The sequence below is a fragment of the Pelomonas sp. Root1217 genome (assembly GCF_001425705.1).
Classification (GTDB): Bacteria; Pseudomonadota; Gammaproteobacteria; order Burkholderiales; family Burkholderiaceae_C; genus Pelomonas.
On sequence record NZ_LMDC01000001.1, the window covers coordinates 442785 to 499335 of the forward strand.

Annotated in this window: 49 protein-coding genes (1 of these 49 running past the window's edge); 26 read left to right on the forward strand and 23 right to left on the reverse strand. The window is 67.7% G+C overall.

The genetic code is table 11. The annotated features are described in order from the left end of the window. Window positions 1-54 precede the first annotated feature (54 nt). From ASC95_RS02125 to ASC95_RS02135, 3 genes are read right to left on the reverse strand one after another with little or no spacing between them, the layout of a single operon-like run. Window positions 55-879 carry a BPSS1780 family membrane protein gene (locus tag ASC95_RS02125; RefSeq protein WP_157255918.1) on the reverse strand — a complete coding sequence of 275 codons (825 nt, stop codon included), beginning with the start codon at window positions 877-879 and terminating at the stop codon, window positions 55-57. Continuing rightward, the gene (locus ASC95_RS02130; protein ID WP_057296136.1) at window positions 876-1877 is read right to left on the reverse strand and encodes a homoserine kinase; all 1002 of its coding nucleotides are present in this window, start codon (window positions 1875-1877) and stop codon (window positions 876-878) included. Before ASC95_RS02130 ends, ASC95_RS02125 begins: the two co-directional genes overlap by 4 nt. Before the next feature lie 34 nt (window positions 1878-1911). Beyond that, on the reverse strand, window positions 1912-2205 hold the full coding sequence (locus ASC95_RS02135) for a hypothetical protein (protein ID WP_057296137.1): 294 nt from the start codon (window positions 2203-2205) through the stop codon (window positions 1912-1914). 42 nt (window positions 2206-2247) lie between these two features. On the opposite strand from ASC95_RS02135, the gene polA reads away from it, so the two are divergent. The 4 genes from polA (at window position 2248) to ASC95_RS02155 (ending at window position 6740) form a co-directional block, all read left to right on the forward strand. Continuing rightward, a complete protein-coding gene (gene polA / locus ASC95_RS02140) occupies window positions 2248-5010 on the forward strand; it encodes a DNA polymerase I (protein WP_057296138.1) in 2763 nt (920 codons plus the stop codon). A gap of 82 nt (window positions 5011-5092) precedes the next feature. After that, on the forward strand, window positions 5093-5449 hold the full coding sequence (locus ASC95_RS02145; RefSeq protein ID WP_162250701.1) for a type II toxin-antitoxin system prevent-host-death family antitoxin: 357 nt from the start codon (window positions 5093-5095) through the stop codon (window positions 5447-5449). A gap of 3 nt (window positions 5450-5452) precedes the next feature. Beyond that, window positions 5453-6073, forward strand: coding sequence for an AAA family ATPase (locus tag ASC95_RS02150; RefSeq protein WP_057296140.1), 621 nt, complete (start codon window positions 5453-5455; stop codon window positions 6071-6073). Between the two features lie 34 nt (window positions 6074-6107). After that, on the forward strand, window positions 6108-6740 hold the full coding sequence (locus ASC95_RS02155; RefSeq protein ID WP_057296141.1) for a response regulator transcription factor: 633 nt from the start codon (window positions 6108-6110) through the stop codon (window positions 6738-6740). Window positions 6741-6755: 15 nt separating this feature from the next. On the opposite strand, the gene ASC95_RS02160 is transcribed toward ASC95_RS02155, so the two are convergent. The 4 genes from ASC95_RS02160 to xdhA form a co-directional block, all read right to left on the reverse strand. Continuing rightward, window positions 6756-7331, reverse strand: coding sequence for a hypothetical protein (locus ASC95_RS02160; RefSeq protein WP_157255919.1), 576 nt, complete (start codon window positions 7329-7331; stop codon window positions 6756-6758). A 124-nt stretch (window positions 7332-7455) separates the two neighbouring features. Further along, the gene (locus ASC95_RS02165; protein WP_057296143.1) at window positions 7456-8061 is read right to left on the reverse strand and encodes a peptidoglycan recognition family protein; all 606 of its coding nucleotides are present in this window, start codon (window positions 8059-8061) and stop codon (window positions 7456-7458) included. Beyond that, a complete protein-coding gene (gene xdhB, locus ASC95_RS02170) occupies window positions 8058-10376 on the reverse strand; it encodes a xanthine dehydrogenase molybdopterin binding subunit (RefSeq protein ID WP_057296144.1) in 2319 nt (772 codons plus the stop codon). The genes ASC95_RS02165 and xdhB overlap by 4 nt, the downstream gene beginning before the upstream one ends. After that, on the reverse strand, window positions 10373-11842 hold the full coding sequence (gene xdhA / locus ASC95_RS02175) for a xanthine dehydrogenase small subunit (RefSeq protein WP_057296145.1): 1470 nt from the start codon (window positions 11840-11842) through the stop codon (window positions 10373-10375). The genes xdhB and xdhA overlap by 4 nt, the downstream gene beginning before the upstream one ends. A gap of 39 nt (window positions 11843-11881) precedes the next feature. Here xdhA and guaD point away from each other — a divergent pair, with 39 nt between their 5' ends. The 5 genes from guaD to ASC95_RS02200 all read left to right on the forward strand — a co-directional run bounded on the left by guaD (window position 11882) and on the right by ASC95_RS02200 (window position 18445). Further along, window positions 11882-13189, forward strand: a complete 1308-nt coding sequence (gene guaD / locus ASC95_RS02180) for a guanine deaminase (RefSeq protein ID WP_057296146.1) — start codon at window positions 11882-11884, stop codon at window positions 13187-13189. Between the two features lie 179 nt (window positions 13190-13368). Then, entirely contained in the window at window positions 13369-15303 is a 1935-nt protein-coding gene (locus tag ASC95_RS02185) for a S9 family peptidase (protein ID WP_057296147.1), read from the forward strand. 13 nt (window positions 15304-15316) lie between these two features. Next, window positions 15317-15508, forward strand: coding sequence for a hypothetical protein (locus ASC95_RS02190; RefSeq protein ID WP_057296148.1), 192 nt, complete (start codon window positions 15317-15319; stop codon window positions 15506-15508). Window positions 15509-15617: 109 nt separating this feature from the next. Next, window positions 15618-16382, forward strand: a complete 765-nt coding sequence (locus tag ASC95_RS02195; protein WP_057296149.1) for a winged helix-turn-helix domain-containing protein — start codon at window positions 15618-15620, stop codon at window positions 16380-16382. Then, the gene (locus ASC95_RS02200; protein ID WP_057296150.1) at window positions 16382-18445 is read left to right on the forward strand and encodes a PAS domain S-box protein; all 2064 of its coding nucleotides are present in this window, start codon (window positions 16382-16384) and stop codon (window positions 18443-18445) included. The genes ASC95_RS02195 and ASC95_RS02200 overlap by 1 nt, the downstream gene beginning before the upstream one ends. Here the strand turns inward: ASC95_RS02200 and ASC95_RS02205 are convergent. The 3 genes from ASC95_RS02205 to ASC95_RS02215 all read right to left on the reverse strand — a co-directional run bounded on the left by ASC95_RS02205 (window position 18442) and on the right by ASC95_RS02215 (window position 24325). Further along, window positions 18442-20052 (reverse strand): PAS domain-containing methyl-accepting chemotaxis protein, encoded by a 1611-nt coding sequence (locus ASC95_RS02205; protein WP_057296151.1) that lies wholly within the window; start codon window positions 20050-20052, stop codon window positions 18442-18444. The genes ASC95_RS02200 and ASC95_RS02205 overlap by 4 nt on opposite strands. A 78-nt stretch (window positions 20053-20130) precedes the next feature. Next, window positions 20131-23496, reverse strand: a complete 3366-nt coding sequence (locus ASC95_RS02210) for a bifunctional diguanylate cyclase/phosphodiesterase (RefSeq protein WP_057296152.1) — start codon at window positions 23494-23496, stop codon at window positions 20131-20133. A 49-nt stretch (window positions 23497-23545) separates the two neighbouring features. Beyond that, window positions 23546-24325: a Crp/Fnr family transcriptional regulator gene (locus ASC95_RS02215; protein WP_057296153.1), complete on the reverse strand. Its 780-nt coding sequence runs from the start codon at window positions 24323-24325 to the stop codon at window positions 23546-23548. 152 nt (window positions 24326-24477) lie between these two features. On the opposite strand from ASC95_RS02215, the gene ASC95_RS02220 reads away from it, so the two are divergent. Continuing rightward, window positions 24478-25020 carry a hypothetical protein gene (locus ASC95_RS02220; RefSeq protein WP_057296154.1) on the forward strand — a complete coding sequence of 181 codons (543 nt, stop codon included), beginning with the start codon at window positions 24478-24480 and terminating at the stop codon, window positions 25018-25020. Window positions 25021-25076: 56 nt separating this feature from the next. Here the strand turns inward: ASC95_RS02220 and ASC95_RS02225 are convergent, their stop codons facing one another. The 6 genes from ASC95_RS02225 to ASC95_RS02250 all read right to left on the reverse strand — a co-directional run bounded on the left by ASC95_RS02225 (window position 25077) and on the right by ASC95_RS02250 (window position 32633). After that, the gene (locus ASC95_RS02225) at window positions 25077-27749 is read right to left on the reverse strand and encodes a bifunctional acetate--CoA ligase family protein/GNAT family N-acetyltransferase (RefSeq protein WP_057297008.1); all 2673 of its coding nucleotides are present in this window, start codon (window positions 27747-27749) and stop codon (window positions 25077-25079) included. 70 nt (window positions 27750-27819) lie between these two features. Continuing rightward, a complete protein-coding gene (locus ASC95_RS02230; protein WP_162250702.1) occupies window positions 27820-28653 on the reverse strand; it encodes a universal stress protein in 834 nt (277 codons plus the stop codon). Between the two features lie 26 nt (window positions 28654-28679). After that, window positions 28680-29693 carry an alcohol dehydrogenase AdhP gene (gene adhP / locus ASC95_RS02235; protein WP_200960081.1) on the reverse strand — a complete coding sequence of 338 codons (1014 nt, stop codon included), beginning with the start codon at window positions 29691-29693 and terminating at the stop codon, window positions 28680-28682. Next, complete coding sequence (locus ASC95_RS02240) at window positions 29693-31081, reverse strand: MBL fold metallo-hydrolase RNA specificity domain-containing protein (protein ID WP_057296157.1); 1389 nt, start codon at window positions 31079-31081, stop codon at window positions 29693-29695. The genes adhP and ASC95_RS02240 overlap by 1 nt, the downstream gene beginning before the upstream one ends. 175 nt (window positions 31082-31256) lie before the next feature. Continuing rightward, the gene (locus ASC95_RS02245) at window positions 31257-32027 is read right to left on the reverse strand and encodes an ABC transporter substrate-binding protein (protein ID WP_082567422.1); all 771 of its coding nucleotides are present in this window, start codon (window positions 32025-32027) and stop codon (window positions 31257-31259) included. Between the two features lie 54 nt (window positions 32028-32081). Further along, window positions 32082-32633, reverse strand: coding sequence for an NUDIX hydrolase (locus ASC95_RS02250; protein ID WP_057296159.1), 552 nt, complete (start codon window positions 32631-32633; stop codon window positions 32082-32084). A 33-nt stretch (window positions 32634-32666) separates the two neighbouring features. Between ASC95_RS02250 and maiA the strand changes: the two genes are divergently transcribed. Together maiA and ASC95_RS02260 are read left to right on the forward strand one after the other, a co-directional pair. After that, window positions 32667-33302 carry a maleylacetoacetate isomerase gene (gene maiA, locus ASC95_RS02255; RefSeq protein WP_057296160.1) on the forward strand — a complete coding sequence of 212 codons (636 nt, stop codon included), beginning with the start codon at window positions 32667-32669 and terminating at the stop codon, window positions 33300-33302. Next, window positions 33292-34020: a polyphenol oxidase family protein gene (locus tag ASC95_RS02260; RefSeq protein WP_057296161.1), complete on the forward strand. Its 729-nt coding sequence runs from the start codon at window positions 33292-33294 to the stop codon at window positions 34018-34020. Before maiA ends, ASC95_RS02260 begins: the two co-directional genes overlap by 11 nt. On the opposite strand, the gene ASC95_RS29700 is transcribed toward ASC95_RS02260, so the two are convergent. Further along, a complete protein-coding gene (locus ASC95_RS29700; protein WP_082567423.1) occupies window positions 33940-34206 on the reverse strand; it encodes a hypothetical protein in 267 nt (88 codons plus the stop codon). The genes ASC95_RS02260 and ASC95_RS29700 overlap by 81 nt on opposite strands. A 110-nt stretch (window positions 34207-34316) precedes the next feature. Between ASC95_RS29700 and phaC the strand changes: the two genes are divergently transcribed. The 4 genes from phaC (at window position 34317) to ASC95_RS02280 (ending at window position 40206) form a co-directional block, all read left to right on the forward strand. Next, the gene (gene phaC / locus ASC95_RS02265) at window positions 34317-35993 is read left to right on the forward strand and encodes a class I poly(R)-hydroxyalkanoic acid synthase (RefSeq protein ID WP_057296162.1); all 1677 of its coding nucleotides are present in this window, start codon (window positions 34317-34319) and stop codon (window positions 35991-35993) included. Between the two features lie 114 nt (window positions 35994-36107). Beyond that, window positions 36108-37292 (forward strand): acetyl-CoA C-acetyltransferase, encoded by a 1185-nt coding sequence (locus tag ASC95_RS02270; protein WP_057296163.1) that lies wholly within the window; start codon window positions 36108-36110, stop codon window positions 37290-37292. Window positions 37293-37323: 31 nt separating this feature from the next. After that, window positions 37324-38061 (forward strand): acetoacetyl-CoA reductase, encoded by a 738-nt coding sequence (gene phbB, locus ASC95_RS02275; RefSeq protein ID WP_057296164.1) that lies wholly within the window; start codon window positions 37324-37326, stop codon window positions 38059-38061. Between the two features lie 204 nt (window positions 38062-38265). Further along, entirely contained in the window at window positions 38266-40206 is a 1941-nt protein-coding gene (locus ASC95_RS02280; RefSeq protein WP_057296165.1) for a methyl-accepting chemotaxis protein, read from the forward strand. Here the strand turns inward: ASC95_RS02280 and ASC95_RS02285 are convergent. Beyond that, the gene (locus ASC95_RS02285) at window positions 40187-40576 is read right to left on the reverse strand and encodes a hypothetical protein (protein ID WP_057296166.1); all 390 of its coding nucleotides are present in this window, start codon (window positions 40574-40576) and stop codon (window positions 40187-40189) included. The two genes, ASC95_RS02280 and ASC95_RS02285, sit on opposite strands and share 20 nt — an antisense overlap. Before the next feature lie 219 nt (window positions 40577-40795). Between ASC95_RS02285 and ASC95_RS02290 the strand changes: the two genes are divergently transcribed. The 10 genes from ASC95_RS02290 to ntrC all read left to right on the forward strand — a co-directional run bounded on the left by ASC95_RS02290 (window position 40796) and on the right by ntrC (window position 51253). Beyond that, on the forward strand, window positions 40796-41608 hold the full coding sequence (locus tag ASC95_RS02290; protein WP_057296167.1) for a TIGR00266 family protein: 813 nt from the start codon (window positions 40796-40798) through the stop codon (window positions 41606-41608). A gap of 70 nt (window positions 41609-41678) precedes the next feature. Next, window positions 41679-42677 carry a YncE family protein gene (locus ASC95_RS02295; protein ID WP_200960057.1) on the forward strand — a complete coding sequence of 333 codons (999 nt, stop codon included), beginning with the start codon at window positions 41679-41681 and terminating at the stop codon, window positions 42675-42677. Beyond that, complete coding sequence (locus tag ASC95_RS02300) at window positions 42674-43501, forward strand: polysaccharide deacetylase family protein (RefSeq protein WP_082567425.1); 828 nt, start codon at window positions 42674-42676, stop codon at window positions 43499-43501. The genes ASC95_RS02295 and ASC95_RS02300 overlap by 4 nt, the downstream gene beginning before the upstream one ends. Further along, the gene (locus ASC95_RS02305) at window positions 43498-44475 is read left to right on the forward strand and encodes a sterol desaturase family protein (protein WP_057296168.1); all 978 of its coding nucleotides are present in this window, start codon (window positions 43498-43500) and stop codon (window positions 44473-44475) included. Before ASC95_RS02300 ends, ASC95_RS02305 begins: the two co-directional genes overlap by 4 nt. Next, window positions 44475-45308: an EI24 domain-containing protein gene (locus ASC95_RS02310; protein ID WP_057296169.1), complete on the forward strand. Its 834-nt coding sequence runs from the start codon at window positions 44475-44477 to the stop codon at window positions 45306-45308. The genes ASC95_RS02305 and ASC95_RS02310 overlap by 1 nt, the downstream gene beginning before the upstream one ends. Window positions 45309-45312: 4 nt before the next feature. Then, the gene (locus ASC95_RS02315) at window positions 45313-46185 is read left to right on the forward strand and encodes a molybdopterin-binding protein (RefSeq protein ID WP_057296170.1); all 873 of its coding nucleotides are present in this window, start codon (window positions 45313-45315) and stop codon (window positions 46183-46185) included. Between the two features lie 166 nt (window positions 46186-46351). After that, on the forward strand, window positions 46352-47767 hold the full coding sequence (gene glnA, locus ASC95_RS02320; RefSeq protein WP_057296171.1) for a type I glutamate--ammonia ligase: 1416 nt from the start codon (window positions 46352-46354) through the stop codon (window positions 47765-47767). Between the two features lie 99 nt (window positions 47768-47866). After that, entirely contained in the window at window positions 47867-48358 is a 492-nt protein-coding gene (locus ASC95_RS02325; RefSeq protein ID WP_057296172.1) for a hypothetical protein, read from the forward strand. A gap of 290 nt (window positions 48359-48648) precedes the next feature. Then, window positions 48649-49746, forward strand: a complete 1098-nt coding sequence (gene glnL / locus ASC95_RS02330) for a nitrogen regulation protein NR(II) (protein ID WP_057296173.1) — start codon at window positions 48649-48651, stop codon at window positions 49744-49746. 34 nt (window positions 49747-49780) lie between these two features. After that, window positions 49781-51253, forward strand: coding sequence for a nitrogen regulation protein NR(I) (ntrC, locus tag ASC95_RS02335; RefSeq protein ID WP_057296174.1), 1473 nt, complete (start codon window positions 49781-49783; stop codon window positions 51251-51253). A gap of 27 nt (window positions 51254-51280) precedes the next feature. Here the strand turns inward: ntrC and ASC95_RS02340 are convergent, their stop codons facing one another. The 5 genes from ASC95_RS02340 to nirB form a co-directional block, all read right to left on the reverse strand. Further along, window positions 51281-52393, reverse strand: coding sequence for an EAL domain-containing protein (locus ASC95_RS02340; RefSeq protein ID WP_057296175.1), 1113 nt, complete (start codon window positions 52391-52393; stop codon window positions 51281-51283). A 122-nt stretch (window positions 52394-52515) separates the two neighbouring features. Next, window positions 52516-54243: a bifunctional protein-serine/threonine kinase/phosphatase gene (locus tag ASC95_RS02345; RefSeq protein ID WP_057296176.1), complete on the reverse strand. Its 1728-nt coding sequence runs from the start codon at window positions 54241-54243 to the stop codon at window positions 52516-52518. A 7-nt stretch (window positions 54244-54250) separates the two neighbouring features. Next, window positions 54251-55063 carry a formate/nitrite transporter family protein gene (locus ASC95_RS02350; RefSeq protein ID WP_057296177.1) on the reverse strand — a complete coding sequence of 271 codons (813 nt, stop codon included), beginning with the start codon at window positions 55061-55063 and terminating at the stop codon, window positions 54251-54253. A 33-nt stretch (window positions 55064-55096) separates the two neighbouring features. After that, window positions 55097-55420, reverse strand: a complete 324-nt coding sequence (gene nirD / locus ASC95_RS02355) for a nitrite reductase small subunit NirD (protein WP_057296178.1) — start codon at window positions 55418-55420, stop codon at window positions 55097-55099. 13 nt (window positions 55421-55433) lie between these two features. Then, window positions 55434-56551 carry the final stretch of a nitrite reductase large subunit NirB gene (gene nirB, locus ASC95_RS02360; RefSeq protein WP_057296179.1) on the reverse strand. The gene runs 1417 nt beyond the window's last position, so only the last 1118 of its 2535 coding nucleotides appear in the window; its start codon lies off the right edge, out of view; its stop codon occupies window positions 55434-55436.

The window sequence follows — 56551 nt, forward strand, 5'->3', positions numbered from 1 at the left end:
ATGTAGGGAGCTTGCATGTCGGCCGCGTGAAAACGCGGCCGACCCAGCGAAGGGTCAGCCCTTCGAGTCGTCGAGCAGGTTCGGCGGCGCGCCGAACATGAAGCAGTCGACAAAGCTGAAGTAAAGCGAGGCGTAGAACACCGTCGCGAGCACCAGGAAGCAGGCCACCGAAGCCAGCGGCGCGAACTGCAACAGGCCGAGCAGGCCGAAGACCACGCTGATGACGCCGCTGCAGGCAAACATCAGTGCCGCCCACAGCAGCGCGTTCACGGTGAAGGCGCCCTTGTTGCGCCACAGCGCCAGCGTGCTGGAGAACAGCGACTGGGCGGCGCTCTGCCCACCCCAGTGCACCAGGGCCGGCGCATGCCAGTAGGGGATCGACAGTGCGGTCATGCCGACTGCACGGACCACGAAGCCCCAGATCAGCCGCGGGTCGGCCGCGATGACGGCGATCGCGTCGGCGTTCGCATCGCGCTTCATCAACTCCATCAGCTCGTGGGTGACCTCGCCGTCGATCTGGTCGGCCAGCAGCAGGATCAGCAGCATGACCAGCGCGAACCCCGTGCACAGCACGAACTGGTGGCGGCGCCGTTCAGGCGTCAGCCGGAAGGGGGCGATGAAGACGTCCACATGGGGCATCTTGCGCTGCAGCGCCAGGTGCGTGGCCAGCATGAAGCCCAGCGAGCAGACTGGAATGGCCATCAGGCCCAGCATGGGGCCGACGAAGGGCAGCGCGCCCAGCAGCATGGAAACCAGCAGCGCCAGGCCCAGCAGGCCCGAGAAGGCCAGCGGCTGGCGCCGGAAGATCTTGAAACCATGGCGTATCCAGAGCCGCCCGTTGCCGGCCGGCACCTGCTGCAGATGCAGCTGCATCGTCATTCGCCGACCCCGCCGTGCAGTGCGTGCCAGGGCTTGGCGATGCGCTCGCGCAGCACCCGCTCGAAGTGGCGGGGGTCGTGGGCCTTGAGCAGGCTGGCCTCGCGCGGCAAATGCAGGTCAAAGAGGCGCGACACCCAGAAGCGCAGTGCCGCCGCGCGCAGCAAGGCCGGCAGCAGGCGATGCTCGGCACCCGACAGCGGCCGCTCGCTTTCATAGGCGGCGACGAACACGGCGGCGCGCTCCTCGATGAGGCGGCCGTCGGTCAGGTCGATGCACCAGTCGTTCAGGCAGACGGCGAGGTCGAAGAGCCAGGTGTCGACGCCGGCGAAGTAGAAGTCGAAGAAGCCCGTCAGGCGCTCGCGGCCGGGGCCCTCGCCGGGCTCGAACATGACGTTGTCGCGGAACAGGTCGGCGTGGATGGGGCCGCGTGCGAGCTGGGCGTAGTCCTGCGACGCGGCGAGCTGTTCCTGGTAGGCCAGCTCGCTTTGCAGCAGCTCGGCTTCGGGGCCGCTCAGAAAAGGCAGGAGCTGCGGCACCACCTCGCGCCACCAGGCCAGGCCGCGCAGATTGGGCTGGTGGAGCGGGAAATCCTGGGCCGCCAGGTGCATGCGTGCCAGCGTGGCGCCCACCTGGCTGCAGTGGAAGGCGTCGGGTGCCAGCTGGTGGCCGCCATGCAGGCGGTCGACGATGGCCGCGGGCTTGCCGGCCACCTCGAAGAGGATCTCGCCGGCGGCGTCCGCGTGCGGTTCAGGGACTGGCACGCCGCGCTGGGCCAGGTGCTGCATCAGGCGCAGGTAGAAGGGCAGTTGCTCGGCCGTCAGGCGCTCGAACAGCGTCAGGACATAGTGGCCACTTTGATGGGCATCCTGGCAATCGACGAAGTAGTTCGTGTTCTCGATGCCCGCGCCGATGCCGCGCAGCGAGCTGAGTTGCCCGAGGGCGAGATGGTCCAGCAGGGCTTGCGCCTGCGCCGGGCTGACTTCGGTGAAAACGGCCATGGGTCCAGAAAGCGGCCGCGAGGGCCGCTTGCGATCAGAATTTGAGAACTCGCCAGACCCGTGTGCCCGAGCCGCTCTTGGGCAGCCCAGTGCCCGTACCGCCGGCCGATTCGCGACCTGCGTCGTTGACGACGATTTCGTAGTCCGGTGCCTTGGTCAGTTTGTTCTTGACCGTGACCTTCTTGGATTCGCCGCGCACCTTCAGCTCCTCGATACGGACCTGATCGTCCTCGGCCACGGTGCGCTCGACCTTGGGCTCGGGCGGCGGGTCAGCGAGGGCGCCGCCACACAGGGCAGCGAGCAGCAGGGGTACGGCAAGGCGCAACATGCTGCCGATTCTAGGTGGCGGGCTGCCGGACAATCCGTCGCCATGAGTAAACCCATCCTGCTGCTGGTCGACGGCTCCAGCTATCTGTATCGCGCCTTCCACGCCATGCCCGACCTGCGCGGCCCCGAGGGCCAGCCCACTGGGGCGGTGCGTGGCATGGTGGCCATGCTGAAAAAACTGCAGAGCGACATCGGCGCAGCCCACGCCGTCTGCGTGTTCGATGCGCCGGGCAAGACTTTCCGCGACGACTGGTATCCGGAATACAAGGCCCAACGCTCGCCCATGCCGCCGGAGCTGCGCGCGCAGATCGAGCCTATCCACGAGGTCGTGAAACTGCTGGGCTGGCCGACGCTGACGGTGCCCGGCGTCGAGGCGGACGACGTCATCGGCACGCTGTGCTGCATCGCGGCCCAGGAAGGTCATCGCGTCATCGTGTCGACCGGCGACAAGGACCTGGCCCAGCTGGTCAACGCCGACGTGGAGCTCATCAACACGATGAGCAACGAGCGGCTGGACGAGGCCGGCGTGCTGGAGAAGTTCGGCGTGCCGCCCAATCGCATCATCGACTACCTGACGCTGATGGGCGACACCGTGGACAACGTGCCGGGCGTGACCGGCGTCGGCCCCAAGACCGCGGCGAAGTGGGTGTCCGAATACGGCTCGCTGGACGGCGTCATCGCCGCGGCCCCGGCGATCAAGGGCAAGGCCGGCGAAAACCTGCGCGCCGCGCTGGACTGGCTGCCCATGGGTCGCAAGCTGGTCACCGTGAAGGTGGATTGCGAACTGGCCGAACACGTGCCGGGCTGGCCCAAGCTGGAGGAGCTGGCCTTCCGCGAGCCGGACAAGGCGCGGTTGGGCGAGTTCTATGTGCGCAACGGCTTCAAGGCCTGGCTGGAAGAGCTGACCGGCACCGCGGTCGTGCCCAAGCCCAAGGCGGCGCCGGTGGACAACCCGGGCCTGTTCGACGAGCCGGAGCCGCCCGCCGGTGCTTCGGACGTCGCTCGCCAGTACGAAACCATCCTGACCTTCGAGCAGCTGGAAGCCTGGCTCATCCGCCTGCACGCTGCGCCGCTGTGTGCGCTGGACACCGAGACCGACTCGCTGGACCCGATGGCCGCGCGCATCGTCGGCATCTCCTTTGCCGACAAGCCCGGCGAAGCCGCCTATATCCCGCTGGCCCACAGCGGCCCGGACGCGCCCGAGCAGTTGCCGCTGGACGCCGTGCTGGCGCGGCTCAAGCCCTGGCTGGAGGATGCGTCGGCCAAGAAGATCGGCCAGAACCTGAAGTACGACCGCCATGTGCTGCTCAACCATGGCGTCAACCTCGCCGGCGTACAGCACGACACGCTGCTGCAGAGCTATGTGCTGGAAGCTCACAAGACCCACAACCTGGAAGCGCTCGCCGAGCGCCACCTGGGCCGCAAGGGCCTGAGCTACGAGGACTTGTGCGGCAAGGGCGCGCACCAGATCCCGTTCGCGCAGGTCGATGTGGCCAAGGCCACGACCTACTCGGGTGAGGACTCCGAGATGTGCCTGCATCTGCACAGCGTGCTGTGGCCGCAGATCGAGGCCGACGCTGGCATGACGCACATCTACCGCGACATCGAGATGCCCACGGCCGACCTGCTCGCGCGGGTGGAGCGCAACGGCGTGCTGATCGACTCCGAACGGCTGAAGCTGCAAAGCCATGAGATCGGCCAACGCCTGGTGCTGCTGGAGCAGCAGTGCTACGAGATCGCCGGCCAGCCCTTCAACATCGGCTCACCGAAGCAGATCGGCGACATCCTGTTCGGCAAGCTGGGCCTGCCGGTCGTCAAGAAGACCGCCACCGGTGCACCGTCCACCGACGAAGAGGTGCTGACCGAACTGGCCGCCGACTTTCCGCTGCCGGCCAAGATCCTCGAATACCGCGGCCTGTCCAAGCTCAAGAGCACCTACACCGACAAGCTGCCGCTGCAGATCAACGCCCACACCGGCCGCGTGCACACCAACTATGCGCAGGCCGTGGCCGTGACCGGGCGGCTGTCCAGCAACGAGCCCAATCTGCAGAACATCCCCATCCGCACGGCGGAAGGGCGGCGCGTGCGCGAGGCCTTCGTGGCGCCCGAGGGCTACAGGATCGTCAGCGCCGACTACTCGCAGATCGAGCTGCGCATCATGGCTCACATCAGCGAGGACCCGGGCCTGCTGCGCGCCTTCCAGGAAGGGCAGGACGTGCACAAGGCGACCGCCAGCGAGGTGTTCGGCGTCGCGCTGGGCGACGTATCCAGTGAGCAGCGCCGCTACGCCAAGACCATCAACTTCGGCCTCATCTACGGCATGGGCGCCTTCGGCCTGGCCTCGGCGCTGGGCATCGAGCAGAAGGCGGCCAAGGACTACATCGAGCGCTATTTCACCCGCTTTGCCGGCGTGAAGAAATACATGGACGAGACCAAGGCGAGCGCGGCCGAGCTTGGCTATGTGTCGACGCTGTTCGGCCGGCGCATCTATTTGCCCGAGATCCGCGGTGGCAACGGCCCGCGCCGCGCCGGCGCCGAGCGCCAGGCCATCAATGCGCCCATGCAGGGCACGGCCGCCGACCTCATCAAGCTGGCCATGCTGGCGGTGCAGGCCGAACTGGATCGCGCGGGCAGGCAGTCCAAGATCGTCATGCAGGTGCACGACGAGCTGGTTTTCGAGGTGCCCGAGGCCGAACTGGACTGGATGCGCACCGAGGTGCCGCGCCTGATGGCCGGCGTGGCCGAGTTCAAAGTGCCGCTGCTGGCCGAGGTGGGCGTGGGGACGAATTGGGAAGAAGCGCACTGATTTTCGGCCTGCCGCAATCCCCTAAATTTCCTATTTTCCCCAAAATAGGCAAAATGCGGCCATGCCAGTCGGGAGCCTCATCATGTCCGCAGTCCTCGAACAAGCCCTGGCCGACCAACTGCCCAGCGTGTCGGCCACCCAGCTCGTGGCCGGTATCCAGAAGGTCGGCCGCACGGTCGCCGCCCATGGCGCGGTGCTGATCACCAAGCATGACCAGCCGGCCTTTGTGCTGATGTCGGTCGAGCGCTACCGCGAGATGCAGCGCGCTGCCGAGCCTGACCTGGGTGCATTAGGCGGCGAGTTCGACGCGATGCTGGCGCGCATGCAGGACCAGGGCGAGGCGCTGGCCGATGCTTTCGCAATGACGCCCGAGGCTCTCGGCCAGGCCGCCGTAAAGGCCGCCAAACCCAGCCGTCATCGCATCAAGAAGGCCGCCTGAGCCTTGCCCGCCAAGCTCTTCGTGCTGGCCGGTGTCAATGGCGCCGGCAAGAGCTCTCTCGGCGGCGCGGCCATCCAGTCCAGCGGCGCCGAGTTCTTCAATCCCGACATTGCTGCTGCGCGCCTGCGCGAGCAGCAGCCCAATCTTTCCGCAGAGCAGGCCAACGGCCTGGCTTGGACGTTGGGTCGCCACGGTGTGGAGAAGGCGCTGGCCGAAGGCCTGACCTATGCCTTCGAGACGACGCTCGGCGGCACCAGCATGACCCAGTTGCTGCTGGACGGTGCACGGGGTGGTGCCCAGGTGCATGTCTGGTACGCCGGCCTGGCCACGCCTGAACTGCATCTGCGCCGCATCCAGGCACGCGTGGCGGCGGGCGGGCACGACATTCCCGAGGCCAAGGTGCGCGAGCGCTTCGACGCCAGCCGCAGCAATCTCGTCAAGCTGATGCCCCACCTGGCCAGCCTGCGCCTTTACGACAACAGCTTTGAGGCCGACCCCCGCGCCGGCCGCCGACCGCAACCCCTGCTGTTGCTGCAGATGCAGGCCGGCCGCGCGGTGGCCCATGCACCACTGCGCAGCGTGCCCGCCTGGGCCAAACCCCTGCTCGCCGTGGCCCTGCGTTGAATATCATGCCGCCGCGGGTCAACGAGGAGGGGTGATGAAGGTCTTGCTGGTCGATGCTTTTCCGATGGTGCGTGCCGCGCTCACCGGCCTGATCGAGCAGCATTTCGCCGGGGCGCAGGTACAGGGCGTGGACACCGTGGCCGCTGCCCGCGAAGCACTGGGCCAGGCTGTCCCCCGGCTTGTGCTGCTGGACCTGCGCATCAATGGCGGCTTCGAGCTGCTGCAGCAGATCCACGGCGAGCACCTGCTGCTGCCCGTTGTGGTCATCTCAGGCAGCGACGACACCGAGGAGGCCCTGCAGGCCCTGGGCGCTGGCGCCATGGGCTATGTGCCCGAGCGCAGTGACCTGAACACGCTGGTGCAGGCTCTGCACCTGGTGCTGGCCGGTGGCACCTATGTGCCGCCGCTCAAGCGTGCGGCTGAACCCGTTGCAGCCGCACCGGCCTCGGCGGGCCCCGCGCCGGGCGACTGGGCGGAGCTGCCGCTGACGCCGCGCCAGAAGCATGTGCTGCATCTGCTCACGCAAGGGCTGTCCAACAAGCTGATCGCCCGCGAGCTGGGTGTCAGCGTGGACACCGTGAAGGACCATGTGGCTGCGGTGCTGAGGGCGCTGGGCGTCAGCTCGCGCACCCAGGCGGTCGTGGTCGCGACGCAACGCGCGCGTTGACGGTGGACGTCGCGGTTAGCGGTATATCACCAGCGCGCCGGTCCGGTCAGCGATTCGTGGCGAGAAACCCCGGTCGATCAGGACACAGGCCGCAGCGTCGCGATAGGCCCGGGGGCGGTCTGCAGGCGAGCCGTCGAGCAAGCTCTGAAGTGTTCCCCGGCCGCCGAATCCTGTTGCAAGTTCAGCGTCGCTGTAGGGCGCCAATCGTTGCCGCATCACTTCAAGTTCGGCGTCGGCGTAGCTGATGGCCAGCCGGGCCAGGGCCGCCAGCTTGGTGAATTCGAAACGCCGCTCCTTGTTGGTCAGTGCGAGCCTCAGCGTTTCGGCGTGTGAGCCGACGGGCAGGCCGTGCTCAAGTTCCAAGGCGCCGAGAAGAGAGTAGGCGTTGATGCAGCGCGTGTGAACCTTCGACGTCCGCTTGTCCACCACCGTGACCTGCACATAGGGTGGCGAACTGGAAATGACGATGGTGTCGGTGTTGCCTGCGACCACGCCGTAAGCCGCGTTGAAACTTTCCTGCGATTGACGGATGGGTGACGCGGTACTGCAGCCTGCCACCAGCAGTGCAGCGGCCAAAAGCAATGGTTTCATGACGTTGTCTTCTCCCGTTTCGGCTTTTTGTGCGCCGATTGAAGCACGCCCCAGCAGCGCCGCCCCGTCAGCGCACGTCGCATGTGCTGAACCTCCTGACGGCACGCGACGTCAGCTCGCGCACTCAGCCGTCGTGGCGGCCACGCAGAAAACCCGCTGATCGGAGGCGCTTGCCCACCTCGGCCCTGAACCAGCCGGACTCGAGATAGGCATACAGATTCTTGCCCGGGCAGACGGTCTGGCGGCTGTAGTCCTTGTGGCTGGCGATGGCGTCCAGGCCGAGATGATGCTGGCGCGCCAGCCAGGCGGTCAGCTCGACGGCGGCGTTGAGCTGGGCCGGCGTGGGCTGCTGCTCTTCGAAGTTGCCGACCAGCATGACGAGGGCGTGGCCGCGCGGGTCGTATTCGGTATTGGTGTCGCCCGCCTGGGCCAGCGGCCGCGCCGCGTAGATGCGGCCGTCGGGCGCAATGATGTAGTGGTAGGGGATGTCGGCCCAGCGCTTGGTCAGGCGCGACCACTGTTGCAGCCGGCGCAAGTAGGCCTCGACGTCGGTGCCTTCCTTCCAGATCTCGCCCTGGTGGTGCAGGGTGATGCGGCTGATGTGCTGGGGCTCATCTGCGGAGGTGGCTGCGCTGCCGCCCCAGGCCTGGACGCTGACAATCTCCGGCGCCTGAGGCTGGCTGGCACAGCCGCTCAAGGCCAGCAGCAAGGCAAGAGCGGCCAGCCTCATCGAATGGCATCGATGGCGTTGAGCACCGCCTCGGCCGTGGCCGGCGCCTGCAGCGGCGGATCGCACTTCTCTGGGCCACAGGCGGCGCAGGCGTCCTTGATGGCCAGCAGGGCCGCAAAACCCAGCAGCAGCGGCGGCTCGCCGACGGCCTTGCTGCGGTGGATGGTTTCGCTGGCATTGGCCACGCCGAAGAGTTCGACGTGCAACTCCGGCGGACAGTCGTTGGCGGTCGGGATCTTGTAGGTGCTGGGCGCGTGCGTGGTCAGCAAACCCGTCGTGGGGTGCCATACGAGTTCTTCCGTCGTCAGCCAGCCCATGCCCTGGATGAAGCCGCCCTCGATCTGGCCGATGTCGATGGCCGGGTTCAGGCTCTGGCCCACGTCGTGCAGGATGTCGGCGCGAGTGATGCGGCTTTCGCCGGTCAGCGTGTCCACCAGCGCCTCGCAGACGGCGCCGCCCCACGCGTAGTAGTAGAAGGGATGGCCCTGCAGCTTGCTGCGGTCCCAGTGCAGGCCGGGCGTGGCGTAGAAGCCGTCGCTCCACAGCTGGATGCGCTTCAGATAGGCGGCGGCGACGAGGTCGCAGAAGGGCAGGCTCTGCCCTCCGCCGCTGACCTGGCCGCCGTCGAAGGCGATCAGCTCGGGCGCGCAGCCAAAGCGCTCGGCCGCGAAACCAGCGAGCCGCCCCTTGATCTTGCGGGCCGCGTCCTGGGCGGCCTTCCCGTTCAGGTCGCTGCCGGTGGATGCGGCCGTGGCGGAGGTGTTGGCGACCTTGCTCGTGTCGGTGGCCGAGCAGCGCACGCTGGCCAACGGCAGGCCCAACTCATGCGCGACGACCTGGGCGACCTTGGTGTTCAGGCCCTGGCCCATTTCCGTGCCGCCATGGTTCACCAGCACCGAGCCGTCGGTGTAGACATGCACCAGCGCGCCGGCCTGGTTCAGGTGGGCGACGTTGAAGGAGATGCCGAACTTGACCGGCGTGAAGGCCAGGCCTTTTTTCAGCACCGGGCTGGCGGCGTTGAAGGCGGCGATCTCGGCACGGCGTTCGGCGTAGCGGCTGCTGGCCAGCAGCTGCGCCGTCAGCGGTTGGGCGTGCAGCTCCTCGACCCGCTGGCCGTAGGGCGTCATGTCCTGGCCGGCGGTGTAGAAATTGCGCTGGCGCACCTCGGCCGGGTCCAATCCGAGCCGGCGGGCGACTCCGTCCAGGATCATCTCGATGGCGATGGCCCCCTGCGGGCCACCAAAGCCTCGGAAGGCCGTGTTGCTCTGCGTGTTGGTCCTGGCGCAGTAGCCATGCATCGCAACATGCGGCAGCCAGTAGGCGTTGTCGAAATGGCAGAGCGCGCGGGCCATCACGGGGGCGGAAAGGTCGGCGCTGTGCCCGGCGTTGGCGATCAGGTCGATGTCGACGGCAAGGATGCGGCCGTCGGCGTCGAAGCCTACGTCCCATCGGTAGTCGAAGCCATGACGGCGGCCCGTGACGAGGAAGTCGTCGTCGCGGTCCACGCGCAGCTTGACGGGTTTCTTCAACTTCAATGCGGCGATGGACGCGACGCAGGCGAAGAGAGCGGATTGGCTCTCCTTGCCGCCGAAGCCGCCGCCCATGCGCCGGCATTGCACGACGACACGATGCGCGTGCCAGCCCAGGCAATGGGCCACGAGCTGCTGCATCTCGCTCGGGTGCTGGGTCGAGCAGTGCACGAGCAGGGCGTCGCCGCCTTCCTGCGGCACGGCCAGGCTGATCTGGCCTTCCAGATAGAACTGCTCCTGGCCGCCCAGGCTCCAGTTGCCCTGCAGCCGGTGCGGCGCGCTGGCGAGCTGTTCGGCCGGCTCGCCGCGCGTCAGGTGCGCGGGCGCCAGCACGTACTGGCCGGCGGCATGTGCTTGCAGTGCCGTCAACAGCGGCGGCAGCGGCTCGGCCTGGATGACCTGTCTGGCCAGCCCCGCCGCGCGCCGGGCCAGTTCGCGGTGGGTCGCGATGACGGCGAACACCGGCTGGCCCACATAGCGCAGCTCGTCCACAGCCAGGATGGGGTCGTCATGCAGCAGCGGGCCGCAGTTGTTCTCGCCGGCGATGTCGGCCGCGCTGAGCACTGCGACGACGCCGGGCATCTGCCGGATGCGCTCCAGGTCGACGCTCAGCAGCTTGCCGTGCGCGATCGGCGACAGGCCGAGCGCCGCGTGCAGCGTGCCGGCGGGCTCGGGCAGGTCGTCGATGTAGGGCGCGGCGCCACTGACGTGCAGATGCGCCGATTCATGCGGTGTTGATTTGCCGACGACAGGTTGTTCCACGGGAAGTGTTTCGGGCTTGTTCATACCACCACCTCCTGCATCGACGGCCAGATGCCGACAGGCACAGCGCCGACGGTTTCCAGCCACAGCTTGATGAAAAGGTTCTGCGCCACCTTGAGCCGGTAGTCAGCGCTGGCGCGCATGTCGGTCATGGGCTTGAAGTCCTGCGGCAGCGCGGCGGCTGCAGCCTTGGCAGTGGCTTCGCTCCAGGGCTGGCCGACGACGGCGGCTTCCGCCGCGGCGGCGCGCTTGACTGTTGCCGCCATGCCACCGAACGCGAAGCGCGCCTCCTGCACGGCGCCGGCATCCAGCCTGATCGCCAGCACGGCGCAGACGGCGGAGATGTCGCTGTCATGGCGCTTGGCGATCTTGTGCGCGCTGAAGCGCCAGTCGGGCGAGGGCAGCGGCACGTGCATCGCCTCGACGAACTCGCCGGGCTGCAGGTCCTTCTTCATGTAGTCGAGATAGAAGTCCTGCAGTTTGAGGCGGCGCTGCTGCGAGCCGCGGCGCAGGATGATGTCCGCGCCCAGGGCGATCAGCGCCGGTGCGCCGTCGCCGATGGGCGAGCCGTTGGCGATGTTGCCGCCCAGCGTGCCGGCATGGCGCACCGGCGGCGACGCGAAGCGCAGCCAAAGTTCGCGCAGGCGGGGCACGGCGGCGGTCAGCGCGGCCCAGCTGTCCTCCAGCGAAGCGGCAGCGCCGATCCACAGGCCGGTACCGTTGTTGCGGATCTCGCGCAGCGTCGCGACACGGCCCGTGTAGATGACATCACCGAGGTCGCGAAACTGCTTGTTGACCCACAGGCCCACGTCGGTCGACCCGGCCAGCAGCGTCGCCTGCGGGTAGGTCTCGCGCAGCAGGGCCAAGTCGTGAATGCTTTGCGGCGCATGGAAGCGGGCGCCGGCGTGGCCATAGTCCAGCGGCTCGTCGGCAGCCAGGGTCTGCAGAGCCTGGGCGATGGGTGCGCGGTCCAGGCAGCGGGCGGGCGCACTGAACATCTGTTCGCCGGCATCCAGGATGGGCCGGTAGCCCGTGCAGCGGCACAGGTTGCCGGCCAGCGCATCGGCCAGTTGCTGGCGGGTGGGCTTGGTGCCGGCGGCTTGGTGGGTTTCATAACAAGCCGTCAGGCTCAGGACGAAGCCGGGGGTGCAGAAGCCGCACTGGGAGCCATGGCAGTCCACCATGGCCTGCTGGGCGGGGTTGAGCCGCTGCGGGCCGCCAAGGTCTTCCACCGTCAGCAGCGCGCGGCCGTCGAGCGTCGGCAGGAACTGGGTGCAGGCATTCACGTTACGCAGTTGCAGCTGGCCTGATGCGTCCAGTTCGCCCTGGATGACGGTGCAGGCGCCGCAGTCGCCCTCAGCACAGCCTTCCTTGGTGCCGGTGCAGCCGGCATGCTCGCGCAGGTATTGCAGCACGGTGGTCGTCGGGGGCAGGTTCTGGACCTCGACGACCTCGCCGCGGTGGAAAAAACGGATGGGTCGGGTATTCATGCTGGCCTCGATTGTCGAGCGTTGCCTCAGAATTGCCATATGAGTTTTACTAACCAGGAAAAATTCGTCGACAGTCCACGCCGATGGGCCCTGCGGGGCGATCTGCTGGATTTCACGGCTGCACCACGCTGGGGCGACACCGAGCCACCGGCGGTGCGCTTTGACCGCGACCACTGGCTGCTGATCGAGGACGGCCGCATCGTCGGGAGGCAGGCCGCCGAGCCGGATGCCGGTTGGGCGCGCAAGGACCATGCCGGAAAGCTGGTGCTGCCGGGGTTCATCGACACCCACGTCCACTGCCCGCAGCTGGAGGTCATCGGCTCCTACGGCACCGAGCTGCTGGACTGGCTCAAGCGCTACACCTTCCCCAGCGAATGCACCTTTGCCGACCCGGCGCGCAGCCGCGCAGGGGCCGAGGTCTTCCTGGACGCGCTGCTGGCCAGCGGCACGACCTCGGCCGTCGTCTTCCCGACCGTGCACAAGGTATCGGCCGAGGCCCTGTTCGACAGCGCCGCGGCACGCGGCATGCGCCTCATCACCGGCAAGGTGTTGATGGACCGCCATGCGCCGGACGGGCTGCGGGACGACGTCGTTCAGGCCGAGAAGGATTGCGTCGACCTCATCGCCCGCTTCCATGGCCGCGACCGCCTGGCGTACGCCGTGACGGTGCGCTTTGCGCCGACCAGCACGCCCGAGCAACTGGCAATGGCCGGCGCGCTGTGCCGCGCCGATGCCAGCCTCTATATGCAGACCCACGTCGCCGAGAACCGCGCCGAGGTCGCCTGGGTGGCGGAGCTGTTCCCGGATGCGCGCAGCTACCTGGATGTGTATGAGCGCGTCGGCCTCGTGCACGAGCGCTCGGTGCTGGCCCATGGCATTTATCTGGACCCGCACGACCGCGTCGTCATCGCTGACCGTGGCGCCCAGGTGGCGCATTGCCCGTCGAGCAATCTATTCCTGGGCAGCGGCCTGTTCGACTGGCCAGGTGCCGCTTTCAACATCAGCCTGGCTTCGGACGTCGGCGGTGGTACGACGCTCAGCCTGCCCCGCAACATGCTCGATGCCTACAAGGTGCAGGCCCTGCGCGGCGAGCGCATGACCGCCTGGGTGGCCCTGCATGCCGCCACGCGGGGCGCGGCCGAGGCGCTGCAGCTGGGGCGCGAGATCGGCGGCCTGTCGGTGGGGCAGACGGCCGACATCTGCGTGTGGGACTGGGCGCAAGGCCCGGTCGCCGAGGCGCGCGACGCGGTGGCGCGCGAGCTGCACGAGCGTGTCTTTGCGTGGATGACGCTGGCCGACGAGCGCAACCTCGCGGCCTGCTACGTTGCAGGCCAGCAGCGCATTTGATGGTGCCCCCAGGGCTGGCCTGAAGCCCGCCTGCCCCCCGAGGGGGTCAAGGCGACTCGGGAACGGCCCAGCGTCGCCTTGAACCGCCTGTCCCCCGATTCCGCCGCTTCGTCACAACCCTGATGGGGGACGGCGGGGCGGCTGGCTAGAGTCTGCCCACTCATTTCAACGGAGACTCCATGAGCCGACCCCTGCTGACCCTCGTCGCTTCCCTGGCCTTGCTGGCTGGCGCGTCCCAGGCCGCTGTTGCCGCCGACAAGCCGGCCGCTGTCGCCAAGGCGCCCAAGCCCGCCAAGCGCTACACCATCGAGCAGTTCATGGCCACCGTGAACATCGGTGGCGCCAGCTTCTCGGCCGACGAGAGCCGCATCCTCTTCCACAGCAACGAGACGGGCATCTTCAACGTCTATGCGATGCCGGTGGGCGGCGGCAAGCCGGTCCAGCTGACGAATTCCAAGACCGACAGTCACTACGCGGTGGGCTTCTTCCCGGGCGATGACCGCTTCCTCTACACCCGCGACCAGGCCGGCAACGAGCTCAACCATCTCTATGTGCGTGAGCTCGACGGCAGCGAGAAGGACCTGACGCCGGGCGACAAGCTCAAGGCTTCGTTCGCCGGCTGGAGCGGAGACGACACGGCCTTCTACGTGACGACCAACGAGCGCGATCCGCGCTTCTTCGACCTCTACCGTTTTGATGCCAAGACCTACGCCCGCACGCTGGTCTTCAAGAACGAGGCCGGCTGGGAGTTGAGCGACATCAGCCGCGACGGCCGCTGGCTGGCGGTGGGCAAGATCAACACGACGGCCGACTCCGACGTGCACCTGGTCGACCTGAAGAGTGGCGAGGTCAAGCACATCACCAAGCACCAGGGCGTGGCCAACTACACGCCGCAGGACTTCACGCCCGACAGCCGCGAGCTGCTGATGACCAGCAACGACGGCGGTGAGTTCACGCGCGTCATCGGCTACGACCTGGCCAGCGGCGCGACCCGCGAGATCGAGAAGGCTGATTGGGACGTGGACTACACGGCCTTCTCCAAGGACGGCCGCTACCGCATCACCGGCATCAATGCCGACGCCAGCATCGCGCTGCGCCTGTACCGCGACGGCAAACCGATGGCGCTGCCCCAGCTACCCGGCGGCGACGTGCGCGGCGTGACCTTCTCCCGCAGCGGCAAGCGCATGGCCTTCTACGTGAACGGCGACCGCTCGCCCAGCAACCTGTTCGTCGCCGACGTCGGCTCCAACGCCGAGCCGAAGCAGCTGACCCAGAGCCTGTCCAAGGACATCGATCCGGCCGAGTTGGTGGACGCCTCCATCGCCCGCTTCAAGAGCTTCGACGGCATGGTCGTCCCGTCCGTCTACATGTTGCCCAAGGAAGCCTCGCCGACCCACAAGGTGCCGGCCATCGTCTGGGTGCATGGCGGCCCCGGCGGCCAGACCAAGCGCGGCTACTCGGCGCTGATGCAGTACTTCGTCAACAACGGCTATGCGGTGCTGGGCATCAACAACCGCGGCAGCTCGGGTTATGGCAAGAGCTTCTTCACGGCCGACGACGGCAAGCATGGCCGCGAGCCGCTGTGGGACTGCATCGAGGCCAAGACCTTCCTGGCCAGCACCGGCGTCATCGACCCCGAGCGCATCGGCATCGTCGGCGGCAGCTATGGCGGCTATATGGTGCTGTCGGCCATGGCCTTCCGGCCCGAGGCCTTCAAGGTCGGCATCGACATCTTTGGCGTCAGCAACTGGCTGCGCACGCTGGAGAGCATCCCGCCCTATTGGGAGAGCTTCCGCCTGGCGCTGTACCAGGAAGTGGGTGACCCGGTGAAGGACCGCGAGCGCCTGATGGCCACGTCACCGTTGTTCCACGCCAGCGAGATCAAGAGGCCGCTGATGGTCATCCAAGGCGCCAATGACCCACGCGTCATCAAGCCCGAGAGCGACGACATCGTCGCGGCCGTCAAGAAGAACGGCGTGCCGGTGGACTATCTCGTGTTCGACGACGAGGGGCATGGCTTCTCGAAGAAGAAGAACACGCTGGAGGCCAACCGCCGCATGGTCGAGTTCTTGGATAAATACCTGAAGCCTGGCATCAGTCAGCCGGTCAAGTAAGAAGGAGTCCGCGATGTTCAGCTTCCTGCTCTGGTGCATCTTGTTCGTGATCTGCTGGCCGCTGGCCATTCTGGCGCTGCTGTTGTGGCCGCTGGTCTGGCTGATCACGTTGCCCTTCAGGTTGCTGGGCATCGCCGTCGACGGCGCCTTCGGGCTGCTGCGCGCCATCGTCATGCTGCCGGCGCGGGTGCTGGGCGGGCGGTAGCCGGGCGAGGGGTTGGGGGCGCCAGAGTTGCCTTGCACAATGATTTCCAGGCACCGAATCGGTGCCAGAATCCTTGCCTTCTCCATAACGCTTCAGCTGCGCCGACGCTGTGACGCTTCAGCACATTGCCGTTGTCGATGACGAAACAGCGATCACAGAGCTGCTTGGTCGCTATTTGCCTGGGCACGGCTTTCGCACGACGCAATTGCATTCGGGCCGTGCGCTGATGGAGCTGATGGCCAGCGATCCGCCGGAGCTGGTCCTGCTGGACTTGGGCCTGCCCGGTGAGGACGGCTTCGCCATCGCGCGCCAGCTGCGCGAGCACTGGCGTTGCGGCCTGGTCATCATCACGGGGCGCGGCGACTCGGTCGACAAGGTCGTGGGCCTGGAAGTCGGCGCCGATGACTACGTCACCAAGCCTTTCGACCTGCGCGAGTTGGTCGCGCGCATCAAGGCCGTGTTGCGGCGCATGGAGCCGCAGCCGTTGGCCTCTGGACAGCCGGCCGGGCAGGCGCCCCGGCAGGTGGCCAGCGCCTCGGGTGGCGAGTACCTGACATTTCTCGGCTGGCAGCTCGACCTGGCCGCCCGGCGCCTTGACGATCCGAACGGCGAGGAGGTGCGGCTCACCAGCGGCGAGTTCTCCTTGCTCGCGGCCCTGGCCCAGCATGCGGGCCGCGTGCTGTCCCGCGACTTTTTGCTGGAACAGACGCGGGGCCGGGAGGCGGCGCCCTTTGACCGCACGATCGACGTGCAGATCGGACGCCTGCGCAAGAAGCTGGAAGTCGATGCGGAGAATCCACAGATCATCAAGTCGGTCCGCGGCGCCGGCTACATCTTCGTTCCGCCCATCGGCTCCGCACGGGCTAAAACCTGATGGCTGGAACGCCTCTCGCCAACCAGCCGACGCCGCAGCCCGTCGATGACCTGACCGTCTACCGCTCGCTGTTTTCCGCCTATCCGGATGCCCTGCTGCTGGTGGACGCCGCAGGCCTGATCGTGCGGGCCAATCCCGCGGCGGCGGCGCTGCTGGGGTACTCGATGGAGGAGCTCGTCGGCACGAGCGTGGACGAGCTGGTGCCCGACAGCATTCGCCCCCGCCACGCGTCATACCGGCAGGCCTATGGTCACGCGCCGCGCGCTCGGCCGATGGGCACGCAGATGGAGCTGGTAGCCCGGCGGCGCGATGGCAGCGAGGTGATGGTGGAAATCGCGCTGAGCCCGTTACAGGACCACGGCCTGCCCTTCGTGGTTGCCGCGATCCGCGGCATCGGTGGCTATCCGCGCGTCAAACAGGCGTTGCAGCGGGCGCGCTATAGCGAGCATCTGGCACAGCTCGGCCGCCTGGCCGTCGACGCACGCGATCCGCAGCAGCTGTTGCAGCAGGTGCCGGCCATTGCCGCCGAGGCGCTGGAAGTCGAGATGGCGCTCGTGTTCCTGCTGGAAAGCAACCGGCTTGAACTTCGCGTCGCCGGCGGCGTGGGGCTGATTGCCGGCGAGTCGCTGGGTCGCATCGTGCCCAATCGCGGCGACACACCGCTTGGCGTCGTGCTGAGCCAGGGCCGATCGGTCGTGGTCGAGGATTTCCGCGCAGAACAACGCTATGCGGTGCCCCCCGACTATCTCGAGGCGGGGTTGGTCAGCGCATTGGCGGTGCCGCTGCTGGACCGCGGTCGCGTCATTGGCGCCTTGAAGGTTCGTTCTCGCCAGTCGAAGCGGTTCGGCGACGATGAACAGCGCTTCCTTGAGTCACTGGCCAATCTGCTGGTCACCTGCCTGCAGCGGGCGCAGACCGAGGAGGCGCTGAGCCATGCCCAGCGCCTCGAAAGTGTTGGCCAGCTGACGGGCGGCATTGCCCACGACTTCAACAACCTGCTGACCGTCATCCAAGGGAATCTACAGGTGCTGGAGGAGCTGCCGGCACTGGCGCAGGACGGTGGCGCCCTACAACTGGTGAGCGCCGCGATGCGCGCATCCAAGCGCGGCGCGGAGCTGACCGGCAAGCTGCTGGCCTTCTCGCGCCGCCAGGTGCTGCAGCCCAGCGCGGTCGACGTGCATGGCCTGCTGCACCCGCTGTCGGACATGCTGCGCCGCACATTGGACCAGCGCATCCGCATCAGCGTCGATGTCGCGCCGGACTGCCCCCTGGCGCTGGCCGACGCGGGCCAGTTGGAAGCTGCCCTGCTCAACATCGCGATCAATGCGCGCGACGCGATGCTCGACGGCGGCGATCTGCGTTTTTCCGCGGCAGATGCGGGGATGCTGCCGACGGGCCTGCGGGACGAGCTTGGCGAAGGGCGATTCGTCTGTATCGCCGTCACCGACACCGGCACCGGCATGCCGGAAGCGGTGAAGGAGCGCGCCTTCGAGCCCTTCTTCACAACCAAGCAGGCCGGCCGCGGCACGGGCCTGGGGTTGAGTGCCGTCTACGGCTTCGTCAAGCAGTCGCAGGGCGCCGTTGCATTGGAAAGCACGACCGGCCTTGGCACGACGATCAGCCTGTACCTGCCGGTGCCGCACGATGCCCAGATGGGGACTCAGGACGGCGACCACACCGGGCAAGCGGTGCCGGCGGGGCTGAAGGTGCTGGTAGTTGAAGACGATGCCGAGGTGCGCGCCGTGGCGCAGCACTTCCTGGCCGGCCTGGGTTGCGTGTTCAGCGTCTGCTCGAGCGCCGAGCAGGCGCTGCAACTGCTGACGCCGCAAGCCGATTTCGACCTGCTGCTGACCGACATCGCGCTGGGTGCCGGCATGCGCGGCACCGAGCTGGCCCGCATCGCCCAGCAGCGGCTGCCGCAGCTGGCCATCCTGTTGATGTCGGGGTTCTCCGCCGAACTGCTGGATGCCGACCGCGAGTCCCCGGCCGACTGGGAACTACTGCCAAAACCCTACAGCCGCGGCCAGCTGGCGCAGGCGATGGCCCGCGTGTTGGCGGCCTAAGCCGAGCGCAGCCGGGCAGCGCGCCGCAGATCGACGGCGTCGGGCTGGATTCGCGCGGCAGGCCCCCGCTCCAAACGGAACACGCGCAATGCGGCATTCACCTCTTCGGACTGCGCCAGCATCTGCTGCGCGGAGCCGGACAGCTGCTGCACCAGGCCGGCGTTCTGCTGGGTGAAGCCGTCCATCTGCTGGATGACTTCGTGTATCTGCGAGATGCCCAGCAACTGCTCGCGGGCACCGCGGTCGATGTCGCCGATCAGGTTGGCGAAGTTCTGCACGGCCTTGAGCGTCGTGTCGATGCTGGAGCGGGCACTGTCGGTCTGGCGCTCCGCCGCCTGCACCTGCTCGGTGGAGTCCAGGATCAGCTGCTTGATCTCGCGGGCCGCGGTGGAACTGCGCTGCGCCAGCGCCCGCACTTCGCCGGCAACCACCGCGAAGCCTCGTCCGTGCTCGCCCGCCCGGGCCGACTCCACCGCAGCGTTGAGCGCCAGGATGTTGGTCTGGAAGGCGATGCTGTCGATCACCTGGATGATGTCGGCGATCTTCTGCGACGAGCGCGCGATGCCGCCCATGGTCTCGGTCACCGAATGGACGACATCGGCGCTGCGCCTCGAGACGGCATTGAGCTCGGTGGCCACGCCGCTGGCCTGGTGCGTGCTGTCGCTGCTCTGGCGCACCGTGGCGGTGATCTGCTCCATGCTGGCCGCGGCCTCCTCGAGGCTTGCGGCCTGCGACTCGGTACGCTGGGCGAGGTCCCGGTTGCCTTGCGCGATCTCGCGGCTGACGCGGTTCATCTGTTCCAGCTCGACCCGCGTGTCGGACACCAGCGAACGGATGTTGATTGCCAGCTGTTTCAGCGCCTGCTCGAGCCCACGCCCTTGGCTGTTGCTGCCGGCTTCGAGGCTGGCGCAGAGGTCGCCCGCGGCGAGCTGGTTGGCAAACCGCTCGATGTGAGCCAGCCCCTGGCGCAGCCGCTGCTGCATCAGCGCCGCCGCCGCGCCCGCGGCCAGCACCACCGCGCCGGCCGCCAGCCAGGTATCCTGACCCGCCAACGCCCAGCCCAAGGCGCCCACGGCGGCATAGCCCGGCACATGGCGCAGCCAGGGCATCGAAGTCAGCAGGCCGCCCAGCCGCCCGCGCCAGTCGCGCCGCTGCAGCTGGCCGCCGCTCAGCACGTGAACCAGCTTGCCGGCTCGCTGCTCATCGCACATGAGTGCATAGAGGTTCTCGGCCGCCTCGATCTCTGCGCGGCTGGCGCGGGAACGCACCGACATATAGGCCACTGGCCGGCCGTCCTCCACCAGCGGCGTCACGTTGGCCCGTACCCAATAGTGGTCACCGTCCTTGCGGCGGTTCTTCACCACGCCAGACCAGGGCTGGCCAGCGGCGATCGTCGCCCACATGTCGCGGAAGGCCTCCGGTGGCATGCCGGGATGGCGGATCAGGTTGTGCGGTTGGCCGAGCAGTTCGTCGCGCGGATAGCCGCTCACCTCCACGAAGGCCGCGTTGCAATGCAGGATGCGGCCCTTCAGATCGGTGGTGGAGACCAGGTTGTGATCGGTGGGAAGCAGGTATTCGCGATCGCTGACCGGTAGATTGGTGCGCACGGAAATCTCCTTGCCGCAAAGACGGTGCGGCGGTCTGGGTAAAAGGTGGGCGCCAGGGGCCCAAAGAGGTGGGGCGCTTCAAGACAGGCTCATCGCGACGGCGTCGGTGGCCAACAGGTGCTGGAGAGATTCGGCCGGCGCCGGACGGCCGAAGTGGTATCCCTGCATCTCGTCGCAGCCGCGCTGGCACAGGTAGTCCCGCTGCTGTGCGGTTTCCACGCCCTCGGCCACCACGCGCAGATGCAGCCGGTGAGCCAGTGCAATCACGGCATCGACCAGGGCCGCGCCGTCGGGCTGCTCGCCGATGCGGCGCGTGAACGACTGGTCGATCTTCAGCGAGTCGATCGGGAACTGCTGCAGGTAGGCCAGGCTGGAGTAACCGGTGCCAAAGTCGTCCAGCGACAGCTTGACCCAGAGGGCCTTGATCCGCTTGAGCATGCCGATCGCGGCGCCGGGGTCGGTGATCAGCATGCCTTCGGTGATCTCGATCTCCAGCCACTGCGCGTCGACCTGATGGCGCTGAAGGGCGCGGGCCACCACCTGGTCCAGGTCACCGGCGGCGAACTGCCGCGCCGCGACGTTGACCGCTATGCGCACCACGGGCTGGCCGGCATCCATCCAGGCGCGGATCTGGCGGCATGCCGCGTCGATGACCCAGCCGCCAATGGCCAGGATCAGGCTGCTCTGCTCGGCCACCGGGATGAACTGGCTCGGTGGCACCAGTCCGATGCCGCTGCGCTGCCAGCGCAGCAGGGCCTCGGCGCCGACGACCTCGCCGCTGCTGGCATCCACCTTGGGCTGGTAGTGCAGCAGCAGCTCGTCGCGTTCGATGGCGCGGCTCAGTGCGGCTTCCAGGTCCAGCTTGGTCCGAGCCTCGGTATTCATGTCATCCGTATAGAAGCAGAACTGGTTGCGGCCCAATTCCTTGGCGCGATTCATCGCCGCATCCGCGTCACGCAGCAACTCGACCGCGGTGGGGTTGCCTTCGTCGGGGAACATGCTGATGCCGATGCTGGCCGTCAGGTAGGCATCCTGCCCACACGACAGCGCCATCGGCGCGGCGATGGTCGCCAGCAGGCCGCGCGCGAGCACGGCAATGCTGGTGTTGTCCATGTTGGCTTCGAGGATGACCAGGAACTCGTCGCCGCCGAGCCGGCCCAGGAAGTCCTCATGGCGCAGGCGCGCCTGCAGGCGCGCGGCCACGCAGACCAGCAATTCGTCGCCGGCCGGGTGCCCCAGGCCGTCGTTGACCGTCTTGAAGCCATCGAGATCGATGACCAGCAGCGCCGCGCGGCTCTCGCGCCGATGTGAGCGGGCCAGCGCATCCTCGAGCCGCCTCTGCAGTTGAACGCGGTTGGGCAGGCGTGTCAGCGGGTCGTTGTGGACCAGCCAGTCGGTCTGGGCCTCGCTGTGCTTGAGGCGGCTGATGTCGGTGAACACGCCGACGTAGTGGGTCACTGCCGCGTCGTCGTCGCGCACCGCGCTGATGGTCAACCATTCCGGATAGACCTCGCCGCCCTTGCGGCGGTTCCAGATCTCGCCCTGCCAGTGCCCGCTGGCATCGAGCGCGGCCCACATCCGCTGATAGAACTCCGCGTCGTGCCGGCCGGACTTCAGCAGCTTGAGGCTGGCGCCGATGGCCTCTTGCGCGTTGTAGCCGGTGATGGTCGTGAACGAGTGGTTGATCGATTGGATGCGGCCCCGTGAGTCGGTGATGATGACGCCGTCGCGGACGTCCTCGAAGACCGTGGCCCACTGGCGCACACGCTGCTGCATGTCGCGGCGCTCGGTGATGTCGCTGGAGACGCTGTAGATGCCCATCGTGCGGCCTTCGTCATCGATCAGCTTGCCCTTGGTGCAGGCGTAGATGCGGTCGCCGTCGGGCAGCGTCAGGCGCGTCTCGAGGCAGACTGGCTTGTCGGCCCGCAGTGCTGCCGCGTCGTCCTTGAGCAGCTGGCGCACCTGCTCGGCGGGGAACAGGCCCGTGGAATCGAAGCCGATCAGTTGCTCCGGGCTTCGCCCCAGCGCCCGGCACAGCGCGCGGTTCACGAACAGGTAGCGGCCCTCGAGATCCTTGGCGAAGATGACGTCGGTTGAACAGTTGGCGATGGCCTCGGCGATCTTCCAGGCCCGCTCCTTTTCCTGGCTTGCCACCGCCATGCGTGCGGCTGCCAGCAGTTCGCGCCGCTTCAGCGTAGCGCAGGTGAAGGCGCCCGCGGCCAGCACGGCCAGCAAGTTCACCAGAGCCAGCGTCGTCGCATCGGCGATGCTGTTGCCCTGCAGCGTATCGCGCGGCGCCTGGACGGCGACAAACCAGCCGGAGTTGCGGATCCGGGCCGCAACCGCAGCATGGGCAACTTCGCCGCGATCCAGGCCGTCCATGAGCGAACCGGCCAGCGACGGATCCCCGGACAAGGCGGTCAGCGCTCTGCGGGAGGTGTTTTGTGCCAGCGCGAACGGCGTGTCGGAACCGTCGATGGCCACGGCCGGCAGACCCCGTACGGCGGGGCGGAAGAACAGCGTTTCGGGGGCGCCATTGCCGGAGCCCGACGTCAGCTGCGGCAGCAGCGTGCGGCGCGGCGCGGTGCGCAGCAGCAAGACGGTCTCCAGACGACCGTCCGCGCTCGGCAGTGGCACGAAGAGGTCGAACTGCAGGCTGGCGGGGTCACCCACCTCGGCCTGGAAGTCGCCGTTGGAAGGCAGCCCGCTTTGCAGTGCCGAGCCAACCCCGCGCGCCATGGCCGCATCGACATGCCGCGCGGTGCCGTCTGGCGCCAACAGCAGCCTGGCGTGCTCGTCGAACAGCAGCGCGTCGGCGTAGCGCGTGGAAGCCAGCAGCAACAGCAGTTCCTTCCTCATCTCTGCCGCCATCGCCTCATCGGGGCTGCGGCGCCAGCGCAGCAGGCTGGCGCGCAACTGGGGGTCGGTGGCAAGCCGGCGGGCGTCCTCCGTGCGCTGCTCGATCCAGCCCTGGACGATCTCGGCCTTCAGCTCGGCCTCGCGGCGCAGCTGCGCGACCTGTTGCTCGTACGACATGTGGGTCGATCTGGCGTAGCCCATCAGGCTTGCCAGCACGATGGCGGCTGACAACAGGGCGAACACCCAGAGCACGCTGACCGGTCCGCCCTGGCGCGCCGGTCCGGTCGCCTCGCCCTCAGCCTGCCGGCTGGGGGTGATCACATAAATCAGCGCGCTGGTCGCCAGCACGAAGGCGATGCCCTTGCCCTGGCCAACGGCGGACAGCGTGGCGATGTCGGGCGCCAGCTTTTCCAGCAGTCCATCAGACAGCAGGATCCAGGCAAGGCCAAAGGCCGCGTAAGCCGCGGCCATGGTCAGCGGAGCGGTCGGCGCCAGCCGGCGCCACCAGAGGTCGAAGTGCCGGCCGAAGCCCCCGCTGGCGAAGCGAAGAGGCGGTGCGACGGCGTCCTGATGCGGTGAATTCATTTTTTTCTCCCTGGATCGATGCGCGGCCGCTGAGGCCGACGGGCCGCGCCTAGTGCAGACCGGCAGGAGCGGCCTGCCCACCGATGAAGGCGGCCAGGGCGGGGAAGTCGGGAATGCAGATGTCGCGCCGGCTCTTCTCGTGGAAGGCGATGAGCCGCGCTCGCGCGAGCCTGGACATCACGCGGCTGACGGTCTCCAGCGTCAGGCCGAGGTAGTTGCCGATCTCGGCGCGCGTCAGGCGCAGGCTGATCTGGTCGGTCCTGAGGCCGCGCGCGGCCAGGGAATCGGCCCAGTTGTGCAGAAAGGTCACCACGCGGGCGGCAGCTGGCAGGCCGCACAGCGCCGTCAGCGCCTCGCGTTCGCGCACGATCTCGTCGCTCATGGCCTCATGCACGGCGGCCATCAGGCGGGGATGGTCGGCGCAGGCCTTCAGCAGCGCGTCGTAGCGCAGCGTCCAGACCGCGGCGGTGTCCATCGCAATGGCCTCGCAGGCGTAGCTGCCCTTGGCGATGGCGCTGAAGCCAAGCCAGTCGCCACGGAACTTCAGCCCCACGACCTGCTCGTGGCCTTCGGCCGACGTGCTGATCAGCTTGAAGCAGCCGGAATTGAGCACGTGCAGCTGCTCGAAACGCTCACCCGGCCGGTACAGCACGTCACCGGCATGGACGATGCGGCGCCTGGGCGCCAGCACGGCCTCCAGCAGCTTCAGCTCGTCAGCGATGCGCTGACCCTTGGACGGCGCCGCGCTGGCGTGGATTGCGCCGTTGGCGGCGAAGGCGGTGCTGCATCGTGCAGCAGGGGGCGGGGTATGCGAGGGACTGGCGTGCATGGTGGTCTCCGTTGGGGCTGCTCGAAGAAATCGATGCTAGGCAGGCCCCGCCAATGACGTGTCAACACGCGACATCGCTAGGTAGCGGTGCGTAAACACGGCGTGAACCGCTGGTGACGGAGCCGCCCCACACCAGGCCCGACTCCTCCGGCTTGACCTTGGTCAAGGGCCGCGCAGTCGGCCTCGCTACGCTGCCGCTCATGTGTTCCGAGGCTCGCGAAGGCGCTGATGGCGCCGACTTCTTCCACCCCCTTGATGCCGCTGCCGTGCTGCGGCAGGCGAGGGTGTTCATGAGGCTGCAAGCCCCGGAGATGAAGCTGTTGACGGGCAGGCGGCTGGCGCTGATGTCGCCGCACCCGGGCGACGACGAGGGGAGCGAATTCGCGCAGGCGGCGACGGCGCTCGGTGCCCATGTGTCCTTCGTCCAGCCTGGGCTTGACGAGCACAGCAGCCCCTGGCGGGTCGATGCAACGGCACGCATGCTGAGCCGTCTCTACGACGCGGTTGAATGTCAGCACCTGCCCGCCGCCCTGACAGGGCGCATCGCCCGCAGTGCCGACATTCCTGTCTTCGCCGGGCTGGCGACCGCCGGGCATCCCACGGCCGTGCTCGCACAGGCACTGGACGGCGATATCGTATGGGCCGTCAAGCGGCGCAAGATCCTGCAGGCGGCGCTGGTCGTCAGCCTGGCGTGACGAGCCGCGCTTCGGTGGATGCAAGCCCAGGTTGATCGGATTTTCCTGGTCCGTCGTCATGAGCCGCCACAGACCGGGGCCCGGCTGGCGACGACGACCTCCGACGGCTGAGCGCCGCCTGGCCTGACGTCAAAATCCATGCGTTTAAGCAGGTTCAGCATCGCCCGGTTCTCGCGCAGCACATGGCCGACGACGCGCTGAGTGCCGCGCGAGGCGGCGTAGTCCAGCAGGGCCTGCATCAGCAGGCGGCCGAGGCCCCGGCGCTGCTGGTTGCTGCGCACGAGCAGGCCGAACTCCGCCTCGACGTTGTCGGGATCGCGCACGAGACGGGCCACGCCGAGCGTGCGAGGACCGCCGGCAGCCTGCTCATCGACGATGACGAGCGCCATCTCGCGCTCGTAGTCGATCTGCGTCATCCGGGCGAGATCGTCATGCGTCAGCGAGTGCGGCGCCTGGAAGAAGCGCATGCGCAGGTCTTCGGGGCTGCAGGCTTCCAGGAACTCGCGGTGCAGGGCCTCGTCCTCCGGCCGGATCGGTCGCATCAGCAGCGTGCTGCCTTGGCAGTGCAGCGTGCGCACCAGCTCCGCCGGGTAGGGGCGCACGGCGAAGCGCGCCATGCCCGAGGGCGCCGACGCCGACAGGCGCACGCGGGCGTCCAGCGCAAGCACGCCTTGCTCGTCGGCCAGCAGCGGGTTGATGTCCAGCTCGGCCATTTCGGGCAGATCGGCCAGCATCTGCCCGACGGCGGTCAACGCGTCGCACAAGGCGTCGATGTGGGCTGCCGGCCGCCCGCGATAACCGGCCAGCAGCCGGGCCACCCGGGTGCGGTCGATCAGCTCGCGTGCCAGCGCGCGGTTCAACGGCGGCAGCGCCACGGCGCGGTCGCCCAGCACCTCCACCGCGATGCCGCCCTGGCCGAACAGCACTATCGGGCCGAAGATCTGATCCACGTGCGCACCGACGATGAGCTCCTGGGCCCGGGGGCGCTGCACCATGGCTTGCACGCTGAACCCCTCGATGTGGGCTTCCGGGCGCGTGGCCTGCAGATGATCGAGCATCTCCTGCGCGGCCAGGCGCACGGCGGCTTCGCCGCGCAGGTCCAGGCGCACGCCGCCGGAGTCCGACTTGTGCAGGATGGCCGCGGACACCACCTTCAGCACCACCGGCCCGTCGATGCGCCGGGCCGCCTCGGCTGCGGCCTGTGGCGAAGCGTCGACGCGCAGCGTCGGCACGACCGGGATGCCATAGGCAGCCAGCAGTGCCTTGGCATCGATCTCGTCCAGCCATTCGCGGCCGGCGGCCAGCGCCGCGTCGATGATGCCGCGCGCCCGGCCGATGTCCGGCTTGCCGATCGTGCTGGCGCTCGGGGTCTGGCGCAATGCCGTCTGGTTGCGCCGGTAGGTCTGCATCAGCGAGAACGCGCGCACGGCTTCCTCGGGCGTCTCGTAGCCTGCAATGCCGGCCGTCTCGAATGCGCTGCGCGCCGGCGCCACCGTGTCGCCGCCCAGCCAGCAGCTCAGCACGCGGCCCCGGTGCTCGGCGATCAGTGGCGCACATGCCTGGGCGATGGCTTCGCTGGAGACGATGGCCGTCGGTGCGTGCACGAACAGCAACGCGCCTGCTTCGGGAGCGTCGAACAGGGCCTTGAGCGTGTCCACGTAACGTTGCGCCGGTGCGTCGCCAATGATGTCGATCGGGTTGCCGTGCGACCAGCCTGCGGGCAGCACGGCGTTGAGCCGCTTCATCAGCGCCTCGCCGGGGCGCGCCAGCGTCACGCCCAGCGGCGCGGCGGCATCGGCCACCATCACGCCGGCGCCGCCGCCATTGGTCATGACCATCAGCTCGCGGCTGTGGTTGTCGCGGAAGCGCGCGAGCGTCTGCGCGGCGATGAAGAGGTCCTTCAGCGTGTCCACGCGCAGCATGCCGGCGCGCCGGATGGCGGCGTCGAACACGATGTCCTCGCCGGCCAGTGCGCCCGTGTGCGAAGCGGCGGCCTTCATGCCGGCAGGTACGCGGCCGGCCTTGACGACGATCACCGGCTTGATGCGGGCCGCGGCACGCGCCGCCGACATGAACTTGCGTGGCGACGTGATGGATTCGATGTAGAGCAGGATGGCGCGCGTGTGCCGATCCGTGGCCAGGTGGTCCAGCAGGTCGGCGAAGTCGACATCGGCGTGCTCGCCCAGCGAGACCAGGTGCGAGAAGCCGATGCGCTCGGCGTTGGCCCAATCCAGCAGGGCCGTCAGCAATGCGCCCGACTGGGACACCAGCGCCAGTTCGCCGGGCAGCGCCTTCGCCTGGGTGAAACTGGCATTCAGCCCCAGATGCGGGCTCAGCAGGCCGATGCAGTTGGGCCCCAGCAGCCGCAGCGTGTGCGGCCGGGCGGCGTCCAGCGCCGCCTGCTTCTGCGCCGGCGTGAGGCCAGCCGTCACGATGATGGCGGCGCGCGCGCCGCGCGCGCCCAGTTGCCCGATCAACGGCGCGATGGTGTCCGGTGGCGTGCACAGCACGGCCAGGTCCGGCGTGAACGGCAGCTCGGCGACGCCGGCAAAGCAGGGCTGGCCGTCCAGCGTGGCCAGCCGCGGGTTCACGGCCGCCATCGGGCCCTTGAAGCCGCCGCTCAGCAGGTTGCGCCAGACGGTGGTGCCCACGCGACCGGGTTTGTCGGAAGCGCCGAAGACGGCCACCGACTGGGGCGCGAGCAGGCGGTCGAGATGGCGCTGGGTCATGGGCGCATCGTCGCCACCGCCCGCAGCCCGACCCTTGCGCTGGATCAAGCCAGCGCGGGATGCCGCGGGATCAATGCGACATCAGCACCGGCACGGTCATCGATTCCAGCAGCTTGCGGGAGACACCGCCGAACAGCCGCTCCGCCCAGCGGGCGTGGCCGTAGGCGCCCATGACGATCAGGTCCGCGCCGGTGTCGGACGCGGCATTCAGCAGAGCGTCGCCGATGGGCAGTGCCGTCACTTCCTCGCGCACGATGGCATCGACGCCCTGCAGCGCCAGCCATTGGCGCTGGCAGGCGAGGCGCTCGGCCGGGGCTTCACCTTCAGCGTCTCGGCGCCAGTGCATCAGCCAGACGTTGTCGGCGCGGCGCAGCAGCGGCAGCGCGTCCGTCATCGCCCGTACCGACTCGCGGCTGCCGTCCCAGGCCAGCAGCACGCGACGCGTTCGCAAGGGTTCGCGATGCGTGTAGGGGATCAGCAGGACCGGGCGCACGCAGCGCAGCAGCACCTGTTCCAGCGTGGCCGCGTGCTGGCGATGGTCGGGCAGCGACGGGTCGGGCTGGCTCATGATGAGCAGGTCCGCGCATTGCGCATGCCGCGCCAGCGATTGCGCCGCGGGCGTCTGGTCGGCGAGCGCCTCGAATGAGGGCAGTTCGGCAGCGCCGCAGCGTTGGTGGAAGTTTTGCGCGAGGGCCCGGGCCTGTGCGAGCAGGGTCGCGCAGGCGCCACTGACGTAGTCATCCATTGCGGCGGCTGCCTGCAGCGCCTGCAGTTCGACCGTGGCGCTGGGCGCCAGGCCGATCAGGTGGGCCTCGAACTCCCTGGCCAGGGCGATGGCGATGCTGACGCGCACTGGGTTGGCCGGGGTCGCGTCCAAGGCAACCAGCAGGCTGCGGTAGCTCATGGCAATCATCTCCTTGGAAAGCAAACTCAGGCAAAGCTCAGCACGGCCCGGCCGTCGATGCGCCCCGTGCGCAGGTCGTCGAAGATGCGGTTGATGTCGTCAAGCCGGTGCGTGGTGGTGCTGGCATGCACGACGCCGTCCGCGGCGAACTGCAATGCTTCGTTCAGGTCCTGGCGCGTGCCGACAATGGAGCCGCGAACCGTCTTGGCATTGAGGACGACATCGAAGATGGGCAGTGCGAAGTCGCCGGGCGGCAGGCCGACCATGGACATGGTGCCGCGCTTGCGCAGCATGCCCAACGCCTGGCTGAAAGACTGGCGCGACACGGCGGTCACGAGGGCGCCGTGCACACCGCCCAGTTGGCGCTGCAGTGCGGCGGCCGGGTCTTCCTCGGCGGCGTTGATGCAGAGCTCGGCGCCCAGCCGCTGGGCCAGTTGCAGCTTGGCCGAGTCGATGTCCACGGCTGCGACGTGAAAGCCCATCGCGCGTGCGTACTGGACGGCCAGGTGGCCGAGACCGCCGATGCCGACGACGGCCACCCATTGCCCGGGCCGGGCGTCCAGCACCTTCAGGCCCTTGTAGACCGTCACGCCGGCGCACAGGATGGGCGCGAGGGACTCGAAGGACAGGTCGTTGGGCAGGTGGCCCACATAGGCCGGATCGGCCAGCACATATTCGGCGAAGCTGCCGTTGACCGTGTAGCCGGTCATCTGCTGGTGGTCGCACAGCGTCTCCCAGCCCGTCAGGCAGTGCTCGCAATGCCCGCAGGCGGTGTGCAGCCAGGGCACGCCGACGCGATCGCCTTCGCGGATGCCGCGCACGCCCGCGCCGACGGCGGCGACATGGCCGACGCCCTCGTGGCCCGGAATGAAAGGCAGCGGCGGCTTGACCGGCCAGTCGCCGTCGGCGGCATGCAGGTCGGTGTGGCAGACGCCACAGGCAGCCACCTTGACGAGAACCTGCCCGGCGGGGACTTCGGGGATGGCCACCTCCTCCAGGCTGAGGGGCTCGCGGTAGGCGCGGACGACCGCGGCTTTCATCATGGGCATGGCAATTCCTTGGGCGCCACGGTGTCGAGGTACTCGGGCACCGAGGCCGGCCAGCCCAGGCTTTCTTCGATGGCCTGGCGCAGCGCGTCGGCGGCTTGCGGTTCGCCGTGGGTCACATAGACGTGGCTGGGCGGGCGCGGCAGCGTTTGCAGCCAGGCCAGCAACTGGGGTTGGTCGGCATGCGAGGACATGCCGTCGATGGCGGCCACCTCGGCGCGCACGGGCACCCACTGGCCGTGCATGCGGATGCGGTCCGCGCCGGCCAGCAGGGTGGCGCCGCGCGTGCCGGCGGCCTGATGGCCGACGAAGACGATGCTGTTCCTGGGGTCCGGTGCCAGGGCCTCCAGGTGGTGCAGCACGCGGCCACCCGTGGCCATGCCGCTGGCGGCGACGATGACGCTCGGATAGCTGGGATGGTTCAGAGCGCGCGATTCCTCCTCGGTGCGGACGTAGCGCACCTTGTCGACGAGGTCGCGGCGCTCAGGCTCGGTCAGCCTGTGTTCATCGGCATGGACCTGCACCAGGCGCGTGACCTGGGTGGCCATGGGGCTGTTCAGGTAGATGGGCAGGTCGGCGATGCGCCCGGCGGCTTTCAGGCGCAGCAGGGTGTGCAGGATGGCCTGTGCCCGCCCGACGGCGAAGGCCGGGATCAGCGTCGTGCCGCCGCGGGCCGCAGTGCGCGCGATGACGTCGCAGAGCTGGTCTGCGCTGGGCGTTTCAGAGTGCCGCCGATCGCCGTAGGTGGACTCGATGACGACGATGTCGGCCGCGTGTGCCGCGGCCGGCGGCAACATGACGGTGTCGTCGCTGCGCCCGAGGTCGCCCGAGAAGGTGATCGAGCTGGCGCCCGTTGTGAGGTGGACGCTGGCGGCGCCAATGATGTGGCCGGCATGGCTGAATGTCGTCGTCAGGCCGGGGACGGGTTCAAACACCTGGCCGAAGGCATGACGGCGCACCTGCTTGAGGCTGTGCAGGGCCTGGGCCTCGGTGTACAGCGGCAGCGCCGGTGAATGCTTGCTGAAGCCGTGCCGGTTGGCGTAGCGAGCGTCCTCCTCCTGCAGCCGGCCCGAGTCCGGCAGCAGCACGGACAGCAGGTCGCTGGTGCCAGGCGTTGCGTGGATGGAGCCGCGAAAGCCCTCCGCCACCAGGCGGGGCAGGAAGCCGCTGTGATCGATATGGGCATGCGTCATCACCACGGCATCGATGGACGCTGCCGGCACGGGGAAGGGGGCCCAATTGCGCAGGCGCAACTGCTTCAAGCCCTGGAACAGCCCGCAGTCGACGAGCAATCGCCGGCCGCCGAATTCGACGAGGTAGCGGGAACCGGTCACGGTGCCGGTTGCGCCGAAGAAGCGCAGCTTGAGCTCCGTCGTGCTCACGGCCGGCGCCCCAGCAGCCAATTCACCGGGCCGCAGCCCACAATCAGGCGGCGTGCGCGTTCCACCGATCCGACATTGATAACCATGGTGGCCTCCTGACCTGTTCAAGTCAGGTTCAGCGTAGGCCGGCCTACTGCCGGTGGCCTTGCGCTGGATCAAGCGCGCTTGATCAACCCTAGCTGGGCGTGGACGGGCGCTCGACACCCCAGCGCCGGTACAGCTCGACGGCCGAGCCGGTGCGCAGCCACTGTTCGAAGGCCTGGTCGTAGCGTTGCGACAGGGCCTCACCGCCGGCGCTGCGTGCAAAGGCCATGTGCCCGTGCAGCACGTCCAGCGGTGGCGAGCAGCGCGCGACGGCGTCAGCCAGGCCCAGGCGTTGCAGCACCGGCTGGCAGTTGCGGTCGTTCGCTGCGAACAGCTCGATGCGCCGCTTCATCAGCATCTGCAACCCGGCGTCGACGCTCTGTACCCAGGTCAGTTGGTTCATGCCCGTCTTCATGCGTTCGAAGCGGCTGCCGTAGGCCCAGCCGCGCACGGCGGCCACGGGCGCCTGGGCCAGTTCGCCAAACTCACCCGTCCAGCGCGCCTCCTCGCCGCGGCGGGCGTACCAGACCATGGCGTCCGAGTAGAAGGAGCGCACGCTGAACAGCATGCGGGCCTCGCGTTCCGGCGTGCGGTAGGGGCCGATGAGGATGTCCGCCTCGCCCTGCTCCAGCATCAGCTGCGCGCGCGGCCAGGGCAGCCATTCGCAGCGCACGTTGTCGCCGAACAGCATGCCCAGCAGGTCCACCGCCAGGCCCTTGGGCGCCTGGCCTTCGCTGCCCTCGAAGATGCGCGCGAACTGCGAGCCCACCGCGCGCAGCGGTGTCGCGTGGGCCTGCCGCGCCAGCCCCAGCCCCGCCATCCAGCCCAACCCTGCCTTGCACCACACGCGCCGTGTCGACATGGCTCATCCCTTCGTTGGAGACGCCGTTGATGATGCGCGCCGCGGAGGGTGAGATCAAGGAATGTCGATGTCGTGCAGCGCAAAGCCGCCACCCTGGCGGCGGTCGGCGAAGAAGCAGCGCAGCGTCTCTCGCGTCGTCTTGAAGGCGATCTCGTCCCAGGGAATCTCGTCTTCGTTGAAGAGCCTGGCCTCCAGCGACTCCGGCCCCGGGTTGAACTCGGGCGAAAGCAGCCGGGCGCGGTAGAAAAGGTGGACCTGGCCCACCCGCACGACGTTGAGCACGGTGTACAGCGGCCCCATCTCGATGTCGGCACCAGCCTCCTCCTGGGTCTCGCGCAGGGCGCCCTCGGCGGTCGTCTCGTTCAGTTCCATGAAGCCGGCCGGCAGCGTCCACAGGCCATGCCGCGGCTCGATGGCGCGCCGGCACAGCAACACGCGGCCGTCCTCCCAGACCGGCAGCGTGCCCACCACGTTCAGCGGGTTCTGGTAGTGGATGGCGCCACAGCCCGGGCAGACCGCGCGTTCGCGGTTGTCATCGGCGGGGATGCGGTATTCCACGGCGGTGCCGCAGTTCGGGCAGTGTCTGAGCGGGCTGGGAAAGGGCATGCGGCCCAGTTTATGGCGAGCAGAATGACGGCCATGAAGCTCTACAACTACTTCCGCTCTTCCGCCTCGTGGCGCGTGCGCATCGGGCTGGCGCTCAAGGGCCTGGACTACGACTACGCGGCCATCCACCTCGCAAAGAACGAGCAGTTCGCCGGCAGCTTCGCCGAGCAGCAGGTCTCCCACCTCGTGCCGGCGCTGGTGCTGGACGACGGCCAATGGCTGAGCCAGTCCATGGCGATCCTCGAATACCTGGACGAGACGCATCCGGAGCCGCCTTTGCTTCCCCAGGGCGCCGTCGCGCGGGCGCAGGTGAGGGCGCTGGCCCAGGACATCGGTTGCGACATCCACCCCATCAACAACCTGCGCGTGCTGCGCTATTTGAAGAACGACCTGGGCCAGGAGCAGACGACCGTCGACCGCTGGTACCGCCATTGGGTGGCGACGGGCCTGGGCATCGTCGAGCAGCGCCTTGCGGCCACGGCGGGGACATACTGTTTCGGCGACACGCCGGGCCTGGCTGATTGCCTGCTCGTGCCCCAGATCTACAACGCCCAGCGCTTCGAATGCCCGCTGGACGACTTCCCGACCGTCATGCGCGTGAACGCCGCCTGCCTGGCCCTGCCGGCCTTTGCCAACACGCATCCCGGCGTTTGTCCCGATGCAGCCTGATCCGAACTGGCTGCGCCCGGACTGGCCGGGCGTGACGGCCTTCATGACCACTCGCGGCTCCAACTTCGGCCGCAAGGCGGGCGACCCCGAGCTGGCCAAGGCCAACCGCATCGGACTCGCCGGATTGCTCGGTGCGCGGCCCGTCTTTCTCGATCAGGTCCATGGCGCCGATGTCGTGCGCCTGCGCGCCGATTGGCACGACGACAACGCGCCCAAGGCGGATGCGGCCGTGTCGACCGATCCGGACCTGGCCGTGGCCATCCTGGTCGCCGACTGCCTGCCCGTGCTGTTCGCAGCGCCGGGCGGCGTGGCCGGCGCGCATGCCGGCTGGCGCGGCCTGGCGGCCGGCGTGCTGGAGAACACGGTGGCCGAGCTGTGCGACGCAGCGAAATGCCAGCCCGGCGATGTGAAAGCCTGGCTCGGCGCCTGCATCGGCCCCGCGGCCTTCGAGGTCGGCCCGGAGGTCGTTGCGGCTTTCGGCCGTGAGCCCATCGAACGCGACCAGCCCGGCTTCCTCTACCGGCCCAACCCCGAGCCTCGCTGGCGCGCCGATCTGCCCCTGTTGGCTCGCGAAAGATTGATCTCGGTCAATGTCACCCAAATCAGCGGCGGCTCGTGGTGCACGCTGACGGATGATTCACGCTTCTTTTCGTTCCGGGGCGAGGCCCTCGGCCGGCCCCGGGGCCGCATGGCCGCCTGCATCTCCTTGCGCGGCTAGCTCGGCAGCACGCCGCCGACGCTTGCGGCCGGGCGTGCCGAGGATGTAGAGCAGCAGGCCCAGTGGAAGGACGCCATAGAGCATCAGCGTGACGAAGGCACCGAACAGCGAGCCCTGGGGGCTGATCGCTTCGGCCGCCGCCATCATCAGCGCCACATAGGCCCAGGCAATCGCAACGAGATACATGTGTCATTGGCACGTCAGTGCGTGCGGTTAAAAAGCTGGGGCTGCGAGATGTGGCAAGCTTATTGCAACGGATCGAGACAACACCGCGACGCGGGAGCTCCGAGGAAGACATGGCCACAAGCAAGAAGAACGACGCCCCGCCCGCCACGGAGGGGCCGGCCGTATTCGCGGACCTGATGCAGCAGATGGCGCATCTGCCGCAGATCTCGCCCACCGCACTGGCCGAGTTGCAGGCCGATTATCTGAAGCAGGCCACGGCGTTGTGGAACGCGTCGCTGGGGCAGGGCGAGGCTCCGGCCATCGGCGACCGCCGCTTCGCCGCACCCGAATGGCGGAGCAACCCGGCCGCCAGCTTCATGACCCAGCTCTATCTGCTCAACAGCCAGACGCTGGGCCGGATGGCTTCGGCCATCGAGGCCGACGACAAGACCAAGGCGCGCATCCGCTTCGCCGTGCAGCAATTCGTCGATGCCGTGTCGCCCAGCAATTACCTAGCCTTGAACCCCGAGGCGCAGAAGCTGGCGCTGGACAGCCAGGGTGAGACGCTGACCCGTGGCCTGCAGCAGCTGTGGGGCGACCTGCAGCGCGGCCATGTGTCGCAGACGGACGAGAGCGCCTTCGAGGTCGGCAAGAACGTGGCCACCACGGCCGGCAGCATCGTCTTCGAGAACGAGCTGTTCCAGCTCATCGAATACGCGCCGCTTACGAAGGACGTGCACACGCGCCCCTTCCTGCTGGTGCCGCCCTGCATCAACAAGTTCTACATCCTGGACCTGCAGCCGGACAACTCACTCATCCGCTACGCCGTCACGCAAGGCCATCGCGTCTTCGTCGTCAGCTGGCGCAACCCGGATGAGTCGGTCAAGGCGCTGACCTGGGACGACTACATCGAGCAGGGGGCCATCGAGGCCACCCGCGTCGTGCAGGAGATCTCGGGCCAGGACAAGATCAACGCTTTGGGTTTTTGCGTCGGCGGCACCATCCTCGCCACTGCCCTGGGCGTGCTCGCCGCGCGCGGCGAGCAGCCGGCGGCCAGCCTCACGCTGCTGACGACGCTGCTGGACTTTGCCGACAACGGCATCCTGGACATCTTCGTCGACGAGGCCAGCGTGCGCCTGCGCGAGGCCACGCTGGGCCCCGAATGCCCGAAGGGCCCGCAACTGCTGCATGGCCAGGAACTGGCCACCACGTTCAGCTTCCTGCGCCCCAACGACCTGGTGTGGAACTACGTCGTCGGCAACTACCTGAAGGGCGAGCAGCCGCCGCCCTTCGACCTGCTGTACTGGAACGGCGACTCGACCAACCTGCCCGGGCCGATGTACTGCTGGTATCTGCGCCACACCTATCTGCAAAACGAGTTGAAGGAGCCGGGCAAGCTGACCGTCTGCGGCGAGAAGCTCGACCTGGGTGCTATTCAAGCCCCGGTCTACATCTACGGCTCGCGCGAGGACCACATCGTGCCCTGGCAGGCCGCCTATCGCAGCACCCAGATCCTGAAGGGCAAGAAGCGCTTCGTGATGGGGGCGTCGGGCCATATCGCCGGCGTCATCAACCCGCCGGCCAAGGGCAAGCGCAGCCACTGGATTGCCAAGGGAACGGCCTTGCCGGCCGACCCCGAGGCCTGGTTGGCCAGCGCCACCGAGCACCCGGGGAGCTGGTGGCCGGACTGGTCCACCTGGCTGGCTTCGCATGCCGGCGCCAAGAAGCCCGCACCCAAGGCGCCGGGCAACCGCAAGTTCAAGGCGATCGAGCCCGCGCCCGGTCGCTATGTGAAAGTGAAAGCGTGACACCCTCTCAATGCAACCACTGAGGCACGGAGGCACAGAGAACTCAGGTTCTCTTTGTCTTCCTCCGTGCCTTTGTGCCTCTGTGGTTGCATTTGTTTTTCCAAGGAGACATCCATGAGCAAAGAAGACATCGTCATCGTCGCCGCCGCACGCACGGCCATCGGCAAGTTCGGCGGCACCCTCGCCAAGACGCCCGCCAGCGAACTGGGCGCCGCCGTCATCCAGGACCTGCTGCGCCGCACCGGCCTGGCCGGCGACCAGATCAATGAGGTCATCCTCGGCCAGGTGCTTACGGCCGGCGTGGGCCAGAACCCGGCGCGCCAGTCCGTCATCAAGTCCGGCCTGCCCCAGGCCGTGCCGGCCATGACGATCAACAAGGTCTGCGGCTCCGGCCTGAAGGCCGTGATGCTGGCCGCGCAAGCCATCCGCGACGGTGACAGCGACATCGTCATCGCCGGCGGCCAGGAGAGCATGAGCATGAGCCCTCATGTGCTGCCGGGCTCGCGCGATGGCCAGCGCATGGGTGACTGGAAGATGATCGACACGATGATCGTCGACGGCCTGTGGGACGTGTACAACCAGTACCACATGGGCATCACGGCCGAGAACGTGGCCAAGAAGTACGGCATCACGCGCGAGCAGCAGGATGCGCTGGCGCTGGGCAGCCAGCAGAAGGCCGCCGCGGCCCAGGACGCCGGCCGCTTCAAGGATGAGATCGTGCCGTTCAGCATCGCGCAGAAGAAGGGCGATCCGATCGTCTTCGCTGCCGACGAGTTCATCAACCGCAAGTCCAACGCCGAAGCCCTGGCCGGCCTGCGCCCTGCCTTCGACAAGGCCGGCAGCGTCACCGCCGGCAATGCCTCGGGCCTGAACGATGGCGCCGCCGGCGTCGTCGTCATGACGGCCGCCAAGGCCGCGGCCCTGGGGCTGACGCCGCTAGCGCGCATTGCCTCCTACGCCTCGGCTGGCCTGGACCCCGCGCTGATGGGCATGGGCCCGGTGCCCGCGGCCCGCAAGGCGCTGGAGCGCGCCGGCTGGAAGCCCGCCGACCTTGACTTGCTGGAAATCAACGAAGCCTTCGCTGCCCAGGCCTGTGCCGTGCACAACGAGATGGGCTGGGACATGAGCAAGGTGAACGTCAACGGTGGCGCGATTGCGCTGGGCCACCCCATCGGCGCCAGCGGCTGCCGCGTGCTCGTCACGCTGCTGCACGAGATGATCAAGCGCGATGCCAGGAAGGGCATCGCCTCGCTGTGCATCGGCGGCGGCATGGGTGTCGCCCTGACCGTCGAACGTTGATACCCTCACCCAATCACAACAGGAGACATCCATGAGCAAGAAAGTTGCCTACGTCACGGGCGGTATGGGCGGCATCGGTACCGCCATCTGCCAGCGCCTGCACAAGGAAGGCTTCAAGGTCATCGCCGGCTGCGGCCCGAGCCGCGACTTCAAGAAGTGGCTCGATGAACAGAAGGCGCTGGGCTACGACTTCCACGCCTCCGTCGGCAACGTGGCCGACTGGGACTCCACCGTTGAGGCTTTCTCCAAGGCCATCGGCGAGCATGGCGCCATCGACGTGCTGGTCAACAACGCCGGCATCACCAAGGACCGCATGTTCCTGAAGATGACGCCGGACGACTGGCATGCCGTCATCGACACCAACCTCAACAGCATGTTCAACGTGACCAAGCAGGTCGTGCCGGGCATGGTGGAAAAGGGCTGGGGCCGCATCATCCAGATCAGCTCGGTCAACGGCGAGAAGGGCCAAGCCGGCCAGACCAACTACTCGGCCGCCAAGGCCGGCATGCACGGCTTCACGATGGCGCTGGCGCAGGAACTGGCGTCCAAGGGCGTGACAGTCAACACCGTCAGCCCGGGCTATATCGGCACCGACATGGTCCGCGCCATCAAGCCCGAGGTGCTGGAAAAGATCGTGGCGACGATTCCCGTCAAGCGCCTGGGCACGCCCGAGGAGATCGGCTCCATCGTCGCCTGGCTGGCCAGCGGGGATTCGGGTTTTTCGACCGGTGCCGACTTCTCCTGCAACGGCGGCATGCACATGGGGTGAGAGCCGGGCGGCTCCCATCTGCAAAGCCGGCGCCAGCCGGCTTTTTTGTTGTTCGCACCGCATTGGGGCGGCACGGCAACAATTCCACGCTTGCCCGCGCAACGACTTGCAGTTGTGAACTTATCCCCTGAATCGAGGAGGCAGCCTGACTACATTCCGGCATCTGCGCCAAGCGACCGGCGCATTAGCAATGGGATGAGCCGGATGAACCTTGTCTTTCTGCCCGCCGTGAGCCTGATGCGCCGCCTGCCGATGGCGCACAAGTTCTTCATCGTCTGCCTGTGCTTTGCAACTCCGCTGGCCTATCTGCTGGTGTCGCTGGCGGGCGACCGATCCGACGCGCGTGACTTCTCGGCCAAGGAGCTGGTCGGGGTTGCCCAGGTACGTCAGGTCAGCGGCCTGCTGAACGCGGCCATGGCGCTGCGAGGGACCTCCATCGGCATGAGCGCCAAGATGCCCGGTGCCGAAGCCAGGCGCGACGAGGCCCTGGGCAAGTTCGAGACCCAGGCCCAGACGCTGGAGCGCGAGATCGCAACCGGCGATGACCCGCTCAAGCTCGCTTCAGGCCTGGCCGCCGCGCGCGCCAAGGCCAAGGCCCTGGTCGCTCTCGGTGCGGCCGAGCCCGAGCCGGTCGTCGTGGCCAGCTTTGCGCTGACCGACGCGGTGCAGTCCCTTGTCGAGCAGGCCTCGTCCGAGTCCAACCTGGCCCTGGATCCCGACGCGGATACCTACTACCTGATGCTGAGCGTCACCGATGCCCTGCCGCGGCTGCGGGATGCCGTCGGCCGCATGCGCGCCTTGGGCGCCGCGACTGCTCAAATGGGTTCACCGCCCGCTGGCGTGCTGCAGCGCCTGCACCAGGCCGACACGTTGACCGAGGAATACCTGACGCGCCTGACCGCGGCATTGAACCGGGTCGCGGCGGCCAATCCCGAGGCCGTGAAAGGCCTGGACGTGCAGCTCGTGGACCGGATCCGCAAGGACTTTCGTGAGAAGTTCGCTCAGGGCTTCGTGCTGGGCGAGCCGCCCAAGGTCGATGCGGTCGAGTGGTTCGCGCTGGGCACGGCACAGATTGCCGCGGCCGACAGGTTGGAGCGCGCCGCGGAGGCAAAGCTGGCCGAACTCGTCACCGCGCGGGTCCAGCGCCTGACGCGCGACTTGTGGACGGCCATGATCCTGGCCATCAGCTTTGTCACCATTGCCGTCTATGCGCTGGTGAGCTACTACCTGGCGTCGCGCAGCAGTTGCGCTGCGCTGGGCCGCCGCATCGAGGCCCTGGGCGCCGGCGACCTCAGCGAGAACCCGGCCCTGGACGGCCGCGACGAGGTCGTGCTGGCGACGAATGCCTTGCGCGAGGCCACGCTGCGCCTGAGTGGCCTCGTGCACGAGGTGCGGGCCGGCGCCGAGCACATCTCCACGTCGGCCACGCAGATCTCGGGCGCCAACCAGGACCTCTCGGCACGCGGCAATGCGATGGCTTCGGTCGTCGAGCAGACCAGCGCCAGCACCGGCGTGCTGGAACAGACCGTCGACCACAACATGAACAGTGCGCGCGAGGCCCATGACCTGGTGCAGGGCGCGGCCGAGCTGGCCGGGCGTGGCGGCGCCATCGTGCAGCGTGCCGTGAACTCCATGGAGGAGATCACCGCGAGCTCGCGCAAGATCGGCGACATCATCCAGGTCATCGACTCCATCGCTTTCCAGACCAACATCCTGGCGCTGAACGCCGCTGTCGAGGCCGCCCGCGCAGGCGAGCAGGGCCGCGGCTTCGCGGTGGTGGCCAGCGAGGTCCGTTCGCTCGCCCAGCGCTCGGCCGAAGCCGCCCGCGAGATCAAGACGTTGATCAACTCGTCCATCGAGACCGTCCACCAGGGCGAGGCCTATGTGGCCCAGGCGGGTGGCTCTATGGGCGAGATCGTGCAGGCCATCCACCGCGTGGCCGCCATCGTCGGCGACATCAGCAGCCAGTCTTCCTCCCAGGCCGACCAGGTCCGCCAGCTCGCGGCTGCCATTCGCGAGGTGGATTCGACGACGCAGCAGAATGCCGCCCTCGTCGAGGAGACGGCGGCTTCGGCGTCAATGCTGGAAGACCGTGCCGGTCAGCTGCGCGAGGCGGCGGCGAGGTTCAGGACAGCGATGGCTTGACCGGGATCCGGCGTCGCTGCCAGTGGTCCACGGCATCCACGACGGCTTCCCAGGCGCGGCGGTCGTAGGTGACCGCGGCGAAGAGGTTGTCCGCGCTGGGTTGTTGGCGGACTGCGGTGAGGGCGAGCCGCTCCAGAGGCTCACGGGCCGCCGCGACGCAGCCCGCCAGATCGGCGAATCCCGCGCCGACCCGGTGAAACAGCACCCCGCGGCGCAACTCGGTGGCCTTCAACGAAGGTGACTCGAGCACCCTCAGGAAGATGCGCGCCTGGCCCTCGCCCCGCAACTCGACGCAGAATTCCCTGCGCCAGCCGGTCAAGGCCTGCTCTGCTGTCAGCTCCGGCTGGAGCTCGTCGATCTGTAGTGTCATCGGCCGCAGTCTGGGGCATCGGGCGGGCGCGCCAGGCGTCCATGTATCTCGATGCTTCCTTCTGACGCTGGCCGATGCACAGGGAAACAAATTGGCGTGCCGTCGCTCGGCGCCGCGGCAACAGCTTGCCGGGCCTGAAATCCCTGACGCCGCTGCGTGGGGCCGACACCCGCAGGGCACCCTATCATCCAGGCCGTTTTTTATCGCCGGGAGAGCCGCATGGCCATGGATGTTGTCGACTATGAGATCAAGGGTGCCGAGATGCAGTTTGTCGAGATCGAGCTCGATCCCGGCGAGGCGGCCATCGGCGAGGCGGGCTCGATGTTCTTCATGGACTCGTCAATCGGCATGGACGCCGTCTTCGGGGACGGCTCGGCCAACCAGGGCGGCTTCCTCGGCAAGCTGCTGGGCGCCGGCAAGCGGCTCCTGACGGGCGAATCGCTGTTCACGACCATCTACACCAACAACGGCAGCGGCAAGCAGCGCGTGGCCTTCGCCGCGCCCTATCCGGGCAAGATCATCCCGATGGACCTGGCAGCGCTGGGCGGCACTCTGATCTGCCAGAAGGACGCGTTCCTGTGCGCGGCGCGCGGCGTGTCCCTGGGCATCGCGTTCCAGCAGAAGCTGTCCGCCGGCTTCTTCGGCGGCGAGGGCTTCATCATGGAGCGCCTGGAGGGCGACGGCCTGGCCTTCGTGCACGCCGGCGGCACCATCGTCCGGCGCAGCCTTCAGCCGGGCCAGACGCTGCTGGTGGACACGGGCTGCGTCGTTGCCTACACGCCCAATGTCAATTTCGAGATCCAGTACGTTGGCAAGATCAAGACGGCGCTGTTTGGCGGTGAGGGCCTGTTCCTGGCCAAGCTGACCGGCCCGGGCGAGGTCTGGCTGCAGAGCCTGCCCTTCTCGCGCCTGGCCTCGCGCATCTTCGCGGCCGCGCCCCAGAACGGCGGCCACAAGGAAGAGGGCTCCGTTCTCGGTGGTTTTGCCGGCGGCGGGCTGCTGGGAAGCATCCTTGGCGGCGACGACGAGTAAGCGCCCCGGTAAACTGACGCGTTGTGGAGGGCGGCGGCTGCCGCCCTTTTTGCTTTTAAGGACTCCTGGAATGTTTCGTCGCAGCGCGTTCGCGCTCCTGATGGTCCTGGCCGGCCTGGCCCAGGCCAATGCCCAGAGCAATGGCCGCCCGCCGGTCTTCGTGCTGAATTCGCTGGACGCCGACATCTCCGTCGTCGATCCGGTCGGCTTCACCGTCATCAAGCGCATCCCGACCGGCAAGGAGCCCCATCACCTCTACCTGTCGCCCGACGAAAAGTCCCTCATCGTCGCCAATGCGCTGGCTGATTCGCTGACCTTCATCGATCCGCGCACGGCCGAGGTCCAGCGTGTCGTGCGTGGCATTCCCGACCCCTATCACCTGCGCTTTTCGCCGGATATGAAGTGGCTGGTCACGGCCTCCAACCGTCTAGACCGCGTCGACCTCTACCGCTGGCAGGGCAGCGCCGCAGCCGAGCCGCTGCAACTGGTCAAGCGCATCCCGGCGCCGAAGACGCCGAGTCACCTCAACATCGACACCAAGAGCACGACGCTCTACGCCAGCCTGCAGGACAGCGACGAACTGTTGGCCATCGACCTGGCGACGCAGAGCGTCAAATGGAAGCAGACCGTCGGCAAGATGCCGGCCGACATCTACCTGACGCCCGATGACCGCTTCATCCTCATCGGCCTGACGGGCGACAAGTTCGTCGAGGTCTGGGACGTCAGCGGCGCGGGTGCGCCCAGGCTCGCCAAGCGCATCCTGACGGGCGCCGGCGCCCACTCCTTCCGTGCCTGGGGCGACAGGCGCCATGTGCTGGTCAGCAACCGCGCCGCCAACACCATCAGCAAGATCGACCTGACGACGCTGGCTGTCGTCGACCAGTTCCCGGCACCGGCCGGTCCCGACGACATGGAGCTGCTGACCGACGGCAAGACGCTGCTCGTCACTTCGCGCTGGGCCGGCAAGGTCACGCAGATCGACACCACCACGCGCAAGGTGGTCAGGCAGGTCAAGGTGGGCAAGTCGCCGCACGGCATCTGGACGCTGGATCACCAACCTCGTCTATGAAAGCCTGGGCTCTGGCGCTGGTGGTCACTGCGGCCACCGCGCAACCGTCTTGTGACAAGCCGGTCTACCTCACCTTCGACACCGGCCACATGGGAGTCGCGCCGCTGATCGCCGAGACGCTGAAGAAGCACAACGCGAAAGCGACCTTCTTCCTCGCCAGCGAGCCCACGCTGACCGGTGGCACGACGCTGGACGACACCTGGGCCCCCTGGTGGCGCGAGCGTGCGGCCGAGGGCCATGACTTCGGCGCCCACACCTGGGACCACGACATCTTCATGGAAGACGTGCTTGATGCCGACGGCAAGGTGGTGCGCTTCAAGGTGAAGACGCAGGCGGGCGTCAACCCGCCTGTCGTCCACGAGGTCACGCCCGAGCAGTATTGCGAAAGCCTGAAGAAGGTCGGCGAGCGCTTCACGGCCATGACGGGCAAGTCGCTGGGCCCCATCTTCCGTGCCCCGGCGGGGCGCTCGTCCAAGGCCCTGCTGAATACCGCCAAGGCCTGCGGCTTCACCCACGTGGGCTGGAGCAGCGCGGGCTTCCTGGGGGATGAGCTGCCCAGCCAGAGCCATCCCAACGCGCAGCTGCTGGACAAGGCGCTGCGCGACGTCAAGCCCGGCGACATCCTGCTCGCCCACCTCGGCATCTGGGAGCGGCAAGACCCCTGGGCGCCCGCAGTGCTGGAGCCGCTGATGACGGGGCTGGAGCAGCGGGGCCTATGCTTTGCACCGCTGCGCGAACATCCGCGCTACGCCTCGCTGTTCAAGGCCGCTGAAACCAAGGTCGCCCTGAAGACCGAGCCCAAGACCTACGCCCGCAAACCGTGATCGACTGGATTGCCAACGCCTTCGACGCCGCGCAGCTCTGGCTTTACGAGTCGGTCGTACAGCCGGTGGTGTTCGGCCTGGGCTTTGGCAACCTGCTCGAGGATGCCTTCGACGCGACCGGCTGGCTGCTGCTGGGCCTGATCCAGATCGTCGTCATCGTGCTGGGCATCGGCATCCTGGAGCGGCGCTGGCCCGTCGAGCCGGTGACGGACCATGCAGCCGTGCGCACCGACGTCATCTACACGCTGATCCACCGCCTCGGCCTCGTTCGCCTGTTGATGTTCTTCAGCATCGAGCCGCTGTGGGACGGCATCGCCGGCGAGCTGCGCATGGCGGGCCTGCCGACCTGGCAGCTCGACGGCTTCTGGCCCGGCGTCACCGATGTGGCCTGGGTGAGCCTCCTGCTCTATCTCGTCGTCTTCGACTTCGTCGGCTACTGGCTGCACCGCGCCCAGCACCAGTTCAACTGGTGGTGGGCCCTGCACAGCCTGCACCACAGCCAACGCCAGATGACGATGTGGAGCGACAACCGAAACCACCTGCTGGACGACGTGCTGCTCGGCACGGCGCTGGCCCTGCTGGCCCGCCTCATCGGCGTGGAGCCGGGCCAGTTCGTCGCCATCACCGTCATCACCCAGTTGCATGAAAGCCTGCAGCATGCGAATGCGCGCATCAGCTTCGGCCGCATCGGCGAGCGCCTCTTGATCAGCCCGCGCTTTCACCGCCTGCACCACAGCATCGGCATCGGCCATGAATCCGGCGGCCGCGGCACCCTGGGCGGGCACAACTTCGGCGTCCTGCTGCCGCTGTGGGACCAGCTGTTCCGCACCGCCAACTTCGACAACCGCTTCGACGCCACCGGCGTGCGCGACCAGTTGCCCGAGGAAGGTGGCCGCGACTACGGCGCCGGCTTCTGGCGCCAGCAATGGCTGGGGCTGATCCGTCTGTTCGGTTCGTTCCGGAAAGCTGCCTGATGCAAAGCTTCGTCGATTCCTTCTGGCGCGCCGCCGCCTATTGCCTGCACCCGCGTGTCATCGGGCTGTCGTTGCTGCCGCTGCTCATCTGTGGCGTGCTGGTGTTCGGCTTCATGTTCTTCTTCTGGGAGGGTGCCATTGCCGCAGTGCGCGCGACGCTGGAGAGCTGGCGCCTCATCGAGAGCCTGCTGCAGTGGCTGGACAGCTGGGGTCTGCAGGCCTTCCGCAGTGCGCTGGCGGCCATCGTCGTGCTGGCCGCCGTGCTGCCCGTCGTCATCCTGCTGAGCCTGCTGCTGGTCGCCCTGCTGATGACGCCGGCCATCGTGCGCCTCGTCGCCCAGCGCCGTTTCCCGCTGTTGGAGAAGAAGCGCGGCGGCACGCTGATGCAGAGCGTCGCGGCCTCGCTGGGCGCCACCGTCGTCGCACTGGTGCTCATCCTGCTGTCCATGCCGCTGTGGCTGATCCCGCCCCTTGTCATGGTGCTGCCGCCCCTGATCTGGGGCTGGTTGACCTACCGCGTCTTCGGCTTCGACGTGCTGGCCGACCATGCCTCGGCGGAGGAGCGTCGCGCGCTGCTCAAGGAACATCGTCTCCCCATGCTGGCCATGGGCGTGGTCTGCGGCTATCTCGGCGCCGTGCCGTCGCTGATCTGGGCCGTGGCCGGCGTGGCCGCCATCATCTTTGCGCCCTTCGTGGTGCTGCTGGCGATCTGGCTCTACACGCTGGTGTTCGCCTTCTCCACAGCCTGGTTCACGCATTACGCACTCGCCGCCCTGCAGGCGCGAAGAGCGGCGGAGCCGGTGGCTGAATCTGCCGTCCTCATCGAAAGCTGAAGCTATGCAAGTGGGTCTCATCATCATTGGCGACGAGATCCTGTCGGGCAAGCGCCAGGACTCCCACCTGGCCAAGTTCATCGAGCTGCTGTCCCAACGCGGCATGCAGCTGGCCTGGGCCCAGTACCTGGGCGACGACCGCGAACTGCTCGTTGGCAAACTGCGCGAGGCCTTTGCCAGCGGCGACCTCGTCGTCAGCTGCGGCGGGATCGGTGCCACGCCCGACGACCACACCCGCCAATCGGCTGCCGCCGCGCTCGGGAGGCCGCTGGTTCTGCACCCTGAGGCGCGCGAGCTGATCTGGCAGCGCATCCAGCAGACCGCCGCGGAGCAAGGCAAGACGGTGACGGCCGACGAGCCCGACACGCTGCGCCGCCTGGAGATGGGCGTCTTCCCGGAGGGCGCCGGCATCGTCCCCAACTCCTTCAACAAGATCCCGGGCTTCTTCGTCGGCCACGTCCACTTCGTGCCGGGCTTCCCGGTCATGGCGCATCCGATGATGGCCTTGGTGCTGGATCGCTACCCGCAACTGCACCGCCAAGTGGGCGTCATCGAGCGCTCGCTGATCGTGCAGGGTGCGATGGAAGCCAGCCTGACGCCTTTGATGGAAGCCGTCGAGGCAGAGTTCGACGGCATCAAGGTTTTTAGCCTGCCAAGCGTCGACCACCCGCAGTGGGGACGCTGCATTGAGTTGGGCGTGAAATGGGGCCCCGCGCCCGCGAGTACGCAGTCGGCCCCCCGAGGGGGCGCAGCCGATCTAGGGAGCGGCCCGTCGATCGGCTTGGGCGACGCTGAACGCCTCGATGCCGCCTACGACGCCCTGAAGCGGGGCGTGATCCATTTTGGTGCGGTCATCAGCACCGAGCTGGTGCGATAGTTCTCGCGCCGTAACCAGGCCCGCCACATAATGCCCGGCGCTGCCGGGCAGCAACCCATGTCGGTGCATCTGGCATGCAAACTGCTTTGAATACCCCCGTGGCCGCTGGCGCGTGTGCGTCGGTGGCGGCATTCCACCCCTGTCCAGATCCCGCTAGGAGCTATTGATGGCCAAGACCGTCGCCGATGTGATGAACATCGTCAAGGAAAACGAAGTCAAGTTCGTTGACTTCCGCTTCACCGATACACGTGGCAAGGAGCAGCACGTCTCCGTGCCGGTCTCCCATTTCGACGAAGACAAGTTCACATCGGGCCACGCCTTCGACGGCTCCTCGATCGCCGGCTGGAAGGGCATCGAAGCTTCGGACATGTTGCTGATGCCCGATCCGAATACGGCCAACATCGACCCCTTCTTCGAAGAGCCGACGCTGATCCTGTCCTGCGACGTGGTCGACCCGGCCGACGGCAAGGCCTATGAGCGCGACCCGCGTTCGCTGGCCAAGCGCGCCGAGGCTTATCTGAAGGCTTCCGGCCTGGGCGACACGGCTTATTTCGGCCCGGAACCCGAGTTCTTCATCTTCGATAGCGTGCGCTGGGGCAATGAAATGTCCGGCTCGTTCTTCAAGATCGAGTCCGAGGAAGGCGCCTGGAATTCCTCCAAGGAATACGAGCACGGCAACAGCGGCTACCGCCCCACCGTCAAGGGCGGCTACTTCCCCGTGCCCCCGGTCGACAGCGGTCAGGACATGCGCTCGGAGATGTGCCTGATCCTCGAGCAGATGGGCATCCCGGTCGAAGTGCATCACCACGAAGTGGCGAACGCAGGGCAGATGGAAATCGGCACCAAGTTCAGCTCGCTGGTGCAGCGCGCCGACTGGCTGCAACTGCAGAAGTACATCATCCAGAACGTCGCCCACGCCTATGGCAAGACCGCGACCTTCATGCCCAAGCCCCTGGTCGGCGACAACGGCTCTGGCATGCACGTGCACCAGTCGGTCTGGAAGGACGGCAAGAACCTGTTCGCCGGTGACGGCTATGCCGGCCTGAGCGAATTCGCGCTGTACTACATCGGCGGCATCATCAAGCACGCCCGCGCGCTGAACGCCATCACCAACCCCGGCACGAACTCGTACAAGCGCCTGGTGCCCGGCTTCGAAGCCCCGGTGAAGCTGGCCTACTCGGCCAAGAACCGCTCGGCCTCGATCCGCATCCCCTACGTCGCCAACCCCAAGGGCCGCCGCATCGAAGCGCGCTTCCCGGATCCTTCGGCCAACCCCTACCTGGCCTTCAGCGCGCTGCTGATGGCCGGCCTGGACGGCGTGGAGAACAAGATCCACCCGGGCGAAGCCGCCACGAAGGACCTGTACCACCTGCCGCCGGAAGAAGACGCGAAGATCCCGACCGTCTGCCACAGCCTCGACCAAGCGCTGGACTACCTGGACAAGGGCCGCTCGTTCCTGACCAAGGGGGGCGTCTTTACCGACAGCTACATCGACGCCTACATCGAGCTGAAGATGCAGGAAGTGACGCGCTTCCGCATGGCCACGCACCCGGTCGAGTTCGACATGTACTACGCGCTGTGATGACCATGGGCAGCCCTCATGCTGCCTGTGTCATCCCCGTGGAAGGGGGCCGCTGCTGCGGCCCCTTTTTTGTTGCCGACGCTGAGCCACAATCCCGCCATGCTGAATCGATTGCTGGCTCCGTTGTTCGTCCTGGCCAGCCTGGGCGCGCAAGCCCAGGGCACGGTCTATCGCTGCCCGGGGCCGCCGGTGCTCTACACCGATGCCTTGAGCGCCAAGGAAGCCAACGAGAAGGGCTGCCGCACGATCGAGGGCACGCCGATCACCGTGCTGCAGGCGCCCAGGCCGCGCGCCAGCGCTTCGGCTGCGCCAGTGGCCGAGGGGCAGCGCGGTGCTGAAAGCCGCATCGACGCCGGCCAGCAGCGCGTGCGCGACGACGAGCGCCGCCGCGTGCTACAGACCGAGCTGCGCCAGGCGGAAGAACGCCTCGCGGCTGCGCAGCGCGAGTTCAACAACGGCCAGGGCGAGCGCCGCGGCGACGAGCGCAACTACCAGAAGTACCTCGACCGCATGGCCGAGCTCAAGGACAGCATCGCGCGCCACGAGTCCGACATCCAGGCGCTCAAGCGCGAAATCGCCAAACTTCCCTGAGGCGCAGAGCGCCGGAGGAGCGTGGTCGGCGGCAGGCCGGGCTCGCGTTGGCCCCAAAACGGAGGCTAGGCAAGGCGCGGCGTGCAGCCCGGGCTGGTTGCCCGGGCAAACGGCGCAACGAAGAATCGCCTCCGTTTTGGGGCCAACCCTTCGGGCCGGCGCGATTTGCGGCGTCATGCCGCGTTGCGCCCTCGTTGCGGGAGCCCCTCCCGCGCCTCGCGCGCGCCTTGCCTGGCGCCGCAACTCGCGTCGGCGCGGGCCCGGCCTGCCACCGACCACGCTCCTGCTCCATGACTGATACCTCTTTGCTGCCGGCCGAGTTTGCCGGCCTGGACTTGCTGGCGACCATGGTCGTCGTCACCAGCGCGGAGGGCGAATGCCTGTTCGCCAATGCCGCCTTCGAGAACGTCATGCGGCTGTCGCGCCGGAGCGTGCAGAAGGCCCATTTGCCCGACTGGTTCGATGACGCCCAGCGCCTCACCGAGACCCTGGCCGGCGTCGCTGCCAACCATTACTCCAGCAGCCGCTTCGACGCCCTGCTGCGCCGCGGCTCCTGGGCCCACGAGGATGGGCTGCCCGTGCATGTCATCGTGTCGCAGATGGATGCGGGCGACGAGAACGCGCCGCGCGTGCTGGTGGAGCTCATCGAGATTGCCCAGCAGGCCCGCCAGGATCGCGACGAGCGCAGCCTCGATCAGGTCCAGGCCACCAAGGAACTGACCCGCAACCTCGCCCACGAGATCAAGAACCCGCTGGGCGGCATCCGCGGTGCAGCGCAACTGCTGGCGCTAGAACTGCAGGACGGCAATCCCGAGCTGACGGAATACACCCAGGTCATCGTGCATGAGGTGGACCGCCTGCAAAGCCTGGTCGACCGCCTGCTGGCGCCGCATCGCCGTGCGCAGGTGGTGGGTGATGCCAACATCCACGAGATCTGCGAACGGGTGCGCGCGCTGGTGCTCATTGAGCATCCCAAGGGCCTGGTCATCCACCGCGACTACGACACCTCGCTGCCAGACTTCCGCGGTGATCGCGAGCAGTTGATCCAGATGGTGTTGAACATCGTGCAGAACGCCGCTCAGGTGCTGGGTTCGCGCATCGCGGCCGGTGACGCGCAGATCGTCTTGCGCACGCGGGTGGCCCGGCAGGTGACCATCGGCAAGCAGCGCTGGCGCTTGGCACTGGAATTGCATATCGAGGACAACGGTCCCGGCGTCCCCGCCGAGATCCGGGATCGCATCTTCTTTCCCCTGGTCTCAGGGCGGGAGGGCGGCTCGGGGCTCGGACTCACGCTCGCGCAGACGATCGCCCAGCAACATCAGGGCATGATCGATTGCGAGAGCGAGCCAGGCCTGACGAATTTCCGAATCACGCTGCCCTTGCCATGACGCCACAAGCTGACCGGATGGGCTGAGGAACCGCATGAAATCCATCTGGGTTGTTGACGACGACCACTCGATCCGCTTCGTGCTCGAGAAGGCCCTGGCCCGCGAGGGGCTGCCGGTGCGCAGCTTCAGCAATGCGCGCGACATGCTCGCCGCTCTCGAAGACGATTCGCCACAGGTGCTGGTGTCCGACATCCGCATGCCCGGCGGCTCGGGCCTGGAGCTGTTGGCCAAGGTCAAGGCCAAGCTGCCGGCCCTGCCCGTCATCATCATGACGGCCTATTCCGACCTGGACAGCGCCGTGTCGGCCTTCCAGGGCGGCGCGTTTGAATACCTGCCCAAGCCCTTCGACCTGCCGCGCGCCGTGGAGCTGATCCGTCGCGCCCAGGAAGAGAGCCAGCGCGAGGCGGGCGAGCAGGAGGCCGCCGCGCAGGTGCCCGAGATGCTCGGCCAGGCGCCGGCCATGCAGGACGTCTTCCGCGCGATTGGCCGGTTATCCCAGAGCAATGTCACCGTGATGATCACAGGCGAGAGCGGCTCGGGCAAGGAACTGGTGGCGCGAGCGTTGCACAAGCACAGCCCGCGCAGCGAAGGCCCCTTCGTCGCGATCAACACCGCGGCGATCCCCAAGGACCTGCTGGAAAGCGAACTCTTCGGCCATGAGCGCGGCGCCTTCACCGGCGCCCAGGCCTCGCGGCGCGGCCGCTTCGAGCAGGCCGACGGCGGCACGCTCTTCCTCGACGAAATCGGCGACATGCCCTTCGAGCTGCAGACGCGACTGTTGCGTGTGCTGTCGGACGGCCAGTTCTACCGTGTCGGCGGCCACAGCCCGATGCGCAGCAATGTGCGCGTCATCGCGGCCACCCACCAGAACCTGGAAGACCGCGTTCGCCAGGGCGTGTTCCGCGAGGACCTGTTCCACCGCCTCAACGTCATCCGCCTGCGCCTGCCGCCGCTGCGCGAGCGCCGCGAGGACGTGCCTTCGCTGGCGCGTCACTTCCTGCAGCGCAGCGCGACCGAACTGGGCGTGGAGCCCAAGCGCCTGTCTGACGCAGCCCTTGTCGTGCTGACCAATTTCGACTTCCCCGGCAATGTGCGGCAGCTGGAGAACATCTGTCACTGGCTCAGCGTCATGGCGCCCAGCCAGACCGTCGAGCCCAAGGACCTGCCCGACGAAGTGCAGCCCGGCTATGTCCCGGCGCCCTCCACGACGGCCATGACGAGCATGCCGGCTGCGCAGCCGAACACCGCCTCGCCCCTGCCGACCGCCGCACCGGCCAGCACCAGCAGCGGGGAAGGCTGGCTGGCCGACATGGCTGCCGATGCGCGCGCAAGGCTGCTGGCGGGTGAGCCTGACGTGTGGGATGCACTGACGAAGAAGTTCGAGGCACAACTCATCCTGACGGCGCTGGACATCACGCGCGGCCGCCGCATTGAGGCCGCCCAGAAGCTCGGCATCGGCCGCAACACCATCACGCGCAAGATTCAGGAGCTGGGTCTGGACGTGTAGGAAGCCGGCAGGCAGGCAGGCAGGCCGCTACAGCACGTCCACCATGATGGGCTTGCCGGTGAGGTAGCCCTGGATCAGCTGAAAGCCCATCTCCCGGCAGACCTGGGCCTCGGCCTCCTGTTCGACGCCTTCGGCCAAGGGCACCGAGCCGAGCTCCAGCACCATGCGCACCAGGTCGCGCACCATGCGCTGCTTGCGCTCGCTGGCCTCATGCAGGTTGCGCACGATGCCCATGTCGAACTTGACGAAATGCGCCGGCACCTCGGCCAGCTCGTTCAGGCGCGCCTGGCCGGCGCCGAAGTCGTCGTAGGCGAACTCCACGCCGATGCTGGTCAGGCGCTCGGCCAGTTCGCGCATGCGGTCAACCTCGACCACAGCGCTTTCATGCACCTCTACGACCAGCCGCGGGCGCGCTGGCAGCGTCAGCAGCCCGTGCAGGGACTGGAAGAACTCGTCCGAGAAGGTCTCGCTCGGATGGGCATTGACGAAGACGCGCACCCCCTGCGCCTTGGGCGCCAGCGCCGCCACGCCGTGGGAGCGGAACGCCTCGCTCAACTCGGCTTCGCGCCGCAGCGTGGCGGCCATCCTGAACAGATGCATCGGCGAACCGGGCAGCTCCGGGTGAGTGCAGCGGCCCAGCAGCTCGTAGGCGAACAGGCCGCCCGTGCGCGCGTCGACGATGGGTTGCGCCGCGCCTGTCAGACCGCGGCCCGCCAGAAACTCCATGAACTGCGCCTCCAGGCGCACGAAATTCTGGCTGAGGGGGTTCATGCCCGGCGGCACGACCATCGTGCGCAGCGGGAGCGGGCCTGCCAAGGTCGCCGCGGCCAGCGTCTCGTCGTGGGTCAGGCGGAACTCGGCCGTGCAGAAATGGATGATGTCGTTCGGTGCCAGCGGCCGGGGTGCCTCCAGGCGCTCGTGGTTCACAAACGTGCCGTTGGTGCTGCCGAGGTCGACCACCAGCAACCCGCCCGCGTCATCGGCCTGCAGTTCGGCATGCCGCCGAGACAAGCCCTGCGCCTCGATGGTCAGGTCGTTGCCAACGTCACGCCCGACGCTGAAAGGCAGGCGGTCAATGCGATGCGTGACGCGTGAACCGTCAGCGGCCACGCTCTCCAGAAACCACGGCGTACTGCCCATTCATGCCCTCCACGCCGCTACCGCAAATCTGCGGCGCCGCACTTCCGGTGCGTGCTGCGGCATGAGCACATTCTGAAACACATTCGACGGGCAGGGGCACCGGTCCTTCCCTCGGTTGGGGGTCAGCGGCCGCTCAACCTTAACCCCAGCAACACCAGGGTCGCGAGGCCGAAAACCAGCGTCAGCACGCGCCAGAACAGCAACGGATGGCGCTGCTGTAGCGGCGTGCGGTCGCGGCTCATGAATTCGGGGCCGGGCGCGTAAAGATCGTGGGCAAGCTCCGACAGCGCCTGCTGGCGCCGCGCGGGCTGCGGGTGCAGGGCCTTGCGCAGCACACGGTCCAGCCAGTCGGGCAAGTCCGGGCGCCGGGTGCGCAGCGGCACGTACTGCAGCTTGTGCAGGTCACGCGGGCCGCGCACCTGCGGCACCTGCAGGCCGTAGGGCAGGGCGCCTGTCAGCATCTGGTAGGCCAGCACGGCCAGCGAGAACAGCTCGGACACCGGCGTGCCGCCGTCGCCGGTGAAGTATTCCGGTGCGGTGTACTGCAGGCTGCCGGCGATGTCGGTGGCGCGCGCATCGCCCAGGCCCTCGTTCAGGCCCGCCACATGGGCCGAGGCGAGGTCGATGAGGATGACGGTGCCCTGGCGGTCGATCATCAGGTTCTCGGGCCGCAGGTCCTGGTGCAGCATCTCCTTGCGATGCAGGGCCTGCAGGCCACGGGCGATCTGGTCGACGAGCTGGCGCACCTCGTCGAGCCCAGGCTTCGGGTGATCGGTCATCCATTGGGCCAGGGTCTGCCCGGTGATGAACTCCATCGCCGTGAAGAGGTGCTCGCGGCGCTTCTCGGCCGGCGCGGCCTTGATGACATGCGGGCTGTCGACGCGTCGCGCCACCCACTCCTCGATCGCGAAGCGGTCCAGGGCCCGGTGGTCGGTGCCCATCTCGGCGGAAGGCAGCTTGAGCGCCCATTCGCGCTCCTGGGCATCGACGGCCAGCACGACCTGGCTGCGTGCGCTCGCATAGAGCTCGCGAACGACACGATAGCCCTCGAACTCCATGCGCGGGGCCAACCGTGGCGGCAGGCGCAGCCGCTCGCGCTGCACGGGCGGCGCGAGCTGATCGGGCAATGACTCGACGCGCGCCAGCATGACGGTGGCGTTGTCCTGGCTGCCCCGCGCCAGCGCCGCGGCCACCAGGGCCCGGGCGGCGGCCTGCAGGTCGGCACCGTGGTGCTTGACGGCGCTGACGACGAACGCCGGGTCCAGGTGTTCGTAGGCGCCGTCGGTGGCCAGCAGATAGGTCTCGCCGACCTCGGTGGGCCAGCAGGCGTGGTCGATCTCGAGATGCGGGCTGATGCCTAAAGCCCGGCCGAGATAGGTCTGGCCGCCGTCCAGGCGCACGCGGTGGTCGTGGCTCAGCTGCTCCAGTGCGGTCGGGTGGATGCGGTAGGCCCGCGTGTCGCCGACATGCAGCAGATGCACCTCGCGGCCCTTGAAGACCAGCGCGCTGAAGGTGCAGACATGGCCGCGGTCCTTGTCGAAGCGGCCTTCGCCGAGCTGCGTCTGGGCGTGCAGCCAGCCGTTGGTGGCGGCCAGCACGCATTGGGCGGCGCGGCGCACCGTCCAGGCTTCGGAGGTGCCGTAGTAGTCCTCCAGGAAGCCGCGCACCGCGGCCGCGCTGGCGACCTGGCTGACGGGGCTGCTGCTGATGCCGTCGGCAATGGCCAGCGCGATGCCGCGGGAGCGACGCTGTGCGTCGGTCGGCTGGGCGACGCCGTGGAAGTCCTGGTTCAGCGGCTTGGCGCCGGCCTCGGAGTGCTGGCCCAGCGTCAGCCTCAGAGCCGCGCCCATGGCTGGTTCAGCTCAGCACACGTTTCGGTGCGGTCTTGTAGTGCGTCGAATACAGCGACAGGCCGACGAAGGTCAGGCCGCCGACGAGGTTGCCGACGACGGTGGGGATCTCGTTCCAGATCAGGTAGTCCATGATGGTGAACTTGCCGCCCAGCATCAGGCCCGACGGGAACAGGAACATGTTGACGATGCTGTGCTCGAAGCCCATGTAGAAAAAGACCATCACCGGCATCCACATGCCGATGGCCTTGCCCGACACCGAAGTCGACATCATCGCTGCGACGACGCCGGTCGAGACCATCCAATTGCACAGCACGCCGCGGATGAAGAGGGTCAGCATGCCGGCTGCGCCGTGGGCCGAGTAGCCCACCGTGCGGCTTTCGCCGATGGTGCCGATCTTCAGCCCGACGGCATTGGGCGCCTCGCTGAAGCCGAAGGTGAAGATGATGGCCATGAAGACAGCCACCGTCAGCGCGCCAGCGAAGTTGCCGAAGAACACCAGCGTCCAGTTGCGCAGCACGCCGGCCCAGGTGGCGCCGGGGCGCTTGTCCAGCACGGCCAGTGGCACCAGCGTGAAGACGCCAGTCAGCAGATCGAACCCCATCAGGTAGAGCAGGATGAAGCCGACCGGGAATAGCACGGCGCCCAGAAGTGGGTTGCCGGTGTTGACGCTGACTGTCACGGCAAAGGCCGCCGCCAGCGCCAGGATGGCGCCGGCCATGTAGGAGCGGATCAGCGTGTCGCGGGTCGACATCAGCAGCTTGGATTCACCCGAATCGACCATCTTGGTCACGAACTCGGTGGGTACGACGTAGGCCATGGTTTGTCTCCTCTTTCGCCAATCAAATAGTCATCAACGGAGCGCGACGAGCACGCGGCCGTCCTGCACCTGCACGGCGTGGGCACGCACCGACTGCTCGGGCGCCTCCAGGCACTCGCCGGTGCTCAGGTCGAAATGGTTCTTGTAGAGCGGGGAGGCGACGACGATGCGCTCCCCCAGGTTGCCGACCAGGCCGCGGGCCAGCACGCTGGCGCCGGAGCGCGGGTCGATGTTGTCGATGGCGTGGAAGCTTTCCTGGCCGACGCGGAACACGGCCACGTGGCGGTCACCGACACGGGCGGCCACGCCGGTGTTGGGCAGGATGTCGTCGACGCTGCAGATGGGTGTGTAGTTCATGGCGCTTCCTTGATCAGGCGGTGGCTTCGTCACGTTCTTCGGCGCGCTCTTCCGGGCGTGCGGGCCGGATCTGGCCACGCTCTTCCACGAAGATGATTTGCTCGTCCGGCTTGTCGCTGTTGACGAAGGAGCGGAAGCGCTGGCGCACCTCGGGCGTGGTGACGGCGGTCTTCCATTCGCACTGGTAGGTGTCGACGACGGCCTGCATCTGCGCTTCCAGCTCGGTGGCGAGGCCCAGGCTGTCGTTGATGACGACGTCCTTCAGGTAGTCCAGGCCGCCTTCGAGGTTGTCGCGCCAGGTGCTGGTGCGCTGCAGGCGGTCCGCCGTGCGCACGTAGAACATCAGGAAGCGGTCGATGTACTTGATCAGTTCGGCCTTGTTCAGGTCGCTGGCGATCAGCTCGGCATGGCGGGGCTTCATGCCGCCGTTGCCGGCGACATAAAGGTTCCATCCCTTGTCGGTGGCGATGATGCCGACGTCCTTGCCCTGGGCCTCGGCGCATTCCCGCGTGCAGCCGGAGACGCCGAACTTGATCTTGTGCGGCGCGCGAAGACCCTTGTAGCGGTTCTCGATCTCGACGGCCAAGCCCACCGAGTCATCGACGCCATAACGGCACCACGTGCTGCCCACGCAACTCTTCACGGTGCGCAGCGACTTGCCATAGGCATGGCCGCTCTCGAAGCCGGCGGCGATCAGCTCTTCCCAGATGAAGGGCAGTTGCTCGACGCGGGCGCCGAACATGTCCACGCGTGCGCCGCCGGTGATCTTGGTGTACAGGCCGTACTTCTTGGCGACCTGGCCGACGGCGATCAGGCCGTCGGGCGTGACCTCGCCGCCCGGCATGCGCGGCACGACCGAGTAGCTGCCATCCTTCTGGATGTTGCCGAGGTAGTAGTCGTTGCTGTCCTGCAGCGCGGCCAGCTTGGGCTCCAGCACGAACTCGTTCCAGCACGACGCGAAGACGCTCGCGGCGGCCGGCTTGCAGATGTCGCAGCCCAGGCCCTTGCCGTGCTTGGCCAGCAGGTCGCTGAAGGTTTTGAGGCCACCCACGCGTACCAGGTGATAGAGCTCCTGGCGCGAATGCGGGAAGTGCTCGCAGATGTGGTTGTTGACGGCCATGCCGCGCTTGG

Bases quoted from the DNA above. Each gene is read 5' to 3' on its own strand.
- ASC95_RS02285 (WP_057296166.1), bottom strand. From the start codon at position 40,576: ATGACACTACAGATCGACGAGCTCCAGCCGGAGCTGACAGCAGAGCAG.
- ASC95_RS02250 (WP_057296159.1), bottom strand. From the start codon at position 32,633: ATGCCCTTTCCCAGCCCGCTCAGACACTGCCCGAACTGCGGCACCGCC.
- ASC95_RS02325 (WP_057296172.1), top strand. From the start codon at position 47,867: ATGCTGAATCGATTGCTGGCTCCGTTGTTCGTCCTGGCCAGCCTGGGC.
- xdhB (WP_057296144.1), bottom strand. From the start codon at position 10,376: ATGAACAAGCCCGAAACACTTCCCGTGGAACAACCTGTCGTCGGCAAA.
- guaD (WP_057296146.1), top strand. From the start codon at position 11,882: ATGAGTTTTACTAACCAGGAAAAATTCGTCGACAGTCCACGCCGATGG.
- glnL (WP_057296173.1), top strand. From the start codon at position 48,649: ATGACTGATACCTCTTTGCTGCCGGCCGAGTTTGCCGGCCTGGACTTG.
- ASC95_RS02200 (WP_057296150.1), top strand. From the start codon at position 16,382: ATGGCTGGAACGCCTCTCGCCAACCAGCCGACGCCGCAGCCCGTCGAT.
- ASC95_RS02230 (WP_162250702.1), bottom strand. From the start codon at position 28,653: ATGAGCTACCGCAGCCTGCTGGTTGCCTTGGACGCGACCCCGGCCAAC.
- ASC95_RS02350 (WP_057296177.1), bottom strand. From the start codon at position 55,063: ATGGCCTACGTCGTACCCACCGAGTTCGTGACCAAGATGGTCGATTCG.
- glnA (WP_057296171.1), top strand. From the start codon at position 46,352: ATGGCCAAGACCGTCGCCGATGTGATGAACATCGTCAAGGAAAACGAA.
- ASC95_RS02165 (WP_057296143.1), bottom strand. From the start codon at position 8,061: ATGAGGCTGGCCGCTCTTGCCTTGCTGCTGGCCTTGAGCGGCTGTGCC.
- ASC95_RS02300 (WP_082567425.1), top strand. From the start codon at position 42,674: ATGAAAGCCTGGGCTCTGGCGCTGGTGGTCACTGCGGCCACCGCGCAA.
- ASC95_RS02225 (WP_057297008.1), bottom strand. From the start codon at position 27,749: ATGACCCAGCGCCATCTCGACCGCCTGCTCGCGCCCCAGTCGGTGGCC.
- ASC95_RS02160 (WP_157255919.1), bottom strand. From the start codon at position 7,331: ATGAAACCATTGCTTTTGGCCGCTGCACTGCTGGTGGCAGGCTGCAGT.
- ASC95_RS29700 (WP_082567423.1), bottom strand. From the start codon at position 34,206: ATGTATCTCGTTGCGATTGCCTGGGCCTATGTGGCGCTGATGATGGCG.
- ASC95_RS02145 (WP_162250701.1), top strand. From the start codon at position 5,093: ATGTCCGCAGTCCTCGAACAAGCCCTGGCCGACCAACTGCCCAGCGTG.
- ASC95_RS02135 (WP_057296137.1), bottom strand. From the start codon at position 2,205: ATGTTGCGCCTTGCCGTACCCCTGCTGCTCGCTGCCCTGTGTGGCGGC.
- adhP (WP_200960081.1), bottom strand. From the start codon at position 29,693: ATGAAAGCCGCGGTCGTCCGCGCCTACCGCGAGCCCCTCAGCCTGGAG.
- maiA (WP_057296160.1), top strand. From the start codon at position 32,667: ATGAAGCTCTACAACTACTTCCGCTCTTCCGCCTCGTGGCGCGTGCGC.
- ASC95_RS02310 (WP_057296169.1), top strand. From the start codon at position 44,475: ATGCAAAGCTTCGTCGATTCCTTCTGGCGCGCCGCCGCCTATTGCCTG.
- ASC95_RS02345 (WP_057296176.1), bottom strand. From the start codon at position 54,243: ATGGGCGCGGCTCTGAGGCTGACGCTGGGCCAGCACTCCGAGGCCGGC.
- polA (WP_057296138.1), top strand. From the start codon at position 2,248: ATGAGTAAACCCATCCTGCTGCTGGTCGACGGCTCCAGCTATCTGTAT.
- ASC95_RS02260 (WP_057296161.1), top strand. From the start codon at position 33,292: ATGCAGCCTGATCCGAACTGGCTGCGCCCGGACTGGCCGGGCGTGACG.
- ASC95_RS02215 (WP_057296153.1), bottom strand. From the start codon at position 24,325: ATGCACGCCAGTCCCTCGCATACCCCGCCCCCTGCTGCACGATGCAGC.
- ASC95_RS02315 (WP_057296170.1), top strand. From the start codon at position 45,313: ATGCAAGTGGGTCTCATCATCATTGGCGACGAGATCCTGTCGGGCAAG.
- ASC95_RS02125 (WP_157255918.1), bottom strand. From the start codon at position 879: ATGACGATGCAGCTGCATCTGCAGCAGGTGCCGGCCGGCAACGGGCGG.
- ASC95_RS02210 (WP_057296152.1), bottom strand. From the start codon at position 23,496: ATGAATTCACCGCATCAGGACGCCGTCGCACCGCCTCTTCGCTTCGCC.
- phbB (WP_057296164.1), top strand. From the start codon at position 37,324: ATGAGCAAGAAAGTTGCCTACGTCACGGGCGGTATGGGCGGCATCGGT.
- ASC95_RS02245 (WP_082567422.1), bottom strand. From the start codon at position 32,027: ATGTCGACACGGCGCGTGTGGTGCAAGGCAGGGTTGGGCTGGATGGCG.
- ASC95_RS02290 (WP_057296167.1), top strand. From the start codon at position 40,796: ATGGCCATGGATGTTGTCGACTATGAGATCAAGGGTGCCGAGATGCAG.
- ASC95_RS02155 (WP_057296141.1), top strand. From the start codon at position 6,108: ATGAAGGTCTTGCTGGTCGATGCTTTTCCGATGGTGCGTGCCGCGCTC.
- ASC95_RS02270 (WP_057296163.1), top strand. From the start codon at position 36,108: ATGAGCAAAGAAGACATCGTCATCGTCGCCGCCGCACGCACGGCCATC.
- ASC95_RS02340 (WP_057296175.1), bottom strand. From the start codon at position 52,393: ATGGGCAGTACGCCGTGGTTTCTGGAGAGCGTGGCCGCTGACGGTTCA.
- ASC95_RS02130 (WP_057296136.1), bottom strand. From the start codon at position 1,877: ATGGCCGTTTTCACCGAAGTCAGCCCGGCGCAGGCGCAAGCCCTGCTG.
- ntrC (WP_057296174.1), top strand. From the start codon at position 49,781: ATGAAATCCATCTGGGTTGTTGACGACGACCACTCGATCCGCTTCGTG.
- xdhA (WP_057296145.1), bottom strand. From the start codon at position 11,842: ATGAATACCCGACCCATCCGTTTTTTCCACCGCGGCGAGGTCGTCGAG.
- ASC95_RS02185 (WP_057296147.1), top strand. From the start codon at position 13,369: ATGAGCCGACCCCTGCTGACCCTCGTCGCTTCCCTGGCCTTGCTGGCT.
- ASC95_RS02190 (WP_057296148.1), top strand. From the start codon at position 15,317: ATGTTCAGCTTCCTGCTCTGGTGCATCTTGTTCGTGATCTGCTGGCCG.
- phaC (WP_057296162.1), top strand. From the start codon at position 34,317: ATGGCCACAAGCAAGAAGAACGACGCCCCGCCCGCCACGGAGGGGCCG.
- ASC95_RS02280 (WP_057296165.1), top strand. From the start codon at position 38,266: ATGAACCTTGTCTTTCTGCCCGCCGTGAGCCTGATGCGCCGCCTGCCG.
- ASC95_RS02295 (WP_200960057.1), top strand. From the start codon at position 41,679: ATGTTTCGTCGCAGCGCGTTCGCGCTCCTGATGGTCCTGGCCGGCCTG.
- nirD (WP_057296178.1), bottom strand. From the start codon at position 55,420: ATGAACTACACACCCATCTGCAGCGTCGACGACATCCTGCCCAACACC.